Below are 56057 nucleotides of genomic sequence, written 5' to 3'. Positions count from 1 at the left end.
ATCAGGGTGAGAACGCAGCCGCCCCTTGAGGTAGTTCCAGCCCACCTCCCGCAGCAGCGGATTGTGCGGGTCGGTGGCAGGCCCTCTGACTTCACGGGCCAGTGCCTCGGGCAGCGGATAGACGGGCACCACGGCGTCGAGCTGGGCCCCCAGGAAGAAGGCGATGGAAAGACGCTCCTGCCCCGGCGCCGACGGCACCACCCGGTGCACGGTCGCCCGCAGGTAGCCGTTGCTGGCCAGCTCCAGCAGCTCACCGATGTTGACCACGAAGGTGCCGGGGAGCGGGAGCGCATCGATCCAGTGATCCGGCGCCACCTCCACCTGCAGGCCGGGCTGGTCATCCTGCAGCAGGAAGCTCAGGAAGCCCGAATCCTTGTGGGGACCGACCCCCTGAGTGGCGCCCCGCTCACCGGGATAGCGGATCAGCTTGATATGTTCGTTGGGACGCTCTCCGTGCAGGGCATCGAAGGCATCTGGCGACAGTGCGAGCGCCTCGGCAAAAGCCCCGAGCAGAGTACGGGACATGCGGGTCATCTGCCCACGCCAGCGCGTCAGCACGGGTTGCAGTGTCGGCAGCGCCTCCGGCCACTGATTCGGCCCCTGCAACCGCCACCAGGGCGGGTCGCCCGCCGCGCGCGGCAAGGCAGGGCGATCGGCACCGATATCAAACTGCTCTCGCCAGTCGGGTTGACCCCGGGTCAGCTCCGCCCCCGGTCGGTTGTAGCCACGAAAATGGGGAGAGTGGATCATGGCGACCTGCTGCTTGGCCGCCAGAGGCAGCGCAAAGAAGGCCCGCGACAGCTGCTGCACTTCCTGTTGCAGCTCGGGATCGATGCCGTGGCCGGTCAGGTAGAAAAATCCCGTCTCTCTCGCGGCATCGCGCAACGATGCCAGAAAATCGGCCCGAGCGTCGGGCGAGGCATCCAGCTGCCTCAGGTCGAGGATGGGCAAGTGAACCAAGGTGCTCATGGCGATAACGCTCCCTGTCGATGGAAAGTGAGGGTGAACCTCTCGTTCTGACGAGACAGGGGGGGAGAATTCTCCGCCTGCGGCCAGTGGCGACATGCCCCGGCCCCCTGTCTGTCTGCCCTTACTGAACCATGTATGGGTCACGGGATGGAACAATCAAAACCGGGAATGCTTTGCCATTTGGAACAATCCCGGGCCCGTGTCCGGCCCGCCGGTCAGACCCTCTTCGCCACCGCCGATGCCGATGTGCCCCCTTGCCCTAAAGAAACCCCCGGCGAGGCCGCTATGAGGGAGTGCTGGAGGATCCCCCATGACATTTCGCCCCTATCTGCTGCTGACCTTGCTTGCTTTTGCCGCCCACGGCACCGGGCAGGCACCGTCAGGCGCCGCCCCGGATCCAGCCCCCCTGGTTCCCCCCGACTACTGGCAGAGCAGCGACTGGCAGGGAATACCCGACAGCACCAGAGTGGACAAGCAACAGGTACTGTTTGCCAAGCACGACAGCGACAACTACGTGGGTCTGGTCATCCTGCTGCCCGACTGGCAGCGCAGCGGCCAGCTGTGGCAACTGACCCGGGAGCTGGGGCGCCTCGGTTTCGATACCCTGCTGCTGCTCCCCTCGCCGCAGCAGACCGAGCTCGACCCCGCCGCCGAGAAGAAACAGCAGGTCATCGACGATTTTCGCAAGCAGTTTGCCTCCCGCATCAGCAAGCTGGGGGATGCCAAGCTGCAGGAGGGGGGCTTCAAGCTGCTGCTGGCCCAAGGTACCAGCGCCGCCTGGGCCGCCAACCTCATCGCCAGCGAGCAGTTGCCCGCCCCCGATGCTCTGGTGCTGCTCGACGGCTTCTTCCCCAACCAGCTGAGCAACCAGACCCTCGCCAAGCAGATAGCCCAGGGCAGCATCCCTACCCTGGATCTCTATCAGGAGGAGGGAGGACGCTGGCCCCTGCTGGCGGCCGAAGCCCGCAGAAGCGAGAGTCGCCGCAGCCACAAGCTCAACTACCGCCCCTATGCCCTGATGGATCTGGAGGAGACGCCGGGGCGCATCCAGGGCTGGCTGACGCACCTGGGCTGGATCTGAGGCCCTCCGAGGCACAGCCACCCGCCTTTTGCCTTCCCCATCGGACTTGGCCCGATGCCACCGCGCTGGTCAGCCGCCCTCCATGTTTGGCATCATGTCCGAACCAATGGCAGGAGGCTTCATGCAGCAAATCGTGTTTCTCGACAGCGACACCCTGGACACCGGCATCAATCTGCGCCGCCCCGATTTTCCCCATCACTGGCAAAGCTACTCGACCACGGCGCCGGATCAGGTGGTGGAGCGGCTCAAGTGCGCCAGCATCGCCATCATCAACAAGGTGCGCATCGGGGCCGATGAACTGGCCCAGCTGCCCGAACTGCGCCTGATCGCCCTGGCCGCCACCGGCAGCGACAACCTGGATCTGGAGGCGTGCCGCGCCGCCAATGTCGCCGTGTGCAATATCCGCAACTACTCGGGCCCTTCCGTCCCCGAGCACGCCATGGCCCTGATGCTCGCCCTGTCGCGCAACCTGTTCGCCTGGCGCCAGTCCCTGCTGGAGGGGCGCTGGCAACAAAGCGGCCAGTTCTGCTTCTTCGACCACCCCATCACGGATCTGCATGGCAAGCGCCTCGGGATCATCGGCAAGGGAACCCTGGGACAGGCGCTGGGACAGCGGGCCAGCGCCATCGGGATGGAGGTTTACTATGCCCAGAGCCAGGTCGGCTCCCCGGGGGATGACGACAGGCTGCCCCTGGATGCCCTGCTGCAAAGTTCGGATGTGATCAGCCTGCACTGCCCGCTCACCCCCTACACCCGCCATCTCATCGGGGAGCGGGAGCTGGCCCTGATGAAACCGGGCGCCTTGCTCATCAACGTGGGCCGTGGCGGCCTGGTGGACGAGCCGGCGCTGCTCGAAGCCCTCGGCAACGGCCGTCTGGGGGGCGCCGGCTTCGATGTGGCGAGCGTCGAGCCGCCGCCCCCCGACCACCCCCTGATGCAGGCCCTGCGTTACCCCAATTTCATCCTGACTCCCCACGTGGCCTGGGCCAGCGAAGAGTCGATGCAGCGCCTCGCGGATCAGCTCATCGACAACATCAACGCCTTCTCCCTTGGCAGGCGCCAGCACCGGCTGGTGTAAGAGGCCGCTCGCCGCCCCTCACGGGCCGGCAGCGGGATCAGTCGTCATGCCATCTGTGCTTGCGGTGCTTTTTGTGTTTCTTGTGGTGCTTGTGGTGCTTGTGATAGCGCCTGTCATCGTAATAGCGATCGCCGCGGCTCTCGTGACCATCCCCGGTCCTGGCTCCGATGGCGGAGCCACCGGCACCACCGATACCGGCGCCGATCAGCTGGCCCGTACTGCCACCGACGCTCTTGCCGATGGCTGCCCCGCCCAGGGCACCGACGGCGCCGCCGAGCGCAGCTTCGTTCTTGTTGCCCCTATTGGCCGTGGCCGCACCACCGGCCGCGCCCCCAGGGCGGCCCCCACCAGGGCGCCGGTGTCGCCACCCAGCTCCTTGCCGATCATGGTGCCCGCCACCCCGCCGGCTCCGCCGCCGAGAATGGTATTGAGGGTCTCGGATGCCTGCACCTGTCCTGTGCCCAACAGCAACGCCCCCAGCAGCGCCAGTGCGCTCATGCCAAACGGTTTCATTTTCATGGGGTACTCCTGTCAAACCTGATGATTGATTATTTTTCCCTGCACTATACAAAGCCCCCTGACCTGCGCCACTGCCGCAAGGGGCACCTCACGGCCAGCCCTCCCTGTCTCCGGTTCGCGACACGATGCAAGAAAGCAGGCTAACCACCTGAAACCACATCAAAAAAAAAGGTCACACGAGAAATCATCCCCGTCATGACCCTTTTCTAGGCCCAAAGGCCCTTTTTTGCAGCAATCACCGTCAGACAGATACTGTCACAACCTCCCCGTCAACGGGCGACGACGCCGCCAGATGCCAACAATCCCGCCCCTGGTGCTTGCTCTCGTACAGGCAGGCATCCGCCCGCTCGAGCGGCGTCAGGGCATCATCCGGATAGCGCGCGCCGCCGGCGCTCAGGGTGATGGCGTCGGCGAACTCCCGCCATTTCAGGGCCTTCACCCGACCGAGCAGGTGGGTCAGGCGACATTCCACCTCCGCCTGCTCCCAGGGCAGCAAGGCCGCAAATTCATCGCCCCCGATGCGGTAGACCTGCTCATCCCCCAGGGTTCTCGCCATGATGGTGGCTACCCGAAATAGCACCGCATCCCCCACACCGTGTCCCCAGCTGTCGTTGACGCGCTTGAAGTTGTCCACATCGAACAGCACCAGCCAGTAGGGCCTCCTCGCCTGCTCCAGCTCCGCCCGCTGCTGATCGAAGGCTCGCCGGTTCAGGATGCCGGTGAGAGGGTCGTGGAGCAGGGCATCCTGCCCTTGCAGCAGGCTGTTTCGCACCTGTTCTATCTCTCCCAGGCTGCCGTGCACGAACCAGGTTCGCTGACGCCGCTGGATCTCCTTTCTCGCCTCATCCCGGATGAGGCCGCTGAGCGAGCCCTGCACCAGCGCCTGCTCCTGACGAAAGATCCGCATCAGAAACCACAGGCTGCACAGCCAGATGCAGAGCAATGCCAGGGCGGGCAGCACCACCATCAGCAGGGTGTCTTGCAGGTTTTCATGAAAATGGGAGGGGGGGAGATAGACGTTGAGATCCCACTCCATCCCCTCCAGAGCGTGTTGCAGGTGGCGACCGGCCCAGAACCCGTCCAGGCCGACCGCCTGCGTCTCCCGCTCGAGACGGGGCGGCAACAGCGACAAATTGTGCCCCACCACCAGCTTGCCGCCCTTGCGCTCGGTGATGTAAAGAGCCACCGGATCCTCACCCACTGCCCGGTGCAACGCCCCCTGCAAGGCACTGAACGACATGTCCACCATCAGCAGCCCAAGCAGTTGCCCCTCATCATCCTTGACCCGCTTGATGAGAGTCAGTACCTCTCCGGCCAAATCAAACGCCGGGTAGGGACCGAACCAGACGAGATCATCGCCCTCGCCGGACAGGGTCTGGAACCAGGGCCGCGCCTGTGCCCGGTAGCCCTCCGGTTGCTGCCAGTCGGGATAGCCGTCGAGCCGATGGGTGCGCGCGTTGTAGAAATAGAGGAAGTGGGCGTCGTACTTGAACTGATGGGCAATGGCCCAGATGGGATTGATGGCCGATGCCCCGGCAGCGATGGCCTGCTTGTCCAGGGACGCCTCCAGCACGCCAAGCTGGCGGCGGTTGTCCTGCGCCATGTCCTGGAACAGGGTGGCGTCGAGGGCGGCCAGCATGTGACCGTAACCCGCCACCGTCTTGTCGATGCTGCTCAGGTAGCTGGCTGCCGCCAGCAACAGGGTGGCGATCAGCACCAGCCCTCCCAGGAGAAACGACAGCGGAGTCAGTATGTAATAGCGTTCCTTGATCAGCGCCGCCGTCATGCCACCCTCTATAAAATGTCATATTGGATGAATTTTATAGATTAAAAATCTGCAAAAGATATTGATTGAAGTCATTAACATCCACTGCTAATGATAAAAAAGATATCAAGGTGTCTCACGGCCATATTCACATCCGTCATGTGAATATCCATAAAAAGTAGAAACAGTCATTACTCCTCGTTGACGGTTTATTGCCCGCAAGGTGATATAGTCGATGACTCGAGAAATCGGAGCCAGATGACCTTTGTCGGCAACGCTGGCGGTGATGATTCATCAACCAAGGAGATGTTATGAGCAGTCCGTTTATCGAACAGATCAAAGCACGTCGTACCATCTATGCCCTGGGCAACAGGGTGACCCACTCCGAGGCCCAGCTGACCGCCCTCATCAAGGATGCCGTCAAGCACAGCCCCTCTTCGTTCAACTCCCAGAGTTCCCGCGCCGTCATCCTGTTCGGCGAGCAGCACCACAAGCTGTGGGACATCGTCAAGGCGGAGCTCAAGAAGATAGTGCCGCCGGAGGCCTATCCCCAGAGTGAAGCCAAGATCAACGGCAGCTTCCGCGCCGGGGCTGGCACCGTGCTCTTCTTCGAAGACACCGCCGTCATCGAGGATCTTCAGCAGAAATTCGCTCTCTATGCCGACAACTTCCCCATCTGGTCCGAACATGCCACCGGGATCGCCCAGTTCGCGGTCTGGACCACCCTGGCCCAGGAGGGCATCGGCGCCTCCCTGCAACACTACAACCCGCTCATCGACGATGCGGTGCGCAAGGAGTGGGACCTGCCCGCCAGCTGGCTGCTTCGTGCCCAGATGCCTTTTGGCAGCATAGAGCAACCTGCCGGCGACAAGACCTTCATCGACGACGACGTGCGTTTCCGGGTCTTCAAGTAAGCCTTCACGCCCCCTCCACCAGGGGGCGTTTTCATCTCGCACTCGTTCACCCTTGTCACGTGCCAGCCATACTCTGAGCAAACCCTCTCTTGTCAGGAGGTCCCCATGGGGGACATCGCACGCCAACGTACCTCATGCACATTGACGCCCTTGTCCGCTCTGTTGTGTGTCGCCGCCCTGGTACTGCTGTTCTCGCTGATCGGCATCTTCACCCGCCCCCCCAACCTGCTGGCGGCCTTCTGGCCTGCCAATGCGGTCATGCTCGGCTGCATGGTGCGCTATCCGCGCCTGGCCACCCCGGCGGGCTGGGCCGGCGGCATACTGGGCTTTTTTCTCGCCGCCCTCTTCACCGGCGAGCCCCTGTTCAAAACCATCTTGCTGACCTGCGGCAACCTGGCCGGCATCGGCGTCGGGTATCTGCTGATGCATCGGCTCGCGCCTGCCGACAAGCTCCTCAGGCGCCCCACCTCCCTCGTGCTCCTGCTGCGAAACACCCTGGCCGCCTCCCTCGCCGCCGGCGTGGTCGGCGCCATCATCAATCCCATCCTGTCTCTGGGCTCCCCGCTCTACGGGCTGGGCTTCTGGTTTGCCAGCGAGCTGGTGAACTACATGACCATACTGCCGGTGCTCCTGACACTGCCTCCCCATGACAGCGTGCCCCCCTGGTGTACCCTCCTCTATCGCACCGAGTTCTCCTGGGCCGGATTGATGCCGTTGCTGAGCCTGGTGGCCTCCCTGCTGCTCACCCTGCTCATCGAGGGGCCGGGATCCATCGCCTTCCCGGTACCGGCACTGCTCTGGTGCGCAGTCACCTACTCCGTCTTCGCCACCAGCCTGCTGACCCTGAGTTACAGCACTCTGATCCTGATCGCCCTCTCAAACGGCCATCTCGTCATCAATCACGATGTCCAGACTCAGTACTGGATGTTCTCCGTCCGGATAGGGGTCATGCTGATCGCTCTCACCCCCCTGACCGCCGCCAGCATCATGGCGGCCCGCAACAGCCTGCTACGGGAGATGAAACACCTGGCCCACCACGATCACCTGACCGGTGCGCTGAACCGGGCCGGCTTCTGGTCGGCCGCCAACGAACTGCTCCAGCACCTCACGGTGCAGCGCTACCCTGTGGCGGTCTGCATGCTGGACATCGATCATTTCAAACGCATCAATGATCGGCACGGTCACGAAGAGGGGGACAACCAGTTGAGCGGCTTCGCGGCCCGGGTGCGCGACCAGCTTCGACCGGGGGACCTCTTCTGTCGCCTGGGGGGAGAGGAATTCGTGGCCATCTTGCCCGGCCTCAGCGAGGAGCAGGCCATGGCGGTGGCCGAGCGGCTGCGAAAAATCGTCGCGCAGCCAGGGGAAGAAAATGGAGCCGAGCCCGCCGTCTGCATCACGGTCAGCATCGGTATCGCCTCCCAGAGAGAGGGCCCCTTCAATCTGGACGAGCTGCTCTCTCGCGCCGATCAGGCGCTCTATCTGGCCAAGCACAATGGCCGCAACCGGGTGGAACGCTACTCGGCCGAGCAGGCTTCCCCCAGCGTCGGGCAATCTTGCGGCACCTGAATGGCGTGGCTCTTGTCGTCATCATCCGGCCTCTGCCGGCTGCGGGGCGGGCAGATGAAGATGGAGCCCGTCCGATGCCACCTCGATCTCGATCCCGCGCCAGTCCCGCAGCCAGCCCTTGAGCCTGTCGTCATACCGCCTTGTTCCCCCCATCTGCACCACCTGGCAACCCGCCTGCAGGGCGCTGGCGATGCCCGCTGGCGCATCCTCGAACACCAGGCAATCGGCCGGAGCCAGTCCCAACCGGCTGGCAGCCAGCAAATAAGGCTCGGGATCCGGCTTGCCCCGTACCACATCCCCGGCGCACACCAGGAGACGGGGCAGCGGCAATCCGGCGTGCAGCAGCCGGTGCTCTGCCACCCTCCGGCTTGCGGAGGTCACCAGCGCCCAGCGCGTCGATGGCAGCTGTTCGAGCAGTCGCCGGGCACCGTCCAGGGGCATCGGCGCCGCAGCATATGCCATCTCCAGATCGTCGAGCAGGGCCACCTCCACCGCCATGTCCAGCTGGGGAGCCAGGGCCCCTATCACCTCCCGTGAGCGCACGCCGTGGCACATGGCGAGCACGGGAGCGGGATCCAGCCCATGGTGCTGACACCAGCGCCGCCACACGACTTCCACGTCGCCGGTGGAGTGGACCAAGGTCCCATCCATGTCCAGCAGCAGGGCCTCGGCCCTCACGCGCACCGCGCTCACAGGGCTCTCCCCGCCAGCGCATCGGCGAAGACCTGCCGCTGGGCAGCGGCCTCGTAACAGGCGAGCGCCTGCTCCGCATTGCTGGCCCACACCGGCAAGGGGGCGACGACGAACCCCTGCTGCAACAGGCTGGTCAGCAGCTCCCCGGTCTCCGGTGCGGCCAGCGGCTGAGCCATCACCAGGCTCCCCTTGATCAAGAACAGATAGCGTTCGCTCGACATGACATGACTCCTTGTGGCTGAACAGCGGGCAAGCAGGCCCGTTTCGAGACCATTAGAACAAGGAGATTAGATAATTTATAATCAATAAATCGCCACATTTGATAACCAAACGGAATGAGATTCGACCTGAGACAATTGCAGGCCTTCGTCATGCTGGCCGAGAGTGCCAACTACCGGGAGGCGGCCAGCCGGCTTTTTGTGACGCAACCGGCCCTGACCAAGCAGATCCAGGGGCTGGAGCAGGCCCTCGGCAGCACCCTGTTCAACCGGGGCCGCCATGGGGCCGAGCTGACAGCCATCGGCCTCCAGTTGCTGCCCCAGGCCAAGGCTCTGGTGGATCACGGCAAGGGATTCGAGCGGCATGCCCTGGCGCTGGCAAGCGGTGCCGCCGGACGCCTCAATATCGGGTTCGGGCTCTCCAGCTTCGCACTGGCCCCCTCCCTGGTGGCCCGTTTCAAACAGCAGGCCCCCGACGTGCTGGTTCACCTGCGGGACACCACCTCCGCCATCCAGCAGGAGCACTTGCTGGCGGGTCGGCTGCAACTGGGCTTCATGCGACGGCCTGATGCGCCACAACTGAGGGAACACAGGTTGCTGACGGACAGACTGGTCCTGGCCGTCCCCACCCAGGTGGCAGGGCCGGACTTCGACCTGGAGCGGGCGCTGATCCGCGATCCCTTGCTGCAGATGGTGGGCCATCGCTGCCCGGGTCTCAGCCAGCAGATCGCTCGCTTCCTCGGTGCCAACCGGCTGACCGGTCTCATCCAGGAGGCGGAAGACATCCAGACCCTGGTCGCCCTGGTGGCCGCCGGTATCGGCAACGCCATCCTGCCGCGCAGCGTGGGGTTCATCGCGGGCAAGGAGGTGACCCTCTACCCTCTCTCCGGCCCCTGGTCGGAATGGGAAATCAGCCTGGTGTGGAACCCGGAATTTGCCGATCCCATTCGGGATCGCTTCCTCGCCATGGTGAGAGAGACGCACCCCGAGCCCGCATGAGGTGCATGAGATACCTGCAGGAGAGGATGGCCGGGCTCAGTCCCGTTCCGCCAGCTCCGCGACCTTGATGATCTCGGCAATGCGACCGAGCATGCGCAGGGAAGCCTGGTGTTCTGCGGCATCCGCCGCCGCGCAGGCATCCTCCAGGATGGTGATGGCGTAGTCCCGATCGTGGCCATCCCGTACCGCCCCCTGAATGGCCCAGCTGGTGCTCACGCCGCACACATAGAGATGCTCGATGCGATTGGCCCGTAGCGCAGGCTCCAGCGCCGTGCCGTAGAAGGGGCTGACCCTGGGTTTGGTCAGCACCAGATCCCCGGGTTGCACATCGAGCTCCGGGTGAAAGTCGGTGCCGCTGTCCGCCAGGGAGAGGGCCCCGAACTGCCGGGCACGGCCAAACATGGGGGAACCCCTGGGATGCAGCAGATAGCCCTCGTCAAACCCCACCTTGATGAGCACCACCAGCCAGCCGTGAGCGCGGGCATGGGCCAGCGCCTGATTGGCGTGCGCAATGGCGTCCTGCTCGAGCACCTGGGCCGCCGAGGCGGCAATGCGCCCGTCCGGGTGGGCGATGTCGTTGATGAAATCGATCACCAGCAATGCCTTGTTCATGGTGTTCTCCCCCTTGCCTGAGGCCGTTTTGCCCCTGCGCCGCCAGGATCACTCCTCGCGGCCATATAAAAAACCGGCTGGCACCATCACACGGATTGATATGCCACCCGATTGGCACCTGGCAGTGCCACGCACTGCCTCATACCAGCCCAAGCGCATAGCGTAGCGCCATCTCCTTGAGGGGGCCCGCCTTGTCCGCCAGATTCAGCGCCAGGTTGCGGGCAAGCCTGAGGGGGCCTATCTCGTTGCTGAAGACCCCGTAGAAGAGATCCATCCCCGACTGCATCAGCAGATTGTCAGGGCGGCGTCGCCCCTCGTAACGCCCGGCCAGCGCCAGCTCGTGCCACTGTGCCCCCGCCTTGCCGAGCAACCCGGCCCAGCAGGCCACGTCCTTGAAACCGAGGTTCACCCCCTGTCCCGCCAGCGGGTTGATGGTGTGGGCCGCATCCCCGAGCAGCACCACTCGCCCGGCGTGATAGTCGTTGGCGTGGCGGCGCACCAGGGGGAAGCTCCCCTTGGCCGTCACGGTGAAACCGCCAAGGCGGCTCGGGAAGTGGCGGCGCACCTCGACGGCCAGGGCCTCGTTGCTCATGGCGGCCAGCGCCCGGATGCGGGCCGGGCTGTCATACCAGACCAGAGAGCCATGGCGGCCCGGCAGCGGCAGGAAGGCGCGCGGGCCACTCGGGGTGAACTGCTGCCAGGTGATGTCTTCCTGGGCAAAATCGGTGTCGATGTTGATCAGCATGCAATGCTGGCGGTACTCGAAACGCGACACCCCGATACCGGCCAATCGCCGGGTGTGGGATTCGGCACCATCGCAGGCCAGCACCCAGCGCGCCTGCAGCTCGGTGCCGTCATCCAGGGTCAGCACGGCGTCATCCGCACTCTGGCGCAGACTCGTCACCGCCGCCGGGGTATGGGTCTGGATGGTCGGGAAATCCTCCATCCTTTTCAGCAGCGCGAGCTGGATCAGCCGGTTTTCGATGATGTAGCCGAGCTGGGGCAGCCCGAGATCCACCGCGTCGAAGCGGGTAGCGAAGCCGTCCAGCTCCCAGGTCTCCAGCCGGCGATAGGGGCACAGCCGCATCTGCTGCAGATATTGCCAGGCACCGGCCCGGGTCAGCAGCGCCACCGAGGCCTGACTGATGGCGGAAACCCGCAGATCCAGCGACTGCTCGGGGGCATAGGGCTCGGGCAACCGGGTCTCGATGACCCGTACCGAGAGCCCCTCTGCCGCCAGCAGGCAGGCGGTAGCGGCGCCCACCATGCCGGCGCCGACGATGGCGATATCACACTGTTCCATAACTTGATTCCTGCAAGGAGTCCCCGCGATAAGGGGCAAGGGCCGAACCGAATGGGGCATGATAACGCAAGGAGGCGGCAGAAACAGTGAGAGGGATGCGCAATTGCCGACGACAAGCTGGCCCTGATGGCGACGGGCGGCCCCAGACTGGTCAGCACCGGGATTGCGGAGTAAAATGGCCGGTCCTTTGACCCTGCCGATTTCAAAACCAGTCACGAGAAGCAATGAGCAAGAAACTTCATATCAAGACCTGGGGCTGCCAGATGAACGAGTACGACTCGTCCAAGATGGCGGACCTGCTGGATGCCAGCAATGGCTACACGCTTACCGAGGAGCCGGAAGAGGCAGATGTGCTGCTGCTCAACACCTGTTCCATCCGCGAGAAGGCCCAGGAGAAGGTGTTCCACCAGCTCGGTCGCTGGAAGAAGCTCAAGGCGAAAAAACCGGGGCTGGTGATCGGGGTGGGCGGCTGCGTCGCCTCCCAGGAAGGGGAGAACCTGCGCAGCCGGGCGCCCTATGTGGACATCGTCTTCGGACCCCAGACCCTGCACCGCCTGCCGACCATGATCAAGCAGGTGCAGGAGGGGCGCGGTGCCCAGGTGGACATCGCCTTCCCCGAGATCGAGAAGTTCGACAACCTGCCCGAACCCCGTGCCGAGGGGGCGACCGCCTTCGTTTCCATCATGGAAGGCTGCTCCAAGTACTGCTCCTTCTGCGTGGTGCCCTACACCCGTGGCGAGGAGGTGAGCCGGCCGCTGGATGACGTGCTCTATGAAATCGCCCAGCTCGCCCAGCAAGGGGTGCGCGAAGTGAACCTGCTCGGCCAGAACGTCAACGCCTACCGGGGGCCGACCTTCGACGGGGAGGTCTGCACCTTCGCCGAACTGCTACGCCTGGTGGCTGCCATCGACGGCATCGACCGCATTCGCTACACCACCAGCCACCCGGTCGAGTTCACCGACGACATCATCGAGGTCTATCGTGATACCCCCGAGGTGGTCAGCTTCCTGCACTTGCCCATCCAGAGCGGCTCGGATCGCATCCTGACCATGATGAAGCGCCCGCACACCGTGCTGGAGTACAAGTCCAAGATCCGCCGCCTGCGCGCCGTGCGTCCCGACATCACCATGAGCTCCGACTTCATCGTCGGCTTCCCGAACGAGACGGACGAAGACTTCGAGGCCACCATGAAACTCATCGAGGAGATCAACTTCGACATGAGCTTCAGCTTCATCTACAGCCCGCGCCCCGGTACCCCAGCCGCGGACCTGCCCGATGACGTCGACATGGAAGTGAAGAAGGCCCGCCTGACCCGACTGCAAAACCGCATCAATCACCAGTCCATGCTCATCGGCCGCGCCATGCTGGGCTCGGTGCAGCGCATCCTGGTGGAGGGGCCCTCCAAGATGGATCCCATGCAGCTCAGTGGCCGCACCGAGAACAACCGGGTGGTCAACTTCGAGGGGCCGCACCGCCTCATCGGCGGCTTCGCCGACGTGGAGATCACCGACGTACGCCCCTACTCCCTGCGCGGCCGCTTCATCCGCGGCGAGGACGAAATGAACCTGCGCATCGCCACGGCCCCGAGCGAGATCCTCGCCCGTCGTCCTGACAACGTGCCCGATGATCTGGGCGTTGCGGCCTTCAGACCCCATTGATGACTCTCTCCCCCGCCCCCTGGCGGGGGAACAACCGATAAGAGGACACCTTGAGCCGACACATCTCCACCCTGAATCTGCATCTGGAACCCGCCGACAACCAGCGCCTCGCCAGCCTGTGCGGACCCTTTGACGACAACCTCAAGCAGCTGGAGCGCCGTCTCGGCATCGAGATAAGCTACCGGGACAACCACTTCCAAGTGATCGGCAAGCAGGCCCAGGTGGAGGCGGCTGCCGTCATCCTCAAGCACCTCTATGTGGAAACCCAGCCCCTCAAGGGGAGCAAGGTGAGCGACATCACCCCCGAGATGGTGCACTTGGCGGTGCAGGAGTCCCGCGTGCTGGAGCAGGACGACGAACCCGCCCCTTCCCTGCCGTATGGCAAGGAGGTCACGGTCAAGACCAAGCGCGGTCTCATCAAGCCCCGCAGCCCGAACCAGGCCCAGTACATCGCCAATATCGTGCGCCACGACATCAGCTTCGGCATCGGGCCCGCCGGGACCGGCAAGACCTATCTCGCCGTGGCCGCCGCCGTGGATGCCCTGGAGCGCCAGGAGATCCGCCGCATCCTGCTGACCCGCCCGGCGGTGGAAGCCGGTGAGAAGCTCGGCTTTCTGCCCGGCGATCTTTCCCAGAAGGTGGACCCCTACCTGCGCCCCCTCTACGACGCCCTGTTCGAGATGCTGGGCTTCGAGCGGGTGGAGAAGCTGATGGAGCGCAACGTCATCGAGGTGGCGCCGCTTGCCTACATGCGCGGCCGCACCCTCAACGACGCCTTCATCATCCTGGACGAGGCCCAGAACACCACCACGGAACAGATGAAGATGTTCCTGACCCGCATCGGCTTCAACTCCAAGGCGGTGGTGACCGGCGACATCACCCAGGTGGACTTGCCTCGCAGCACCAAATCCGGTCTGCGCCACGCCCTGGAGGTGTTGCAGGGGGTCGATGGTCTCTCCTTCAACTTCTTCGAGTCCAAGGACGTGGTGCGCCATCCCGTGGTGGCCCGCATCGTGCAGGCCTACGAGGCATTCGATGCCCAGCAGGCGGCCGAGAAGAGCGCAGCCACTCCCCGCAACGAGAACACCAGCAAAGAGAGTGCCCAATGAGCGTGACCCTGGATCTGCAACTGGCCTGCGCCAGCACGGACGGCCTGCCGACCGAGGCCCAGCTGCAAGGCTGGCTCGACGGCACCATTCTGGGCTTCCAGCCCGAGGCCGAGGTGACGGTGCGCCTGGTGGACGAGGCGGAGAGCCGCGAGCTCAACCACACCTATCGCGGCAAGGACAAGCCCACCAACGTGCTCTCCTTCCCCTTCGAGGCGCCACCGGGTCTCGAGCTGCCACTGCTCGGGGATCTGGTGATCTGCCGCCAGGTGGTCGAGGCCGAAGCCGTCGAACAGGGCAAGCCCCTGATGGCCCACTGGGCTCACATGGTTGTGCATGGCAGTCTGCATCTGCTAGGTTATGACCATATCGAGGACGAGGAAGCCGAGGAGATGGAGCAGCTCGAGCGCGACATCATGCAGGAACTGGGCTTCGCCGATCCTTATCTGAACGACGAAGAGTAACGAACCGGATGGTCATCGTCTTGAAACAGCCGATGCCCATCCTCATATAGCCACAACGATTTCAAGTGTGTTCATACGAGTAACCAAGAGAGAAAATGACCGACGATCACCCTAGTACCGGCTCGCCGAAGAAAACCTGGCTCGACAAACTCAGCCAACTCTTCCAGGGCGAGCCAAAAGACCGCAACGATCTGGTAGAGGTCATCGCCGATGCCGAAGAGCGGGACCTCATCGATCAGGACACCAAGGACATGATCGAGGGCGTGCTCGAAATTGCCGAGCTGCGCGTGCGTGACATCATGATCCCCCGCTCCCAGATGGTGACCATCGAGAAGTCCCAGCCGGTGGACGAGTTCCTGCCAGTCATCATCGAATCCGGCCACTCCCGCTTCCCGGTGATCAACGAAGACAAGGATCACGTGGAGGGCATCTTGCTGGCCAAGGATCTGCTGCCGTTCGGTTTTGGCGGCCAGCATGCCAGCGAACCGCTCCAGCTGGAGAAGATCCTGCGTCCCACGGTGATCGTGCCGGAGAGCAAGCGGGTCGATCGCCTGCTCAAGGAGTTCCGGGAAGAGCGCTACCACATGGCCATCGTGGTGGACGAATTTGGCGGTGTCTCTGGTCTCGTGACCATCGAGGACATTCTGGAGCTCATCGTCGGCGAGATTGACGACGAGTTCGACGACATCGAGGACGAGCCGGAAGAGATCCGCCGCATCAGCAAGCGGGTCTTCTCGGTGAGCGCGCTGACCGAGATCGAGGACTTCAACGACTTCTTCGGCACCCAGTTCAGCGATGAAGAGGTGGACACCGTCGGCGGTCTGGTGATGCACGCCTTCAGCCACCTGCCCAAGAAGGGTGAAGAGATCGAACTCGACGGCTACCTGTTCAAGGTGATGCACGCCGATCGCCGTCGCCTGCAACAGTTGCAGGTGAAGATCCCCGAGCATCATGCGGCGGCGCAGCCGGAGTCCTGATCCCGCCCAACCCCACGCACATCCCGCGCCCCTCTCGTCAGGGGCGCTTTTTTTGCCTCTCTCCCGCCGCGCGACCGCCCCTGGGCCCACGCCGACCGCGAGGCTCGCCGTTGACCCGGTTTGCGGTTAAGATGTCGGCCATTGTGTTTCCATTCAGTCCAATTCGAGCCCCGATCCCCCGTGAAATCGAAACTCCTGACCAGCCTGTTTGCCATTGCCAGCGGCGCCATCGCCGTGCTGGCCTTCTCCCCTTTCGGCTACTGGCCCCTGGTGATCCCCTCCCTGCTCGGCCTTTACGCCCTGCTGGACAAGGCCACCCCCAAACAGGCAGCCTGGCGCGGCTTCGGCTACGCCATGGGTCTGTTCCTGCCCGGGCAGTGGTGGATCCACGTCAGCATGACGGAGTTTGGCGGCATTCCGCTGCCAGCCGCCTTCGTGCTGCTGGCCGGGCTCTGCGCCTATCTCTCCCTCTATCCGACCCTGGCCTGCTGGCTCTTCGCCCGCTTCTTTGCCGGCCGCCACTGGAGCCGCTGGCTGCTCGCCTTCCCGGCGCTCTGGCTGATGGCCGACTGGCTGCGGGGCTGGGTGATGACAGGCTACCCCTGGCTCTGGTTCGGCTACACCCAGATAGACGGCCCCCTCAAGGGCTTCGCTCCCCTTCTCGGGGTGCAGGGCATCACCCTCGCCCTGCTGCTCACCGCCTCCGCCCTCTGGCTGGTATGGCAACACCGCAAGCCGGCCTGGCTGCTGCTCCCCGTCGCCCTGGTGGGCGCCGCCCAGGGGCTGATGCAGCTCAACTGGGTGACCCGGGGTGAACCGGTCAAGGTCGCGCTGGTGCAGGGCAACATCGAGCAGTCCCTCAAGTGGGATCCGGAGGCCCTGGTGCCGACCGTGCGCAAGTATCAGGATCTCAGCCGCGAGAACCAGGATGCCGACATCATCGTCTGGCCGGAGTCCGCCATCCCAGCCATCGAGAAGGAGATGGGTACCTATCTGGAGAGCCTGGACAAGGCGATGAAGGTGAACGACACCGGCCTGCTGGCGGGGATCATCCATTACGATCTGAAACAGCAGCGCTTCTTCAATACCGTACTCGGCATGGGGGTACAGGATGCTGAGGGCAAGGAGTCCTACTACTACGAGCACAAGAACCGCTACTACAAGTACCATCTGCTGCCCATCGGCGAGTTCGTGCCCTTTGAAGATCTGCTGCGTCCCATCGCCCCCTTCTTCAACCTGCCCATGTCCTCCTTCAGCCGGGGGGACGAGGTGCAGCCAAACCTGATCGCCAAGGGGCTCAAGTTTGCCGCCGCCATCTGTTACGAGATCATCTTCCCGGACGAGGTGCGCCGCAACGTGCAGTCGGATACCGACTTTCTGCTGACCGTCTCCAACGACGCCTGGTTCGGTACCAGCATCGGCCCCTGGCAGCACATGGAGATCGCCCGCATGCGCGCCCTCGAGCTGGCCCGCCCGCTGCTGCGCGACACCAACACCGGCATCACCATCGTCACCGAGATAGACGGCAGCATCATCGCCCAGATCCCGCAGTTCGAGGCTGGAGTATTGCGTGCCGAGGTACGCCCCGCCCACGGCCAGACCCCCTATCTGCGTTTTGGCAGCTGGCCCATGTATGGCCTGGCCGCCGCCCTGCTGGGGCTGGCCCTGTGGCTGCGCCCACGTGCCCACCCCTGGGCGCGCAAGGGCTAAGACCACACAACGCCAATAAACAAAAGAGGCGCCCTTGGGCGCCTCTTTTTATGGTTTGGCTTATGGCTTGGCACAGTCTGGCGGCTCAAGGAGACAGCGGCTCGCGATGATATTCATCGGCCCCACACTCCGGGCAGGTGTCAAGCTGCTCCGGGTGCAGCACGGTATGGCGCCACTCGCAGTGATCGCACACCAGCACCCCGAGTCCCACCCAGTCCCCCGCCCGGTAGACCCCCTTGTGTTCCAGCTCGTCCGCCAACTCCTGCCACTCCACCTGGGTACGGTCGGTCACGTCCGCCAGCCAGGACCAGGCGGTGTCCTTGAGCGCCAGCATGAAGGCGGACTCCTCCACCTGCTCATCCTTGCGCCCTTCGTCATAGTTGCCCAGATCCCGCTTCACATACTCGGCGATCAGCGCCAGCTCGTCCTGGGTCAGATCCCCGGCCGCCTCCAGATAGGCCTGCACCTTGGCGATCATCCGGTTGAGGTGCTCTCCCTGAAACGCTTCCGTCTCTTCCCACTGCTTCTTGAGCTGGGCGATAAAGGCTTCATACCCTTGTCGACGTTTGTCCATGGCCATCACTCCTCTGCTGAATCCCGATCGAGCCAGACCCTGACCTCGGGCTCGGCGGATACGGGCGGCGGTTGCCATTCTCACTTCGTTGCGACTCTTGCGGCTCTGCAAATCCTCGCGGGTACCGGACCTGGCCCGAGACCGGGCGGATGCTGGCGGTTGTTGCCGCCGCAGGATATGGGTATTCTATCGGGATTTCCCAGCCGTTTTATCTATTCATTTCACAGATCCGGATGTCACCAATGCAAGAGCAATACGTTCCCCAATCCATAGAACCAGCAGTGCAGAAGCACTGGGATGCCAAGAAAACCTTCAAGGCGGTGGAGAAAGTAGACAAGGAAAAGTTCTACTGCCTCTCCATGTTCCCCTATCCGTCTGGTCGTCTACACATGGGGCACGTTCGCAACTACACCATAGGTGATGTGATCTCCCGTTATCAACGGCTCAATGGCAAGAACGTGCTGCAACCCATCGGTTGGGACGCCTTCGGCCTGCCGGCAGAAAACGCCGCCATCAAGAACAACACGGCGCCGGCCCCCTGGACCTACGAAAACATCGAATACATGAAGAACCAGCTGAAGATGCTGGGTCTGGGCTATGACTGGGATCGGGAGCTGGCCACCTGCAAGCCGGACTACTACCGCTGGGAGCAGTGGTTCTTCACCAAGCTCTACGAAAAGGGCCTGGTCTACAAGAAGACCTCTTCCGTCAACTGGTGCCCGAACGACATGACGGTGCTGGCCAACGAGCAGGTAGTGGACAACTGCTGCTGGCGCTGTGACACCCCGGTGGAACAAAAAGAGATCCCTCAGTGGTTCATCAAGATCACCGACTACGCCGAAGAGCTGTTGAACGACATCGACAATCTGGAAGGCTGGCCGGAGATGGTCAAGACCATGCAGCGCAACTGGATTGGCCGCTCCGAAGGGGTCAACATCAGCTTCAATATCGACGGTCAGGCCGAGCACCTCGAGGTCTACACCACCCGTCCGGACACCTTCATGGGTGTGACCTATGTGGGCATCGCCGCCGGTCACCCGCTGGCGCAGCAAGCAGCCCAGAACAATCCGGAGCTGGCCGCCTTCATCGAAGAGTGCAAGAACACCAAGGTAGCCGAAGCTGAACTGGCCACCATGGAGAAGAAGGGCATGGCAACCGGCCTCTACGCCATTCACCCGCTGGATGGCCGCAAGGTGCCCGTCTGGGTCGCCAACTTCGTGCTGATGAACTACGGCACCGGCGCCGTGATGGCGGTACCGGGTCACGACCTGCGTGACCACGAATTCGCCACCAAGTACGGCCTCGAGATCAAGCCTGTCATCAAGCCGGTTGATGGTGACGTCGACGTGAGCGAAGCGGCTTATACCGAGAAGGGCGTGCTGTTCAACTCCGGCGAGTTCGACGGCCTCGACTTCCAGGGTGCCTTCGATGCCATCGCCAACAAGCTGGAAGGGCTCGGCAAGGGCAAGCGCACCGTCAACTACCGTCTGCGCGACTGGGGTGTCTCCCGTCAGCGCTACTGGGGCGCTCCCATCCCCATGCTGACCCTGGCGGACGGTACCGTGGTGCCGACCCCGGAAGATCAGCTTCCGGTACTGCTGCCGGAAGACGTGGTGATGGATGGCATCCAGAGCCCGATCAAGGCCGACGCCGAGTGGGCCAAGACCACCTACAACGGCCAGGAAGCGTTCCGCGAGACCGATACCTTCGACACCTTCATGGAGTCCTCCTGGTACTACGCCCGCTACTGCTCCCCGGACTACGACAAGGGCATGCTGGATCCGGCGGCTGCCAACCACTGGCTGCCGGTGGATCAATACATCGGCGGCATCGAGCACGCCTGTATGCACCTGCTCTACGCCCGCTTCTTCCACAAGCTGCTGCGTGATGCGGGCCTCGTGAACAGCGACGAGCCGTTCAAGCGCCTGCTCTGCCAGGGCATGGTGCTGGCCGACGCCTTCTACTACAAGGATGAGAAGGGCGGCAACGTCTGGGTCAGCCCCCTCGACGTCAAGGTGGAACGTGACGACAAGGGCCGCATCACCAAGGCGGTCGACCTTGAGGGTCGTGAAGTGATCCACTCCGGCATGACCAAGATGTCCAAGTCCAAGAACAACGGCATCGACCCGCAGTTGATGGTGGAGCGTTACGGCGCCGATACCGTCCGTCTGTTCATGATGTTTGCCTCCCCGGCCGAGATGACCCTGGAGTGGTCCGACTCCGGCGTAGAGGGTGCCCAGCGCTTCCTGCGTCGCCTGTGGCGCATCACCTTCGAGCACGTATCCGGTGGCGCCGTTGCCGCACTGGACGTCGCCGCCCTCACCAGCGACCAGAAAGCCGTGCGCCGCGAGCTGCACAAGACCATCGCCAAGGTGAGCGACGACGTGGGTCGCCGTCAGACTTTCAACACCGCCATCGCTGCCATCATGGAGCTGATGAACAACCTGGCAAAACTGGGCAGCGACGCTCAGGATCGCGCCCTGATGCAGGAAGCGCTGGAAGCGGTCGTGGTCATGCTCTACCCCATCACCCCGCACATCGGCTTCGAGCTGTGGAAGATGCTGGGCAAGGAAGGGGACATCGATGTCGCGGCCTGGCCGGTGGCCGACGAAGCGGCCATGGTCGAGACCGAGAAGCTGGTGGTGGTGCAGATCAACGGCAAGATGCGCGGCAAGCTGACCGTGCCGGCCGAGATAAGCCAGGCCGACGTCGAGAAGCTGGCCATGGCCGATGCGTCCGTACAGAAGTTCACCGACGGTCTGACCGTGCGCAAAGTCGTGTACGTGCCGGGCAAACTGCTCAACATCGTGGCCAACTGATGACGCCTCCCCTGGCGGCGGCCGACGGTCTGGGCCAGGGGCTGACGACACACGGATGATGACGGCGGGCCCTGCGCCCGCCGCTCTTCCCTTCATGCAAAGAGGATTTTTTATGGGCACCATCTTCACGCGCTGGATGGCCATCGTGCTGGCAGGACTGTTGCTGCAGGCCTGCGGTTTTCAGATGCGGGGCACCGCCATTCCCCCCGAACTGATGACCATGAAAGTGGTCGGTGACAACAAGAGCGACTTCTACCGACTGGTCACCACCCGCCTCAAGGCCGCTGGCGTGCAGCTCGCCGACAAGGAGGGCATCCCGGTGCTGACCCTGGCCGGGGTACGTAGCCGCAGCCAGGTCGCCTCCGTCGACTCCATCGGCCAGGACCGCGAATACCTGCTCAGTTACAGCACCCAGTTCACCGTGGTCATGCCGGGCAAACCGACCCAGGTCTTCCCCATCACCTTCAACCGCAGCTTCCTGAACAAGCCGGATGCGGCACTCGCCTCCTCCCGCGAGCAGGAACAGCTCGGCAAGGAGATGCAGGAGCAGGCCGCCAACCTGGTTATTCGCCAGCTCAGTCAGGTCAAGTTCTGATGCGCGTATCTTGATGAGAGGGTGTTGATGAGAGTCTATCCCGAGCAGTTTGCGGATCATCTCAAGGCAGGGCTCAAGCCCTGCTATCTCATTTTTGGGGACGAGCCCCTGCTCAAGCTGGAAGCCGTCGACGCCGTGCGCCAGGTGGCACGCAAACAGGGCTTCGATGAACGCCACAGCTTCGTGGTGGAACAGGGGCTGGACTGGAACCAGGTCTACGATGCCTGCCAGGCCATGAGCCTGTTCTCGGCCCGCCAGATCATCGAGCTGGAGCTGCCCGCCAAGATCGACAAGGATCTCGCCGCCCGCATCAGCGACATTGGCAAGCAGCTCCACCCCGACCTGCTGCTGGTGCTCTCGGGCCCCCGCCTCAACCAGACCCAGATGAAGGCGGCCTGGTTCGACAAGCTGAGCCAGAGCGGCACCTATGTACCGGTCAACCACCCCGAGCCCCGCTTCTTCCCGCGCTGGATGAGCGCCCGCTTTCAGCGCTTCGGCCTCAAGGCACTGCCGGATGCGGTCAACTTCATGTGCCACGCCTACGAGGGCAACCTGCTGGCCGCGAGCCAGGAGATCGAGAAGCTGACCCTGCTCTCGCCGCCCCAGCCCATCAGCGTCGCCTATCTGCAGGAGACCATCATCCGCCACGCCCACTTCACTCCCTTCCAGCTCGTCGATACCCTGCTGGAAGGAAAGGTGAACCGGGCCCAGCGCATCCTGCTGGCCCTGCGCGCCGAGGGCACCGAACCCGGCATGCTGGCCTGGACCCTGTGCCGCGAGCTGGAGCAGCTCACCGAGCTGGCGCTGGCCGCCCGCGCCGGACAGCCCCTGGTGGAGCATTTCAGCCGCCTGCGCATCTGGCAGAGCCGCCAGCAGCTCATCCAGCAGGCGCTGACCCGGCTTCCCTTCCCCAAGATCCGGCAACTCTGGCAACTGATGGCCCAGCTGGACCATGCCCAGCGCCATTTCGACACCGAACAGGCCTGGCTGATGCTGCAAACCATCGCCCTCGGCTTTCGTGACGGTACCCCGCTCCCCCTGCTGGAGACGGAATCATGCTGACACCGCCCATCGGGATCCTCGGCGGCACCTTCGATCCCATTCACATCGGCCACCTGAGGCCCGCCATCGAGGCACGGGACGCCCTGGGTCTGGCCGAGGTGCGCCTGCTCCCGAACCATATCCCGCCCCACCGGGCCAATCCGCTCTGCTCCAGCGAGCAGCGGCTCGCCATGGTCCGGCTCGCTGCGGCGGACAACCCGGGATTCGTGGTGGATGAGCGGGAGCTCAGGCGCGACACCCCCTCCTGGACTATCGACACCCTTGTCGAGTTGAGGAGCGAGCTGCCGGACACCCCGCTCTGCTTTTTGATGGGGATGGATTCCCTGCTCGGCCTGCCGGGCTGGCACCGCTGGCAGGAGCTGCTCGATTACGCCCATCTGGTGGTGAGCTGCCGCCCAGGCTGGCAACCGGATTATTCCGTCCAGGTTGCCGAGCTGCTGGCCCGCCACCAGACCCGGGACATTCAGGATCTCCATCGCCAGCGCCACGGTCATGTCTGGCTTTGTGACAACCTGCCCGTCGAGCTGTCGGCCACACGCCTGCGTGCCCTGCTCGCGGCAGGCCAGGATCCCAAATACCTGCTGCCCAACCCGGTCGCCGACTATATCCGGCGCCACGGGCTCTACCGCTCATCGGCAACGCAGTAAACGGCGCCACGCAGGCGGATCAGCCGACACGTCCGGGCGCACCGGGCCCGGCCCTGACTATTGCCAGGCCGGGTTGCACACTATAGTGATCGTCAAGGGGCCCCTCCCCCACGGGACGCCTCCCCGGGCGATGCTCCCTTTGCCAGGCTGGGAAACGGGAGTGACCATGATATAATCCGCCGCCCTCTGGCGCCGGAAGATAGGAGAAGACATTGCAAGGCCAAGAATTGCTCGCCTTTATCGTCGACAAGATCGATGACATGAAAGGCCGCGACATCATCACCCTCGATGTGCGCGGCAAATCCAGCATCACGGACACCATGATCATCTGCTCCGGCAACTCCAATCGTCACGTCAGTGCCATCGCCCACAACCTCGCCAGCGAGGCCCGTCATGCGGGGCTCGACCTGCTGAGCGTGGAAGGGGAACTCACCGGTGAGTGGGTGCTGGTGGACATGGGGTCGGTCATCGTCCACGTGATGCAGGATGAGTACCGCGACTTCTACCAGCTGGAAAAACTCTGGAGCGGCGCCGCCCAGGTCAATTCGCAATAAAGGGCGACAGCGTAACCAAAGATGAAGATCCAGTTGATTGCCGTGGGCACCAAGATGCCTGCCTGGGTAGAGCATGGCTTCGAAGAGTACCGTCGCCGCTTCCCCAAAGACATGCCGTTCGAGCTGGTCGAGATCGGCGCAGGCAAGCGCGGCAAGAATGCCGACATTCCCCGCATCCTGCAAAAGGAAGGGGAAGCCATGCTGGCCGCCGCCGGCCGCTCCCGTATCGTGACCCTGGACATTCCGGGCAAGCCCTGGACCACGGAGCAGCTCGCCGTGCAACTGGAAGCCTGGAAGCTGGATGGCCGGGATGTGGCGCTGCTGGTGGGTGGCCCGGAGGGGCTCTCCCCCGAGTGCAAGGCTGCCGCGGAGCAGAGCTGGTCTCTCTCGCCCCTGACCCTGCCCCATCCCTTGGTGCGGGTACTGGTGGCCGAGAGCCTCTATCGCGCCTGGAGCATCACCACCAATCACCCTTATCACAGAGAGTGACCCATGCCGACCCTGAGCATGCATTTCTCCTCTCTCACCCGCACGTCAGCCACAAGGTAACGGCATGCTGAAGAATCGCATTGAAATGCGCGATCACAGTGCCGAGGGACGTCTGTTCTTCCGGCGCACCCTGGTCGCCTACATCGGCATGGTCACCCTCATGCTGGTGCTGCTGGCTAACCTCTACTACCTGCAAGTAGAGTCTTACGAAACTTATCAGACCCGATCCAACGACAACCGCATCCGTGTGGTACCGGTGGCGCCGCCCCGTGGCCTCATCTACGACGCCAACGGTGTCCTGCTGGCGGAAAACCGCCCTGTCTACAGCCTGGAGATCGTGCCCGAAGAGACCGAGAACCTGGAGAAGACCGCGGACGACCTCATCACCCTGCTGGCCCTGCCGGAGGGGACCAAGGAGAAGTTCCTGGCCGAGGTCAAACGTCAGCGCCGCTTCAAGCCCGTGCCCCTGTTCGAGAAGCTGACCGAATACCAGGTCGCCCTCTTCTCGGTCAACCAGCACAACTACCCGGGGGCCAGCATCGAGGCCTACCTCAAGCGCTACTACCCGTTCGGCGATACCCTGACCCATGCCCTGGGCTACGTGGCCAAGATCAACACCCGTGACGTGGAGCGCCTCGAGAAGGAGGAGAAGCTCGCCAACTATGCCGCCACCAAGGACATCGGCAAACAGGGGGTAGAGAAGTACTACGAGGATCAGCTGCACGGCGTGGCGGGTTATCAGGAGGTCGAGGTGAACAACCGCGGCCGGGTGGTGCGCACCCTGAAATTCCAGCCCCCCGAGCCCGGCAAGGACATCTACCTCAACATCGACATCCGCCTGCAGTTGAAAGCCCAGGAGCTGCTGGCCGGCCGCCGGGGCGCCATCGTGATGATGGAGCCCAACACCGGCGCCATCCTGGCCATGGAGTCGAGCCCGAGCTACGACCCCAACCTGTTCGTGACCGGCATCTCCAGCGCCAACTACTCGGCGCTGCTCAACGATCCCGCCCGGCCGCTGGTCAACCGCACCACCCAGGGCATCTATGCCCCCGCCTCCACCGTCAAGCCCATGATGGCGGTGATGGGGCTCAATGAGGGGGCGATCACCCCCAATTACCGCTACTTCGGCGGGCCCAGCTTCTCCATCCCGGGCACCACCAAGAAGTTCCGGGACTGGCGCCGCTGGGGCCACGGCTGGCTCGACGTCTATCGCGCCATCGAGGTCTCGGCGGATACCTATTTCTACGATCTCGCCTACCGGGTCGGCATCGACAAGATCAACAGCTACATGACCAAGTTCGGCTTCGGCCAGTACAGCGGCGTGGACCTCTATGAAGAGACCCGGGGCGTCATGCCCTCCCGGGACTGGAAGATGGCCCGCTGGCGTCAACCCTGGTACCAGGGGGACACCATCTCCATCGGCATCGGCCAGGGCTACTGGAGCGCCACCCCGATCCAGCTCGCCAAGGCCATCAGCATCCTGACCCAGAACGGTCACGACGTGACGCCGCACCTGCTCAAGAGCACAGCCTCCTCCGATGGCGTGGTCAACGCCCCCATCAACCCGAACGTGGCCATCGCCGCCAAGAGCGATACCTACTGGCAGGTGGCCAAGGACGGCATGTGGCGCGTCATCAACGGCCACGAAGGGACGGGGCGCCGCGCCTTCGCCAATACCCCCTACAAGGCGGCGGGCAAGTCTGGCACCGCCCAGGTGGTGGGCCTGAAAGAGAACCAGGTCTACAACGCGGCCACCACCAAGGTGGAGCACCGCGACAACGCCCTGTTCGTCGCCTTCGCTCCCTTCGAGGCACCCAAGGCGGTGGTCGCCCTGGTGCTGGAGAACGCCGGGGGCGGCAGCGCCATGGCGGCACCGGTCGCCCGCCACATGCTGGATGCCTATCTGCTGCCGCCGGAACCCCAGTTGCCACCGGCACCGGAAAAGCCGTCCCAACCGAGTGAGGTCGTTTCCCAATGAGTAATTCTGCCCGCCAGCAGAGCATCTGGTACAAGCTGCACATCGACCTGCCGCTGCTGCTCGGCCTGCTGACCCTGATGGCCCTCTCCATGGTGGTGCTCTACTCCGCCTCGGGCCAGGATCTCGACTCCATCGTGCGCCAGCTGGTGCGCGGCGCCCTGGCCTTCGGTCTGATGATCGGCATGGCCCAGCTGCCGCCCTCCCTCTATGCCCGCTGGTCGGTGCCCCTGTTTGCGGTGGTGGTGCTGCTGCTCATCGCGGTGGACGTGTTCGGCCATATCGGAAAGGGGGCCCAGCGCTGGCTCGATCTCGGCTTCATGAAGTTCCAGCCCTCCGAGGTGATGAAACTCTCCATGCCCATCATGGTGGCCGCCTGGCTCAGCCGGCACTCCCTGCCGCCAAAGTTCAGCCATGTGATGATCGCCCTGGTGATGGTGCTGCTGCCCACCCTGCTGATCGCGGCCCAACCCGATCTCGGCACCTCCATCCTGGTGGCCGCTTCCGGCTTCTTCGTCATCTTCCTGGCGGGGATCAGCTGGTGGCTCATCGGGCTCGCGGTCTTGCTCATCTGCGCCTTCATGCCGGTACTCTGGTTCTTCCTGATGCACGACTACCAGCGCCAGCGGGTGCTGATGCTGCTGGACCCGGAGAAGGACCCGCTCGGTCGCGGCTATCACATCATCCAGTCCAAGATTGCGATCGGCTCCGGCGGCGTGTTCGGCAAGGGGTGGCTGCAAGGTACCCAGTCCCAGCTCGAATTCCTGCCAGAGCGCCACACCGACTTCATCTTCGCCGTCTTCAGCGAGGAGTTCGGTCTGGTGGGAGTGGCCCTCTTGCTGGTCATCTACCTCTACATCATCAGCCGCTGCCTGTTTATCTCCATGCAGGCCCAGAACAGCTTCGAACGCCTGCTGGGGGGCGCCCTGACCCTGACCTTCTTCGTCTATGTGTTCGTCAACATGGGCATGGTAAGCGGCATCCTGCCAGTGGTAGGAGTTCCCCTGCCACTGGTGAGCTACGGCGGCACCTCCATGGTGACCCTGATGGCGGGCTTCGGCGTTCTGATGTCCATCCAGACCCACAGGCGGCTGCTCGCCTGATGCGGCTCGGCTGGCTGGCTCTATCTCTGTGCACCCTGACGGCGGGTGCTGCCGTCTCGCCGGCCCGGCTCAGCCTGCTGGCCGAGCAGCAGCAGGTGCCGCTGGCAGAGTTGCAGGCCGCCGCCGCCCAGGCCAGCCTGCGCCAGGAGGTACTGGACACCATCCGCCGCCCCTGGGAAGCCAAGCCCTGGCACCGCTACAGGCCGCTGTTCGTCACCCCGGAGCGCATCCGGGACGGAGTGGGATTCTGGCAGCGCCATGCCGCCACCCTGGCACGGGCCGAGCAGACCTACCAGGTCCCCGCCTCCCTCATCGTCGCCATCATCGGCATCGAGACCTTTTACGGTCGACAGATGGGCCGCCATCCGGTGCTCGACAGCCTTTACACCCTGGGATTCCACTACCCAGAACGGGCGGATTTCTTCGCCAAGGAGTTTGCCCAGCTGGTGCTGCTTGCCCGGGAAGAGAAGTGGCCGCTCACCAATCTCAAGGGCTCCTATGCCGGCGCCATGGGCATGGGCCAGTTCATGCCCTCCAGCTACCGCCACTACGCGGTCGACTTCGACGGAGACGGCAAGCGGGATCTCTTCGCCAACCCGGCAGATGCCATCGGCAGCGTGGCCAACTACTTCGCCCTGCACCACTGGCGCTGGGGCGAGCCGGTGGTGGAGCCCGCCTTGATCGGATTGGCGCCAGTAGGTACCCTGCTTGCACCCGAGCCCGAGCTAAGACACCGCTGGGCAGAGCTGGCCGCTGCGGGCATAGAAGTCGCCACACCGCCGTCACCCGAGACGCCGGTAAAACTGCTGGCGATGGAGCAGGCCGAAGGACCGGAATACTGGGTCGCGCGCCACAATTTTTACGTGATCACCCGCTACAATCGCAGCCCTCTCTATGCGATGGCGGTGCATCAACTCAGTCAAGCAATCCAGGACGCTTATGCATTACAGCCACAAACTTCTTCCCCTCAGCCTGACCTTGTTGCTGGCCGCCTGTAGCAGCCAACCCGAGCCCCAGCCGCTGCCGCCAGAGCCCATCCCCCAGGAGAAGCCCCAGGTCATCGAGATTCCCCAGGCGACCGGCGCCATTCCCCGCCCCGAACCCATGAGCGAGAGCGGCAACCGGGACTACTGGATCGGCAAGCAGAAGTTTGAGGTGTGGCGCGACGTCAAGCACTACAGCGAGGAAGGCACTGCCAGTTGGCTCTCCCGGGATCTGGACGGCAACAAGACTGCCAACGGTGACGTGCAGGACAGCACCCTGTTCAGCGCCGCCCACCGCAACCTGCCCCTGCCAAGCTACGTGCGGGTCACCAATCTGGACAACGGTCTGGAGACCATAGTTCGCGTCAATGATCGCGGCCCCTTCGGCAGCGATCGCCTCATCGATCTCTCCCACGCCGCCGCCGCGCAGCTGGAGATGGTGGAAGGGGGTGAGGCCCGGGTGCGCCTCGAACTCATCACCGATCAGCCGGATCAGATGGTAGAGATGGTGCCCATGACCCCGATGACGCCCATGGAGCCTGCGGCGCCAGCAGCCAATTCCTTCGCGAACGAGACGCCGGCCCCCACGGCACCGGCCAAGGCCGCGCCTGCTCCTGCCGCCACGGCAACCACCACCGTCTCCCCCCCCAAGGCCGGTGCGACCCAGGGCAAGATGATCCAGGTGCTCGCCAGCGGCTCGCAGGCGCGGGCCGAGGCCATGGGCAAGGTGATGACCCAGCGCTATGGCGTGCCGTACCAGGTGGTGGCACATGGCGCCGTCTTCCGCGTCCTGCTCGGACCCGTGGCCAGCGACAAGCAGGCCCCTCTGCTCGAGCAGATCCGCCAGGGTGGGTTGGAGCAGGCCTTCATCGTGCCCTGATACCCGCCCCGACCTCGCGCCGGGATACGACGCGAGGTCGGGGACCATCCCATAAAATCCCGTCCAGGTCGCATCTCGGACTATGACCGACACGCACATCTGGTATAGTGGGGCCCGCTTTTTTTCAACTTGGGTACATCCCATCCAGGCACCAGGAATTTCAAGATGTCCAAATTTGCCCGCTCCGTTATTCTGGCCTCCCTGTTAAGCGCCACCGCTCAGGCCAACCAGCCTGTTCCGACCCCGGATTCGGCCCTGCCGAGTGCCCAGCCGGTCCCCACTTTGAACAGCGCCCCCATGGTGGTGCCTGCCGCGCCCGAGATCTCCGCCAAGGCCCACATCCTGATCGACTACTTCTCGGGCCAGGTGCTGGCCGAGCAGAACGCCGACGAGCGTCTGCCCCCCGCCAGCCTGACCAAGATGATGACCTCCTACATCGTCGGCGACGAGCTGCACAAAGGGAACATCAAGGGCACCGACATGGTGACCATCAGCCAGAACGCCTGGTCCAAGAACTACTCCGACTCCTCCAAGATGTTCATCGAGGTGGGCAAGCAGGTCTCCGTCGATGATCTCAACAAGGGCATCATCATCCAGTCCGGCAACGACGCCTGCGTCGCCATGGCCGAGCACCTGGCAGGCAGCACCGACTCCTTCGCCAGCCTGATGAACGCCTGGGCCGCCAAGCTCGGCATGAAGGACTCCCAGTTCAAGAACCCCCACGGCCTGGATGAAGAGGGCCACTACAGTACCGCCCGCGACATGGCCCGCCTGGGTCAGGCCCTGATCCACGATCAGCCGGAGGAGTACAAGATCTACTCCCAGAAGTCCTTCGTGTTCAACGGCATCACCCAGCACAACCGCAACCGCCTGCTGTGGGACCAATCCCTGCAGGTTGACGGCATCAAGACAGGTCACGTCAGCCAGGTCGGCTACAACCTGGTCTCTTCCGCCACCAACAACGAAGGCATGCGCCTGATCGCCGTGGTCATGGGGGCCAACAGCGAGGCCTCCCGCGCTGCCGAGAGCAAGAAGCTGCTCACCTACGGCTTCCGCTTCTTCCAGAGCCTGACCCCCTACAAGGCGGGCACCGAACTGGTCACCCAGAAGATCTGGATGGGCGACAAGCCGGAAGTGAAGCTGGGGGTCGACAAGGACGTCTCCGTGCTGGTCACCCGTGGCCAGGGCAACAACCTCAAGGCGGACTTCCAGCTGGAGAGCGAGCTGAAGGCGCCCCTGGCCAAGGGCCAGCGCGTCGGCACCGTGTACCTCAAGCAAGGGGACAAGGAGATCAAGCAGGTTCCCCTGGTTGCCCTGGAAGAGGTGCAGGAAGGTGGCCTGATGAGCCGCCTGTGGGATTACCTGGTGATGCTGGTCTCCAGCTGGTTCAAGTAACAGACCCTTCCTCAAGCAGCGGCGCCAACAGGCGCCGCTCCTGTCTTTTGCGGTCTGTCCAGTCAATAACCCTGTAATCTGCAGGTTCCGCCGACTGACGATTTGTGGTAAAAAGCAGCATTTCCACGTCTTGCCGCACCGCCGGGTCTTGATCCCGAGGCGGCTCATGCCCATATAGACTGGGAACTGTCCCCTGGGGGCAGATGAGGGGACCGTTTCGGCGGCCCTCAAAGACGTAAAGATGACGTCGCGTCCCGGCGACCCAGAAAGGTGAAGTAGATGAATACCAAGTTTGATGAACTGCTGGAGTTCCCCTGCAAGTTCCCGTTCAAGGTGCTTGGCGTGGCCGATCCCGCCCTGCCCGACATGGTGGTGGAAGTGCTGCAGCAACATGCTCCCGGCACCTACAGCCCGACCGTTCAACCTAGCTCCAAGGGCAACTATCACTCGGTACGGGTGACGGTCACCGCCCAGAGCAAGGAACACATCGAGGCCATGTATACCGCCCTTGGCAAGATCGAGCTGGTTCGTTACGTCCTGTAAGTTGCCTCTCTCGCCCCGCCACCGGGGCGACTGATTATTTGCCGCCCGGTCGCAGCGGCGACCGTACCGACACCGCGCCGCCAGTGAGGAAAGATGTCACTCGAAACGCCCGCCGAGCCACAACCGTCAGCCGGCCAACTGCTCGTCAGACAGCTGGGCCGTCGCCCCTACCAGCCGGTGTGGGACGCCATGAAGGCGTTCACCGACAATCGCACCCCCGACACCCCGGACGAGTTCTGGGTGGTGGAGCATGACCCCGTCTACACACAGGGTCAGGCCGGCAAGGCCGAACACCTGCTCGCCCCCGGCAACATCCCGGTGGTGCAGAGTGATCGCGGTGGCCAGGTGACCTATCACGGCCCGGGCCAGCTGGTGCTCTACGTGCTGGTGGATGTGCGCCGCAGCAAGCTCTCGGTACGGGAGCTGGTGACCTGCCTCGAAACCGCCATCATCAACACGCTCGCCAAAAGCAATATTGAGGCCTACGCCAAGGCCGATGCCCCGGGCGTCTACGTGAAGAGCGATCTGGGTATGGAGGCCAAGCTGGCGTCCCTGGGCTTGCGCATTCGCAAGGGGTGCTCGTTCCACGGGTTGGCCCTCAACGTCAACATGGACATGACTCCCTTCCTGCGCATCAATCCGTGCGGCTATGCGGGCATGGCCATGACCCAGACCAGCGCCCTGGGCGGCCCACAGAGCGTCGCCGAGGCACAGTCCCTGCTGGTGACGGAGCTGGCCCGCCTGATTGGCTACCAAGAGATCACGAATACCGAAGAGGCGGCATGAGCAACCCCATGCCCCGTGGTCACGAGGGAGCCGCAAGGCCTCTGGTGACCGTCAACCAGACAATAACAAACACCGAGAGTGAATCATGAGCAAACCCGTTCGTATGGAGCCGGGCGTCAAGCTGCGCGATGGCGACAAGATGGCCCTGATCCCGGTGAAATTCATGCCGGATCCCAACGAGGAAGTGCTGCGCAAGCCGGAGTGGATGCGGATCAAGCTGCCGCCGTCGAGCCAGAAGATCGAGCACATCAAGAGCACCCTGCGCAAAAACAAGCTGCACTCTGTGTGTGAAGAGGCTTCCTGCCCCAACCTGGCGGAGTGCTTCAACCACGGCACCGCGACCTTCATGATCATGGGCGCCATCTGTACCCGCCGCTGCCCCTTCTGCGACGTGGCCCACGGCCGTCCGTTGCCGCTGGATCCGGAGGAGCCGAAGAAGCTGGCGCTGACCATCAAGGAGATGGGGCTCAAATACGTGGTGATCACCTCGGTGGACCGCGACGATCTGCGGGACGGCGGTGCCCAGCACTTCGCCGACTGCATCAAGCAGATCCGCGAGCACAGCCCGCAGACCCGCATCGAGATCCTGACCCCGGACTTCCGTGGCCGGATGGAGCAGGCGCTGGAGGTGTTCCGCGAGACCCCGCCTGACGTGTTCAACCACAACCTGGAAACCGCCCCGCGCATGTACCGGGTCGCCCGGCCGGGTGCCGACTACAAGTGGTCGCTGGAGCTGCTGCGCCGCATCAAGGAGATGCACCCCCACGTGCCGACCAAGTCCGGCGTCATGATGGGTCTGGGCGAAACCAACGAAGAGATCGTGCAGGTACTCAAGGACTTGCGCGAGCACGGCGTCAACATGCTGACCCTGGGCCAGTACCTGCAACCGAGCCGCCACCACCTGCCGGTGAAGCGTTATGTGCCGCCCGCAGAGTTCGACGAACTCAAGGATGTGGCCATGGATCTCGGCTTCAGCCACGCCGCCTGCGGTCCCTTCGTGCGTTCCTCCTACCACGCAGACCTGCAAGCCAAGGGGGAAGAGGTCAAATAAGCCTCTTTTCCTGCTGGCAGAAAAAAGAGCGCCTCTGGGCGCTCTTTTTTTTATCGCCGTCACCGCGCAGGCAGCGGTTGTCCCTTTGTGATTGGCGCCGTTCTGGCGTAACGTGGCCACTCCCCTTCTCTGGAGTGCTGTGCCGGATGCCGACTCTCACCGTTCGCCTGATCCCCCTGCGTGACGCAGACTTTCCCGCCTATCGCGACTACTTCATCGAGGATTACGCCCAGGATCTTGCCAGCAACCACGGGATGGCGCTGCCTGACGCCCACCGTCAGGCCGACGCCTCGTTGCAGCAGCTCCTGCCACTGGGTGTCGCCACCCCGGGTCATCACCTGCTCGCCATGGTACCTGAAGCCTCGAACGCGCCGGGCGAGCCTCTGGGCTATCTCTGGCACGCCATCGACGGCGCCGCCGGCACCACCTTCATCTACGACTTCTATGTGACACCGCCCCATCGTGGTCGCGGCCTCGGCAAGGCAGCCATGGCCGCCCTGGAAGCGCAGCTCGCCCCCCTAGGCATCCACCAGATCAAGCTGAGGGTGGCCCATGACAACCCGAGGGCACTGGCGCTCTATCAGGCGCTGGGCTTCACCATCACCGGCTACAACATGGCAAAGCGTCTGGATTGAGCACCTTCATTGGGCCACCACCCGGCCCATGGCTCAGAGCGAGATGCCGGAAAAAGACATGAAGCCGAGGGACATCAGCCCGGCCACGATGAAGGTAATGCCGATCCCCCGTAGCCCCTCTGGCACATCCGAATACTTCATCTTCTGGCGCAACCCCGCAATGGCGACGATGGCCAGCAGCCAGCCCAGCCCTGAGCCCGCCCCGTAGACCACGGATTCGATGAAGTCGTAATCCCGCTGGGCCATGAACATCACCCCGCCGAAGATGGCGCAGTGCACCGTCAGCAGCGGCAGATAGATACCGAGCGCGTGATGGAGCGCCGGGAAATGTTTGTCCAGCACCATCTCCATCACCTGCACCAGGGCCGCCAGCACCCCGATATAGACGATGAAATCGAGAAAGCCCAGATCAAACTCCCCGAGGAAGGTACTCTCGGGACGCAGGATATGGCGGTAGATCAGGTTGTTGAGGGGGATGGCGATTACCATGACCACCAGCACCGTCATGCCCAAACCGAAGGCGGTGTTGATGTTCTTGGAAACGGCCAGGAAGGTGCACATGCCAAGGAAGAAGGCCAGCGCCAGGTTTTCCACAAAGATCGACTGGATGAAGAGATTGACGTAATAGTCCATGAATGAGTTCACCACTTGGTTGCAATAAGAGCACGTCCGCGCCCGGCCAACGGCCAGTCGCGAAGATGACGTTTACAGAGAGAGCTGGCGCAGCACCCGGTAATGACCACGGCAGCCGCCAGACTGCCGAGCAGCCCGGTCAGCGGTACTCAATGACGGGGATCAAACGGGCAGGCGCCCGGCTGGTGAACCTAGTCGCCCTGGCAGAAGCGATATTGCAGGTGGTGGCAGCGAAGCCGCCGTGTGTGCAGAGCGCCGAAGTAGTCGGGCCGCTGCCTGAGGTAGATGAGGGGCAGGAAGAACAGCAGGCCACAGAGCAGGCCGAGGATCTCGTGCTGGAACCAGGCCAGCAGCATCTGGTAGAGCTCGGCATGAGCGGCCCCTTCCAGTCGCCGTCCCTGCTCGAAACCGAGCCGCCACTGGGAGGCGGGCGGCAGGCTGACGTTGTCGGCAAGCCCCGGGTTCGCTGGCTCATGGAACAGCATCGGCCGCTCCTGCCCTTGCGTCTCCATTCCCTTAGTTGCAACGACCCCTGCCGCCGCCGCAGCGGCAAGCCAGAGAAGGCAGGCGATGGCAAGCACCATCGGCCATGACGAGGGGCGGCGAGAGGATGACAAGGGGGCTGTCCGTCAAGAAAAATTACAGGTGGAATATATCACAATACCGTCACTTATTGCATTTTCCACCATGAGATATTAACAGGAGCGATATTAAACACCGCCCCATTCCCTAAAACCGGCAAGGTTGCACCACCTTGAGAAAGCGGCTTTCATCTTCCTCAAGGTGAGGGCTTACCCCTGCTGGAAGGCCGGGTGGTAACACACTTCGCCACTGGGCATGGCAGCACCGAACGAGCGGGCCATGAAGTACTCGGCTGGCACGCCGGGCAGCGTCAACCCCGGCTCGGGCACGAAACCGAAACGGCCGTAGAAGCCGGGATCCCCCAGCACCACGCAGCCGGCCGCCCCTATCCCCTTGAGCTCGGCCAGACCCGCGTCCATCAGCCGTGACCCCAGCCCCCTGCCCTGAAGCGCAGGGGAGACGGAAATGGGGCCAAGGCCATACCAGTGCGGGCTGCCATCGCTGATGGTGACCGGCGAGAAGCAGAGGTGGCCGACCACCCGCCCCGCCTGCTCCGCCACCAGCGACAGGCTGAGTGCCCCGGCCTGGCGCAGGTCACGCACGATCAGCTGTTCGTTGTGATCGGTATGGGGGGCATTGAGGAACGCGGCCACGGTCAGCGCTTCAATGGCGTCGTGATCGGCGCCCGTTTCAGGTCGAATGAGAATATTCATAAGGTTTTCTCCGTTTGTTATCTTGCAATGGATGACCTGATCAGACTGCCTGCAGGCAGCAGATCACATAGCCATAGCTGCCCAGGTATTGGCGGTGAATGGCCACTTCCCGGCTCAGATCCTGCCAAGCTGGGCTATCCCCCAGCTCGGCACTGTGGCGCGCCAGATTGCGCTCGATGGGATCCAGATAGTTGTCCCAGGCCCTTGGCGGCAACGGGGTGTGCCACAGACAGCGATAACCCGCCTCCTGCACCGTTTTGAGCAGGCCCGCCAGGGTCTGCATGGCGGGATAATCTCGCTGCCAGAACGCCAGCGCCTCCTCTGGGGGCGTGTCAGTCAGCCACACCAGGTCGCTCAGCACCAGGCAGGCATCAGGATCGGCAAGGTACGCCCGCCAGGCTTTGAGCGCATTGGCCACCCCTATGGTGTAGGCGCTCCCCTCGGCCCAGATGAGATCGGCGGGGACCAGGTCCGCCGGCAGCGCCGCCATGTTGGCGCACAGGGTGGTGACCTGCTCAAAGCCAGCCGCGCTGGCCGATCTCGCCACGGCGGCCAGCGCCTCCTCGTCCAGATCGATGGCCACTATGGTGGCGTCCGTCACCTGTGCCAGCGCCAGGGTGGCGGAGCCGCGCCCGCAGCCCATGTCGAAGATCCGGCGAGGCTGGCTGGGCAGCGCGGCAAATTGCTGCTGGGTGAAGAGGCTATCGCCCGGCCCCCAATAGCTCATGCCATCCAGCAGCAGCTTGAAATCCCGGATGTAGCGCTCATGTTCATTCATGTCTTTGCTGAGCCACTGCAGGTGGTAACGCGCTTTTTCACTGAATCCCTGCTTCATCACCCAGGCAAAGTAAGCCTGCGGGGCTTGATGCTGCAGTTGCCGCTGCCAGGCCTTGAACTCGTCGCCGGAGTGCGCACGCAAACCGGCGAGATCCGCCAGCAGATCCCGGGCGCGTTGCATCCGCGCCAGCTCTTCATCCAGCTCCCTGACCCGGGCCTGCAATGCCGCCTGATCTATCTCGCCAGCCAGACAGGCGAGGCACTGCTTGAGGCTGAGACCACCTGCCTGCAGGGCCTGTACCATCCGCAGCCGCTGCAGATCGTCATCGTCGTAGTGGCGATAGCCGTTGGCGCCCCTCGTGCCCGTAATCACCCCCAGCTTCTCGTAATAGAGCAGGGTAGAGCGGGCCAGGCCGCAGCGCCGGGCCAGTTCGGATATTTTCATGACAGCGACTCGCAGTGGGGTCCGTGACCCGATGAAGGGAAGCTTAAACTGTGAAGCAATAGACGGGTCAACGACAACATCCGGGTTAACACCATAAAAAAACGGCCACCCTGAGGTGGCCGTCATCGACAGCAAGAGAGACTCGCGGGATCAGAGGCCGGCGGCTTCCAGATGCTCCACCAACAACTGCACGCTGCGGTTGCCACGCCACTCGTTGACGTCGAGCCGGTAGACCAGCCGCACCCGCTTCACCGAAGCATCGGGCCAGCGCTGCAAGTCGACGCCAAAGGCGATGGCATCCACCGCGTGGCCGGAATCCGTGGTCAGCATCATCTTGAGGTGCTTCTCCCCCACCAGCCGCTGCTGCACCAGCACGAACTCGCCGTCAAACAGCGGCTCGGGGAAGGCCTGACCCCAGGGGCCGGAGGCGCGAATAAGCTCCGCCAGCTCGAGGGTGAGCTCGTCCGGCAGCAGTTCGCCATCGGTGAGCAGCACCCCGGTCAAGAGCTCAGGGGTCACCAGCTCGCCGATGACCGCCTCAAAAGCCCGCCCGAAGGCCTCGATATTGGCCTTGGGCAGGGTCAACCCGGCCGCCATGGCGTGGCCGCCAAACTTGCCCATCAAGCCGGGGTGGCGGGTATCGAGCAGTTCCAGCGCATCGCGCAGGTGCACCCCCGGGATGGAGCGCCCGGAGCCCTTGAGCTCGGTCTCGCTGCTCTCGGCAAAGGCGATGACCGGGCGGTAGTACTTCTCCTTCACCTTGGAGGCCACCAGCCCCACCACCCCCTGATGCCACTCGTTTCGGTGCAGCACGATGCCGGAGGGCACCTCGCCGTCGCGAAAACGGATCTGCTCCAAAGTGGCGAGCGCCTCCTGCTGCATCCCCTGCTCGATCTCCTTGCGCTCCTGGTTGAGGCTGTCCATTTCGGAGGCGAACTGGCGCGCCAGGTTGATGTCGTCACAGAGCAGACAGGCGACCCCGAGGGACATGTCATCGAGCCGGCCCACCGCGTTGAGGCGCGGCCCCAGCGCAAAGCCGAGATCGGCAGCGCACAGGCGACGACCGTCGCGGCCCGACACATCCACCAGCGCCTGGATGCCGGGGCGACAACGGCCGGCCCGGATCCGCTGCAACCCCTGATGGACCAGGATGCGGTTGTTGCCATCCAGCGCCACCACGTCGGCCACGGTGCCGAGGGCCACCAGATCCAGGTAATCTGCCACGTTGGGGGCGCGCAGCCCCTGGCGCTCATACCAGCCGCTCTGGCGCAAATGGGTGTTGAGAGCCGCCATCAGATAGAAGGCGACCCCGACCCCGGCCAGGGACTTGGAGGGGAAGTCGCAGCCATGCTGGTTGGGGTTCACTATCGCGTCGGCGTCAGGCAGCTCCTGGCCGGGCAAATGGTGATCGGTAACCAGTACCTGCATGCCGGCCGCCTTGGCCGCCGCCACCCCGGCGATGCTGGAGATGCCGTTGTCCACCGTGATCAGGAACTCGGCGCCGCGGGCCACCGCCAGCTCGACGATCTCCGGGGTGAGGCCATAGCCGAACTCGAAGCGGTTGGGCACCAGAAAATCGATGTGGTGCCCCCCCATGGCGCGCAAGGCCAGCACGCACAGGGCCGAGCTGGTGGCGCCGTCGCAGTCAAAGTCACCGACGATGAGAATGCGTTTTTGCGCCGTAAGCGCCTCGGCCAGCAGCGGCACCGCCTGCGCCATGCCGAACAGACGCTGGGGCGGCAGCAGCTGGTTGGCGCTGCGCTCCAGCAGAGCGGGATCTTCTACCCCGCGGCTGGCGAAGATCTGGCGAAGTAGCGGGTGCAGGGTGGCGGGCAGATGGGAATCATCAACTCGCGGACGACGACGGATTTGCAGGGGCATTGATGTGATCCAGTATCTTGAGCAGTTGTTCGGGGCTCTGGTAACCGCGCACCAAGTCGCCATTGGGCAGGACCCAGCTCGGTGACGCCTTGATCCCGAGCCATTGGCTCAGGCCGATATGATGGGCAAGGATCGCATTACAGCCGCTCTCAGGCAAACGATCGCTGAAGTTGAGTTCGCGCAGCAGCCTGGGATCGCACCAGAGCGCCTGCGTCTCGGCCAGCTCGACGAAGGGGGCAGCCAGGGGCAGCAACTGCACGCTCACCCCTCTTTCCTGCAATTGCGGCAACTCGTCCAGCACGGCGTGACAGCGGCGGCAGCCGAGATCGGTAAACAGGGTCACCCGGTAGCGCTCGTTCGGCGCCTTGAGCCAGAGCCGGGCCTCCCCTATCTGGGAGAGCGCCAGCCTGCGTTGCTGCTGCTGGCTGAGCCGGGTGAGGTTTCTCATGTCGTGGGCCAGATCCAGCATGGAGCCCTGCAGCACATAGTCTCCCCTGGCATCGCTGTAGAGCAGTCCCTGGGCCGTGCCCAGCAGATAGAGGCCCGGCATGGGGGTCTCGTCCACCAGGTAGACCTGCACACCGAGGCGCTGCTCTATGGTCTGTTTCAACACATGGGGGTCCATCCCCGCGCTGGCCGCAAAAGCGCACAGCAGCATCATTCCCAGCAGTAAATATCGCATCAGCTCATTCACTTGGCATGATTGAAGGGTCTCATAAGGTAACCCAGACAATTCCCTCTCCCAAAGACCTTAATTAGTGATTGATTAATAACGTCCGCAAGAAAAAATCACGGGATGACAGGTTGCCAATCGGGCTTGAGCCCCGCAAGCTAATCAGGACGACGGGAGACATCTTTAGTCATCCCTCTGTTTTGCTGATGTTTTATTATTCAAATCGACGTGCGCTCAGGTGGCACTTCGTCCATTTCTAGGGGGAAAAATGAGTCTGATTCAAGAGTTCAAGGCCTTTGCATCCAGGGGCAATGTGATCGACATGGCTGTCGGTATCATCATAGGTGCCGCCTTTGGCAAGATTGTCTCCTCCTTCGTGGGAGACGTGATCATGCCCCCCATCGGGCTGATCCTGGGGGGCGTGGATTTCAGCGATCTCGCCGTGACCCTGAAGGCCGCCGAAGGGGATGCCCCTGCCGTGGTCATCGCCTACGGCAAGTTCATCCAGACCTGTATCGACTTCCTGATCATCTCCTTCGCCATCTTCATGGGGCTCAAGGCCATCAACACCCTGAAGAAGAAGCAGGAAGAGGAAGCCGCTGCCCCGGCCGGCCCCACCAAGGATCAGGAGCTGCTGACCGAGATCCGCGACTTGCTGAAATCCCAGCAGGGGAAATAACCGTTTCCTCCCTGTCGTGTGCTGAAAAAAAACCGCCTTCGGGCGGTTTTTTGTTGCAAGGCAGGTGAGGCGATCAGGCTCTGGGGTGGTGCTGGCCGTGCAGTGCCTTGAGCCGCTCGTTGGCCACGTGGGTATAGATCTGGGTTGTGGAGAGATCCGCGTGGCCCAGCAGCATCTGCACCACTCGCAGATCGGCGCCGTGATTGAGCAGGTGGGTGGCGAAGGCGTGACGCAGGGTGTGGGGGGAGAGCTCGCCCTGGATGCCGGCGCGCTGGGCATAGAGCTTGATGCGGTGCCAGAAGGTCTGACGGGTCATCATGCGCGCCTGCTTGGAGGGGAACACCACGTCCGAGCTGGTGCCGCCGAGGAGCAGGGTACGCGCCTCCCGGTAGTAGCGCTCCAGCCAGTGCACCGCCTCCTCCCCCATGGGGACCAGGCGCTCCTTGTTGCCCTTGCCCACCACCCGCACCAGCCCCTGGCGCAGGCTGACGTGTTCGGCGGTCAGCCCCACCAGCTCGGACACCCGCAGCCCGGTGGCGTAGAGCAGCTCGAGCATTGCCTTGTCCCGCAGCTCCAGCGGATCGTCCACCAGGGGGGCTTGCAGCAGCGCCTCCACCTCGGCTTCGCTCAGATCCGATGGCAGCTTTTTGGGGAGCTTTGGCCCCTCCAGCAGCACGGTGGGATCGTCGCTGCGCAGCTTCTCGCGATTGAGATACTGGTAGAAGCGGCGCAGGGCCGAGAGGAAACGGGCCGTACTGCTGGCCGCGAACTGATGGTCCACCCGCCAGGCGAGGTAGTGCTGGATGTCGTCCAGCCCCGCCAGCAGCAGGGAACCGCCTTGCTCATCGAGCCAGAGGGCAAATTTTTCCAGGTCGCTGCGATAGGAGCTGACCGTGTTGTCGGAAAGCCCCCGCTCCAGCCAGAGGGCGTCGAGAAACGGCTCGATCAGGGGATGGGATTCTGCTTTGCTCATGGTGCGCCGCGCTCAGGGAAACAGGTCGCCATTGTAACGTGCCGACCCACCCGGGCCGCAAGGCAAGGCTGCACATCCTCTCAGGCGGTGAAGAGCCCGGCGCAATCTGCTAGACTGGCGCCCTCCCCCCGGGCGCCGCTGTGCCGGTCACGCCCCTTGCCGACTGCGATCAAGAGAAGAGCGATGAAGATAGGTTTGTTTTATGGCTCCACCACCTGCTACACCGAGATGGCCGCCGAGAAGATCCGCGCCCTCATCGGCCCCGAGCTGGTCGATCTCCACAACATCAAGGATGTGCCCCTCGCCCGCATGCAGGAGTACGACATCCTGATCCTGGGCATCTCCACCTGGGACTTCGGCGAGCTGCAGGAGGACTGGGAATCCCGCTGGGAAGACATCGCCGACCTGCATCTGGAGGGACGCATCATCGCCCTGTTTGGCATGGGCGATCAGCTGGGCTATGGGGAGTGGTATCAGGATGCCCTCGGCCTGCTGCACGATCAGCTGGTCCCCAAGGGAGTCAAGCTGGTGGGCTACTGGCCCAACGAGGGGTACGAGTTTGACGCCTCCAAGGCGCTCATCGACGATGGCCGTCACTTCGTCGGGCTGGCCCTCGATGACGCCAACCAGTACGACCAGACCGAGTCCCGCATCGAGCAGTGGGTCGACCAGATCCTGAGCGAGATCCACGAACTGCTCTGACCCTGGCCGTCTGGATGTTCGACGACGCCAGCCAATGGACGACCAGACCGACCCCGCATCGAGCAGTGGGTCGACCAGATCCTGAGCGAGATCCACGAACTGCTCTGATCCTGATCGCCTGGATGTTCGACGACGCCAGCCAATGGGCGACCAGATCGACCCCGTATCGAGCAGTGGGTCAACCAGATCCTGAGCGAGATCCACGAACTGCTCTGACCTTTATCGCCTGGATGTTCGACGACACCGGCCAATGGGCGACCAGACCGACCCCGTATCGAGCAGTGGGTCGACCAGATCCTGAGCGAGATCCACGAACTGCTCTGACCCTGATCGCCTGGATGTTCGACGACGCCAGCCATTGGACGACCAGACCGACCCCGTATCGAGCAGTGGGTCAACCTCATATAAAACGAGCGCCATGAGCGGCGCCAACCTCCCCTGCCGGTAGCCTGCGCTCGGGCTGCCGGGCGCATAAATCGCACCGATTTTCTCGTTTGGTATCATCGGCTGACGCTATAGCGACTTTTTGCTTCTGGTCTGCAACAATGAGGTCGACACCCCATAACAACACAACGCCGGGTGTCGGAAGCAAACGGACAGACCAGAAAAGGATATTCTATGACTTCATTCTCCCTGTTGGCCCCCGCCATCGCACGCGACGTGCTCGATCACGCGCTGGCGCTGGGTGCCGATTTCGCCGAGCTGTTTGTGGAGCACAAGCGCCGCAGCCAGCTCAGCCTGCTCTCCAGCCAGATAGAGAACATCAGCGGTGGTCTCGACTTCGGTATCGGCGTTCGCCTGTGCTACGGCCACAAGGTGCTCTACGGCTACACCAACCTGGCCGATCGCAACGAGCTCTTGCGCATCGTTACCCTGCTGGCGGCCAAGGACAGGCGTGACCCCGTGGTCACCGCCACTGCCTTTGACTTCACCCGCCTGACCGACCGCAACCCGATCGCTCTGCCGCTGTCGGCCGACAAGCTGCTGGAGCAGAAGATCGCCTACCTGCATGCCATGGACGCTGCGGCCCGCGCCGAGAGCGACAAGGTGAGCCAGTTCTCGGGCAACGTGCTCGGCTGGGAGCAGGAGGTGGAGATCTTCAACAGCGAAGGGGTGCAGGTGAGCGATCGCCGCCACTACAACCGCATCATGGCTCAGACCATCGCCCTTGACGGGGGCGAGCAGAGTGTAGGCTATGAAGCCCCCGGTGCCATGAAGGGATGGGAGCATGCCGAGAGCATCGATCCCCGCGAGCTGGCTCTCACCGCTACCCGCCAGGCACTGGTGAAGCTGGGCGCCGCCCCCTGCCCGAGCGGCAAGCTGCCGGTCATCATGGAGAGCGGCTTTGGCGGCGTCATCTTCCACGAGGCGTGCGGTCACCTGCTGGAGACCACCTCGGTAGCCAAAAAGGCATCCGTGTTCCACGACAAGATGGGCCAGCTCATCGCCAACCCCGCGGTCAGCGCGGTGGACGAGGGCTTGCAGGGCAACGCCTGGGGCTCCATCAACGTCGATGACGAGGGGATGGCGACCCAGCACACCCAGCTCATCAAGGACGGCGTGCTGACCGGCTTCCTAGTGGACAGAATGGGGGCCCTTCGCACCGGCTACGCCCGCACCGGTTCCGGGCGCCGGGAATCCTACAAGTTCGCCCCCGCCTCCCGCATGCGCAACACCTATATCGAACCGGGCAACTACAGCCTCGACGACATGCTGGCAACCGTGGAGCACGGCATCTATGCCAAGCGGATGGGGGGTGGCTCTGTGCAGCCCGGTACCGGCGAGTTCAACTTCAACGTGCAGGAGGCCTACCTCATCGAGGGGGGCAGGATCACCCGGCCCCTCAAGTCGGCCACCCTGATCGGCACCGGCCCGCAGGTATTGAAGGAGATCTCCATGGTGGGGCGCGATCTGGCCCTCTCCGCCGGCATGTGCGGCTCGGTCTCCGGATCCATTCCCGCCTCGGTCGGCCAGCCGCCGCTCAAGGTTGACAGCATTCTGGTCGGAGGGAACGCCTGATGAACATCCATGACACTCTATGCGGTTCCATCTCCCGCCTCATTCGCGTTTCAGTCGGCCAGCCGCCGCTCAAGGTTGACAATATCCTGGTCGGAGGGAACGCCTGATGAGCCAACTCGACATGAACCAACTGCTTGCCCGTCTGCTGGAGCAGGTCGCCGATCTGGGTGCCGAGGCAGACGTCATCGCCAATCAGGAGAAGGCCTTCTCCCTCAAGGCCGACAAGGGCGAACTCAGTGAATACAAGGTCACCAGCAGCCAGCAGATCGGCATTCGCCTCATCAAGGAAGGCCGGGTCGGCATCGCCTATTCCGAGTCCCTCGACGCGTCGGCCCTGGACGCCATGGTGCAGGATGCGCTGGATGCCGGCCGCTTCGCCAAGGTGGACCCGGATCAGCGCATCACAGTGCAGCAGAGCCGGCTCATCACCGACTGCGCCGAGATACATCAGGCCGACACCACGGCGGTGGAAGAGAAGATCGCCCTGACCCTGCGCCTCGAGTCCGACATGCTGGCCCTGCCGGACGTGACCGGCGCCCCCTACAACGGCTTCTTCGAGGGGGAGAGCCGCCTCTGGCTTGCCAACAGCCAGGGCAGCCTCTGCGAACATCAGGCGTTCAGCGTCGGCTGCCACAGCTCCGCTCTCATCGAGCGAGAGGGCCGCCAGTCCATGCACTACCAGGGACAGTACGCACGACGCTTCGACGAGTTGGAGAGCCAGCCTCTCATCCGCCAGATCCACGCCGTGGCCGATGGCCTGCTGATGGGTGAGGCGGTGCCGAGCGGTCGCTACAGCGTCATCTTCAGCACCCACTGCTTTGCCAGCCTGTTTGGCTGCTTCCAGTCCGCACTGTCTGGCAAGTGGGCCCAGCAGGGGATCAACCCCTGGCGCGACAAGCTGGGCCAAAGCGTGGCTTCTCGCTGGCTCACCCTGGAGAGTCGTGCCTATATGCCGGGGGGCATGAAGATCAAGGCGTTTGACGGCGAAGGGGCCGCCACTTCGGATCTCCTGCTCATCGGCGAGGGGGAGCTCAAGACCCTGCTGCACAACAGCGCCACCGCCCGCCACTTCGGCGTGACAAGCAACGGTGCAGCCGCCCGCAGTGCCCGCAGTGCCCTGGACGTGGCCCCTCGTCACCTGGTGTTCGGGCTCGGCCCCCACGGCGAGGCCGAGGTACAAAGCGGTGAGTACCTGGAGCTGGTCAAGCTGGACGGCCTGCACTCCGGGGCCGATGCGGTGAGCGGCGACTTCTCGTTCGGCGCCTCCGGCTTCCTCTGCCGAAATGGCGAGCGCGTGGCACCGGTACGCGGCATCACGGTGGCGGGCAACTTCTATCGTCTGCTCGGGGAGCTGGAAGCGGTCGGCAACCAGCTGCATCACGACGATGGCAAGGACTTCTATGCCCCGCTGATCCGCTTTGGCGGGCTCAGCATTGCCGGCAAATAAGAGGGGGAGCCTTACTCGGCTCCTCCCCCTTCAAGCGGCGCCATCAGGCGCCGCTTTTTTTATCCATGGCGCCCCCCGACAGCCACTTCTAACCTCAAAGAGCCACCGACCGCGTTGGCCGGGAACTCTGGAGAATACGACGATGGACAACACCCTGGTCTGGGCCGATATTCCGACACGGGATCTGGATCGCGCCATGGACTTTTACTCGGCCCTGCTCGATGTGCAGGTCACCCCCATCCAGGAAGAGACCATGCGCTTTGCCATGCTGCGCCACGACGGCAGCAACGCGGCGGCCTGTCTCGGCCCCATGGACAAATATCACCAGCCCGGCGGTGCCGGTCCCCTCATCTATCTCTCCCTCGGTGACAGGCTGCAGGAGGCGGAGCTGCTGGTCCCCCGGCTCGGCGGGCGGGTGCTGGAGCCTCTGCACAGCATCGGCAGCGGTCATGGCTCCCGGGTCATCATCGAGGATACCGAAGGCAACTGGCTGGCCCTCTATGCCCCACCAGCCAGCTGACGTCCGGATACACAGAAACAACAACGGCGACCTGATGGTCGCCGTTGTTGTTTAACTGCACTTGCCGGCCATTACGCCTCTGGATTGAGGCGGGTCGGGATGCCGGTACGCTGTTCCAGCACCTGCTTGACCACGTTGGAATCGCTGTCAGCATGGGCGATGAAGCGGGTGGTAGCCGGGGTCATGGGCAGCGGCACGGAGGCGGTGGAGTTGAACTCTTCCTCGGTGCGCGACAGCGGCTCGTGCACTTCCATGTAGCGACCGCCATCCGGCTCGACCGTGGTCTTGACCGGCTGGTTGACGAACTGGACGCGGGTGCCGACCGGCACGTGATCGAACAGGTACTTGATGTCGTCGGCGCGCAGGCGCACGCAGCCGCTGCTCACCCGCAAACCGATGCCGAAGGTGGCGTTGGTGCCGTGGATGGCGTACAGGTTGCCGATGTAGAGCGCGTGCAGGCCCATGGGGTTGTCCGGGCCGGCCGGCCAGACCGCGGGCAGGGTCTTGCCCTGGGCGGCGTAGCGGCGACGGATATTCTCGGTCGGGGTCCAGGTCGGGTTGGCACGCTTGCGCTCAACCTTGGTGATCCAGTTCTCCGGGGTGTTGACCCCGAGCTGGCCGATGCCGATGGGCAGCACATGCACCACGTTCTTGCCCTTCGGGTAGTAGTAGAGACGCATCTCCGCCACGTTGATGACGATCCCTTCGCGGGGAGCGTTGGGCAGGATCAGCTGATGGGGAATGATCAGCGTGCTGCCCGCCTTGGGCAAGTAGGGGTCGACGCCCGGGTTGGCTTCCATGATGTTGGTCAGACCCAGCTGGAAGTCGGAGGCGATCTGCTCCAGCGGACGGTTGTCTGCGGGCACCACGTATTCCTGGTTCTCACCGATCAGGCGGCTGTTGGCTGCAGGCAGCGGGTATTCAACGGCGGCGGCCTGCTGGCTGACCAGCGCCAGCGTACATAAAAGAGCCGAAGCGGCAATGCGAAGGGGATTCATAAAATTCCTGTATGGTTTCCTGTTCCTGTGGGCCTTTGCCCTGCTCATCATCGGTCTCTTGTGGGCCCGTCACCGGGGACCAACAACCGAGCGCGCATTCTTTCCCGAGCAGGGCAAAATTTCAACTTGGAGATGGTCTTTTTCGCCGAAAAGATCCATTTCACTGCCAACTCGGGGGCATCTTTCACCCCTTGCACTCTAGCAACCCCAGTCTGAGCGTAAAATGAACATGGCGCAGGCATGTCAAGGCCGTCCCAAATTGCATGACGAGGCGGTCACGAGTACAATCTCGCACCCCGTATATCCGGAGTATCGAGTCACCTCCTGCTCCGATGTACCCCCATCGGATGGCCGTGCGTCGAAGACGGTCGCGCCACCGATGAACCCACACGACGCCATCAGGTGGCGCCGTCCTGATTTGCAATCAGATAAAAGAGTCCAACATGTTCAGACCAGAATTGCTCTCCCCTGCCGGGACCCTCAAGAACATGCGCTACGCCTATGCCTATGGCGCAGACGCCGTCTATGCGGGCCAGCCGCGCTACAGCCTGCGGGTGCGCAACAACGAATTCGATCACGAGAATCTGCAGCTCGGCATCAACGAGGCCCATGCCCTCGGCAAGCAGTTCTATGTGGTGGCCAACATCCAACCCCACAACTCCAAGCTCAAGACCTTCATCCGCGACATGCGCCCCGTGGTGGATATGAAGCCGGATGCACTCATCATGTCCGACCCCGGCCTCATCATGATGATGCGCGAAGCCTTCCCCGACATGCCTATCCACCTCTCGGTGCAGGCCAACGCGGTCAACTGGGCCACGGTGAAGTTCTGGCATCAGATGGGCCTGACCCGTGCCATCCTCTCCCGCGAGCTGTCTCTCGACGAGATCGAGGAGATCCGCATGCAGGTGCCGGAGATGGAACTGGAGGTCTTCGTCCACGGGGCGCTGTGCATGGCCTACTCCGGCCGCTGCCTGCTCTCCGGCTACATCAACAAGCGTGACCCCAATCAGGGCACCTGCACCAACTCCTGCCGCTGGGAGTACAAGGTGCACGAGGGCAAGGAAGATGACGTGGGCCAGATCGTCCACCGCCAGGAGCCCATCGCCGTGCAAAAGGTGGATCCGACCCTGGGCGCAGGCAAGCCGACCGATGCCCTGGTGCTGCTGGAGGAGTCCAACCGCCCGGGCGAGTTCATGACTGCGTTTGAAGACGAGCACGGTACCTACATCATGAACTCCAAGGATCTGCGCGCTGTCGAGCACGTCGAGCGCCTGACCAAAATGGGCGTTCATTCCCTGAAAATCGAAGGCCGTACCAAGTCCTTCTACTATTGCGCCCGTACCGCCCAGGTCTATCGCAAGGCCATCGACGATGCGGTGGCTGGCCGTCCGTTCGATCCGACCCTGATGGGCACCCTCGAGAACCTGGCCCACCGCGGCTACACCGAGGGCTTCCTGCGCCGTCACAACCACAGCGAATACCAGAACTACGACTACGGTTACTCCGTCTCCGACACCCAGCAGTTCGTCGGCGAGATCACCGGTCGCAACGGTGACATGGTCGAGGTCGAGGTGAAGAACAAGTTCCTGTTGGGCAACAGCCTGGAGCTGATGACCCCCCAGGGCAACCTCAGCTTCAACCTGGAGCAGATGCAGAACCGCAAGGGCGAGCTCATCGACACCGCGCCGGGCAACGGCCACGTGGTCTACGTGCCGGTTCCCAAGGAGATCGACGTGAATTACGGCATCCTGCTGCGCAACCTCGGCGAGCGCGAGGATACCCGTCAACCTCACTCGGCGGCCTGAGATGGCACTGCTCATCACCGACAAGTGCATCAACTGTGACATGTGCGATCCGGAGTGTCCGAACCAGGCCATCACCCTGGGGAGCAAGATCTACGAGATAGACCCGGATCGCTGCACCGAATGCGTCGGCCACTATGAGAAGCCCACCTGCATCAGCGTCTGCCCTATCGACTGCATCATCTGGGATCCCGCCCATGTGGAGACCGAAGATCAGCTGATGGAGAAATTCGTGCGGATGCACAGGCAGTAAACCTGTATCAGCGTCTGCGCCCCATGGACTGCATCCTCCGGGATCCCGTCCATAAGGTGGAAACCGAAGATCAGCTGATGGAAAAGTTTGTGCGGATGCACAGGCAGTAGCAGTAACACCTACATCAGCGTCTGCTCTAGAGGGACTGCATCCTCCGGGATCCCGTCCATAGGGTGGAAACCGAAGATCAGTTGATGGAGAAATTCGTGCGGATGCACAGGTAGTCCGCGTCTGACACGCGCGGAGTGCATTATCCAAAAATAGAAAAAGCCGGGCATGCCCGGCTTTTTCTATTGCGCTGCCCTTCCCTCAGGGTTTGACCAGTTTTTGCAGCGCCTCGAGTTCGCGCTGGGCTTCCAGCAACTCGGCCTGGGACTCCTCCAGCTTGGACTGCTTCTTGGCAATCTTGTCCGGCTTGCCCGATACCCGTGCGCTCTGCAACTCGGCCAGCCGCTCTTCCACTTCTTCCCTCTGCTTGACCACCTTGCGTTGCTGCTCCTCAAGGAGCCCGGCATCGGTACAATGGGCCTCCAGGTTGCGCAGTGCCCGCTCAAGGCCGGCTACCTGCTCCTGGTTGTTGTGCTCTCTGGCGAACGCAAGCTGATCCGTCACGGCCTGCTCTCTGGCCTTGCAGCCGATGTTTTCACTACCATAGGCTTGTCCGGCCAACAACAATAAGCCTATTCCGGCGATCTTCCACATAACAACCTCTTTGTTCTGTCATACTGGATGGCCGTCCATGAGACCTGACTCCCTGTGTGAGGTCAAGACACACGGGGCCGGGCTACGACAGAGTGTGCTCTGCATCATGCCGGGCCGCTTTCGCCGAGGCTACAATGGCCCTTTCAATCAGGAGAGCCACATGACCCAACACATTCTCATCATTGCCAACGGCGCCCCCTATGGCAGCGAGTCCCTGTTCAATGCCCTGCGCCTCGGCATCGCCCTCAAAGAGGAGGGAAAGGTAGACCTCAACCTCTTCCTGATGTCGGATGCCGTCACTGCTGCCCTCGCCGGGCAGGCTCCGGCCGAGGGCTACAACCTGCGCCAGATGCTGGAGATACTGCTGGCTCAGGGCACCCGGATCCGGCTTTGCAAGAGCTGCACCGATGCGCGCGGCATCACCCCGCTACCCCTTGTCGAGGGCATAGAGATAGGCACCCTCCCCTTGCTGGCCCAATGGACTCTGGCCGCCGACAAGGTGCTGACCTTCTAGCCGTCAGGGCCCGGCCCGGACCAGTGCTGGGCGCGAGGTCCGGGTACTCAGACCATAGAGCATCAGGATCACCAGGCAGAGCAGCGCCATCAGGGCGTAAAGCCAGCTCCCGCCCCAGTGGGCCAGCACCCAGCCTCCCAGCAAGGCCCCCATGGCCACCCCGAGTCCGGAGATGGAGGCCGCCCCGAAATAGCTCCCCTTCAAATGACCAGGCGCCATCTGATCGATCAGCACATTGAGCAAGGGGAAGAGGATGCACTCCCCGACGCTCAAGAGGATCACCGCCACTATCCAGTGCCACCAGATGGCGGTATCCCCCAGCGCAAACTGCAACTGGGCGCCGAGAAAGAGCGCCACCCCGAGTTGCAGCTTGCGCCGCGTGGACCAGCGGGCAGTCAGGTGCAGCAGGGGGAACTGCAGCATCACTATGGTCAGCGCATTGGTCGTCACCAGCCAGCCGATGAGCCGCTCCACCTCCGGCGTCCCCGCGCGGGTCAGATACTGGATGAGGGGCGACTCGAACTGGGCGTAGACCAGCATCAGCAGCAGATTGGCCATGATCAGCAGCAGAAACCCCCTGTCCTGCCAGAGCACCCGCAGCACGGCACGCATGCCGGGCCCGGCCGCCTGGCTGGTGTGGCAACCCGCCAGCCTGAACCCGATGACAAAGACCATGCCAAGCAGCAGATAGCTGGCACTGAGCAACAGGAAGGTCTCCTGACGCGCGCTCAGGCCATAGGTGACGCCGAGCAGAGGACCGATGGCCGCCCCCAGGTTGAGCAGGAAATAACGCAGGTGCAGCGCCAGCTCACGGGCTTTGGGCTCGGCCAGATTGTCGGCCATCAGTGCCTTGCCCGGTGCGTCGATGAGACCGTAGGAGAGTCCGCTGCCGATCACCCCGAGTGCCAGCCAGCCCACCTTGGGGGAGAGGCCGAGCAGGGCCACGCTTGCGGCGGAAACCAGGCAGCCGAACAGCAGGATGTTGCGCCGCCCCCATTTGTCCGAGAGCCAGCCGCCATAGAAGCTGACGAGAGTGGAAAGCGCCGCCGTGGCCCCCAGGATGGCGCCTATCAGGGTCGCCGAAAGTCCGTAGTCACGGTAGAGCAGGATCGAGAGAAAGGGCCAGACCATGAAGAAGGTGGTACGCACCATGAAAGTGCCCAGGATGACGATCCAGACCAGGGAAGGAAACTGTCTGAGGTAGGCCCATGACATGCTGCAATTCCTTTTGCCAACGAAGCGGGGTCGTCCCTTATATCAAGGGGCGCCAAAAGGAACAAGGAGACAATCTGCGCCATGCCGGGCGACAGGCACAAAAAAGCCGACCCAAGGGTCGGCTCTTTCACATACGGCAGCCTTATTCGGCAGCCGGCTCTTCGACGGCAACGGCAGCAGGAGCAGCAGCCGCTTCGGTCGGTGCGTTCGCTTCCTTGATGGAGAGACGCACCCGGCCCTGACGGTCCACTTCCAGTACCTTCACCTTCACCACGTCACCGATTTTCAGGAAGTCGGCCACGTTCTGCACGCGGGCATCGGTGATCTGGGAGATGTGCACCAGACCGTCTTTACCCGGCAGGATGTTGACGAAGGCGCCGAAGTCAGCCAGGCGCACGACCTTGCCTTCGTAGATGCGGTTCACTTCGATCTCGGCGGTGATGGCCTCGATGCGGCGGATCGCTTCCATGGCGGCTTCGTTGGCCACGGCGGAGATGCGTACGGTACCGTCATCATCCAGCTCGATGTTGGTGCCGGTCTCTTCGGTCAGTGCACGGATCACGGAACCACCCTTGCCGATCACGTCCTTGATCTTTTCAGGATTGATCTTGATGGTGTGGATGCGCGGTGCGAAATCGGAGATCTGAGCACGGGGAGCCTGGATAGCTTCGTCCATCACTTTCAGGATGTGCAGACGAGCGCCACGAGCTTGCTTCAGCGCAATCTCCATGATCTCTTTGGTGATGCCTTCGATCTTGATGTCCATCTGCAGCGCGGTCACACCTTCGCTGGTACCGGCTACCTTGAAGTCCATGTCGCCCAGGTGATCTTCGTCACCCAGGATGTCGGACAGCACGACGAAACCTTCTTCTTCCTTCACCAGACCCATGGCGATACCGGCAACGGAGGCCTTGATCGGCACACCGGCATCCATCAGCGCCAGGGAGGAACCACAGACAGACGCCATGGAGGAGGAACCGTTGGATTCGGTGATTTCAGAGACCACGCGCACCACGTACGGGAACTCGGCGGCGCTCGGCATCACGGCAGCAACGCCGCGCTTGGCCAGACGGCCGTGACCGATTTCACGACGCTTCGGGCTGCCCATCATGCCGGTCTCGCCGACGCAGTAGGGCGGGAAGTTGTAGTGCAGCATGAAGCGATCGGCGCGGTTGCCGGTCAGCTCGTCGATGTTCTGGGCGTCACGCTCGGTACCCAGCGTGGCGACCACGATGGCCTGGGTTTCACCACGGGTGAACAGGGCAGAACCGTGGGCACGGGGCAGGATGCCGGTACCGACGGAGAGGGCGCGGATCATTTCCGGATCGCGACCGTCGATACGCGGCTCACCACGTACTACGCGACCACGGACGATGCGGCTCTCCAGGCTGTGGAACTCTTCGCCGATCTTCTTGGCATCTTCTTCCACGCCGGATGCGATGACTTGCTCGACCACGCGGCCCTTGATGGCAGCGATGGTTTCGTAGCGAACAGCCTTCTCGGTGATGCGGTAGGCTTCACCCAGCTCAGCGGTGGCCAGTTCGGCAACTTTGGCTTTCAACGCTTCGTTGACGGCAGGCGGGGTCCAGTCCCAGGGCTTGGTACCGACGTCGGCAGCGAATTCGTTGATGGCGTTGATCACGGTCTGCATCTGCTCGTGACCGTAGACCACGGCGCCCAGCATCACCTCCTCGGAGAGGATGGCCGCTTCGGATTCCACCATCAGCACCGCATTGGCAGTACCGGCAACCACCAGATCCAGATCGCTCTGGGGCAGTTCGGTGGTGGTCGGGTTCAGCACGTACTGGCCGTTCATGTAACCCACGCGGGCTGCACCGATCGGGCCGCCGAACGGGATGCCGGAGATGGCCAGGGCCGCGGAGGCACCGATCATGGCAACGATGTCGGGAGAAACGGCCGGGTTCACGGACATGACGGTGGCAACCACCTGAACCTCATTGAGGAAGCCTTCCGGGAACAGCGGACGGATGGGACGGTCGATCAGACGGGAGATGAGGGTCTCACCCTCGCTCGGACGGCCTTCACGACGGAAGAAACCACCCGGGATACGACCAGCAGCATAGGTACGCTCCTGATAGTTGACGGTCAGCGGGAAGAAATCACGGCCGTGATCGGCCTCTTTCTTGCCAACGACAGTCACGAAGACACAGGTATCGTCCATGCTGACCATGACGGCCGCAGTGGCTTGACGGGCCATCACACCGGTTTCCAGTGTGACGGTGTGTTGACCGTACTGGAATGACTTTACAATAGGATTCACGTGAATTTCCTTTTAACAATTTGGCGCTTTAAATTCGCGTGCAAGTATACTTGATTCGCATCAAAAGGTAAGCGCGGACGTCAATTCTGTGAGGCAGGCAACGGCCTGCATCCTGTTTGAAACGGGCAATAAAAAAGGGGAACCTCGCGGTTCCCCTTTTTTGCGAAATCTGATGGTCGATTAACGACGCAGACCCAGCTTGGCGATCAGAGCAGCGTAACGCTGAACGTCTTTACGCTTCAGGTAGTCCAGCAGCTTACGACGCTGGGAAACCATGCGCAGCAGACCGCGACGACCGTGGTGATCCTTGGCGTGCTCCTTGAAGTGACCTTGCAGATGGTTGATCTGGGCAGTCAGCAGGGCAACTTGCACTTCGGGGGAACCGGTGTCGTTGGCGCCACGAGCGTTGTCGGCAACGATTTGAGCTTTGATCTCAGCATTTAGAGACATGGTATTACTCCAGTAGAGTGTTTAAAGGTTCACAGCCAATCTCTAATTCAGCCGTGAAATGAGGGCGGTATCATAATCGTCCCCGCCCCTTTTCGCAACGGGAAAGACGCGTGACAGACCGATACCGCCTGAGGATCACTCCTCGTCGTGGTAGCGAACCAGACGCTTGGGCGCCACGCGCCCCTCGTCATCGATCTCGCCAACCCCGATGAATTCGCGCTCCGGGCCAACCGTCATGCGGACCTGGCCACTTTGGGGGCTACCTGCCACCTGCACGGCCTGACCCTGGTTCACATAGGCGGCCACGGCGACCAGCATGTTCACCTCGGGCAGAGAGGCCACGGCGGTGTCCATCGGCAGCAACAGGGGATCCAGCTGCTCCCGTGGCGGAATGCTTTCGGCCTTGGCCTGCTCGAAGATACACTCGAGCTGCTCCAGGGTCAGCATCCGCTCATAGGGGTAGCTCGCCACCTGGGTGCGACGCAGCTGGGTGACGTGAGCGCCACAGCCCAGCACTTCCCCCAGATCGTCCACCAGGGAACGGATATAGGTACCCTTGCTGCAATGCACTTCCAGCTTCACCTCGTCCCCCTCGAAGCCGAGCAGCTTGAGTTCGAAGATGGTGATGGGACGGGCTTCCCGCTCGATCTCGATCCCTTCACGGGCATATTCGTAGAGCGGGCGGCCGTTGTGTTTGAGGGCGGAGTACATGGACGGCACCTGCATGATGGGGCCGCGGAACTGGTCCAGCGCCTCGATCAGGGTGCCCACGGCCACGTTCACCGGGCGGGTGGAGACCACCTCGCCGTCGGAGTCGCTGGTGTTGGTGCGCTCGCCCAGCTTGGCGGTCACCTCATAGCGCTTGTCCGCTTCCAGCAGATACTGAGAGAACTTGGTGGCCTCCCCGAGGCAGATCGGCAACATGCCGGTGGCCAGGGGGTCCAGGGCGCCGGTATGGCCGGCCTTGGCGGCGTTGTATATCCGCTTGACCTTCTGCAACACATCGTTGGAAGTCAGGCCGGTAGGTTTGTCCAGCAGCAGGATGCCGTGTACGTCACGGCCTTTGAAACGACGTCTACGAGACATCTCAGGCGTTATCCTCAGTCGTGTCATCCGGTGCGGATTGCTCTTCGTCACGACCGGCTTCAGTCATGCGACGCTTGTCTTCACGCACAGTGTTGGTCACCAGGTTGGAGAGACGCATCCCCTCGACCAGGGTCTGGTCGTAGTAGAAACGCAGCTCGGGCACCACCCGCAGACGCATGGCGCTGCCCAGCAGGCTGCGGATGTAACCGGCAGCCTCGGTCAGGCCCTTGAGCCCTTCCTTGATGCGCTCGGCGTCATTCTCCAGTTGCAAGAAGGTGACATAAACCTTGGCATAGTTGAGGTCCTTGGAGACCTCCACGTCGGAGACGGTCACCATGCCGATGCGCGGGTCTTTCACCTCGCGCTGCAGGATCAGCGCGATTTCACGCTGGATCTGCTGCCCGACCCGACGGGTCCGGCTGAATTCTCTGGCCATATTCTATCCTGCGATAAAAGGGGGCCGCGGCCCCCTATTTTGTCTAACGCTCGGCTTACAGAGTCCGTTGGATTTCAACGGTCTCGTACACCTCGATCTGGTCGCCTTCACGTACGTCGTTGTAGTTCTTGACCGCGATACCACACTCGTAGCCGTTGCGAACTTCGTTGACGTCATCCTTGAAGCGGCGCAGGGATTCCAGCTCGCCTTCATAGATAACCACGTTGTCACGCAGAACGCGAATGCGGTTGGAACGCTTGACCACACCTTCGGTAACCATACAGCCGGCAACGGCGCCGAACTTCGGCGACTTGAAGACGCTACGCACTTCAGCCAGACCGATGATCTCCTGACGATACTCAGGAGCCAGCTTGCCGCTCATGGCCTGCTTCACTTCGTCGATCAGGTCATAGATGACGGAGTAGTAACGCAGATCCAGGCTCTCGGATTCGATGACCTTGCGCGCAGAAGCGTCGGCACGGACGTTGAAGCCCACCAGGATGGCGCTGGAAGCCGCGGCCAGGGTCGCGTCGGTTTCGGTGATGCCACC

At 63.0% G+C, this 56057-nt stretch carries 55 protein-coding genes and 1 pseudogene (2 of these 56 running past the window's edge); 33 read left to right on the top strand and 23 right to left on the bottom strand.

Annotated features, from left to right (window positions below; genetic code table 11):
• A protein-coding gene (locus C2U47_RS15645) for an isopenicillin N synthase family dioxygenase (RefSeq protein ID WP_010673784.1) crosses the window boundary here: on the bottom strand, positions 1-969 show its 5' portion. The gene continues 72 nt to the left of window position 1, outside the view; only the first 969 of its 1041 coding nucleotides appear in the window; its start codon is at positions 967-969; its stop codon lies off the left edge, out of view.
• A gap of 310 nt (positions 970-1279) precedes the next feature.
• Between C2U47_RS15645 and C2U47_RS15640 the strand changes: the two genes are divergently transcribed.
• Entirely contained in the window at positions 1280-2050 is a 771-nt protein-coding gene (locus C2U47_RS15640) for a DUF3530 family protein (protein WP_010673783.1), read from the top strand.
• 121 nt (positions 2051-2171) lie between these two features.
• Positions 2172-3128, top strand: a complete 957-nt coding sequence (locus tag C2U47_RS15635; protein ID WP_010673782.1) for a D-2-hydroxyacid dehydrogenase — start codon at positions 2172-2174, stop codon at positions 3126-3128.
• Between the two features lie 37 nt (positions 3129-3165).
• Here the strand turns inward: C2U47_RS15635 and C2U47_RS15630 are convergent.
• Together C2U47_RS15630 and C2U47_RS15625 are read right to left on the bottom strand one after the other, a co-directional pair.
• Positions 3166-3647: pseudogene (locus tag C2U47_RS15630) on the bottom strand (hypothetical protein).
• Between the two features lie 241 nt (positions 3648-3888).
• Positions 3889-5433: a sensor domain-containing diguanylate cyclase gene (locus C2U47_RS15625; protein WP_010673780.1), complete on the bottom strand. Its 1545-nt coding sequence runs from the start codon at positions 5431-5433 to the stop codon at positions 3889-3891.
• A gap of 290 nt (positions 5434-5723) precedes the next feature.
• Here C2U47_RS15625 and C2U47_RS15620 point away from each other — a divergent pair, with 290 nt between their 5' ends.
• Both C2U47_RS15620 and C2U47_RS15615 read left to right on the top strand, forming a co-directional pair.
• Positions 5724-6326: a nitroreductase family protein gene (locus C2U47_RS15620; RefSeq protein ID WP_010673779.1), complete on the top strand. Its 603-nt coding sequence runs from the start codon at positions 5724-5726 to the stop codon at positions 6324-6326.
• 105 nt (positions 6327-6431) lie between these two features.
• Positions 6432-7892, top strand: coding sequence for a sensor domain-containing diguanylate cyclase (locus C2U47_RS15615; RefSeq protein WP_069784696.1), 1461 nt, complete (start codon positions 6432-6434; stop codon positions 7890-7892).
• 21 nt (positions 7893-7913) lie between these two features.
• On the opposite strand, the gene C2U47_RS15610 is transcribed toward C2U47_RS15615, so the two are convergent.
• Both C2U47_RS15610 and C2U47_RS15605 read right to left on the bottom strand, forming a co-directional pair.
• Positions 7914-8585, bottom strand: a complete 672-nt coding sequence (locus C2U47_RS15610) for an HAD-IA family hydrolase (RefSeq protein ID WP_010673777.1) — start codon at positions 8583-8585, stop codon at positions 7914-7916.
• Entirely contained in the window at positions 8582-8806 is a 225-nt protein-coding gene (locus tag C2U47_RS15605) for a hypothetical protein (protein WP_010673776.1), read from the bottom strand. Before C2U47_RS15605 ends, C2U47_RS15610 begins: the two co-directional genes overlap by 4 nt.
• 114 nt (positions 8807-8920) lie before the next feature.
• Between C2U47_RS15605 and C2U47_RS15600 the strand changes: the two genes are divergently transcribed.
• Positions 8921-9802, top strand: a complete 882-nt coding sequence (locus tag C2U47_RS15600; RefSeq protein ID WP_029314101.1) for a LysR family transcriptional regulator — start codon at positions 8921-8923, stop codon at positions 9800-9802.
• A gap of 36 nt (positions 9803-9838) precedes the next feature.
• Here the strand turns inward: C2U47_RS15600 and C2U47_RS15595 are convergent, their stop codons facing one another.
• Together C2U47_RS15595 and C2U47_RS15590 are read right to left on the bottom strand one after the other, a co-directional pair.
• The gene (locus C2U47_RS15595) at positions 9839-10414 is read right to left on the bottom strand and encodes a cysteine hydrolase family protein (RefSeq protein ID WP_010673774.1); all 576 of its coding nucleotides are present in this window, start codon (positions 10412-10414) and stop codon (positions 9839-9841) included.
• A 139-nt stretch (positions 10415-10553) separates the two neighbouring features.
• Complete coding sequence (locus C2U47_RS15590; protein WP_010673773.1) at positions 10554-11717, bottom strand: FAD-dependent monooxygenase; 1164 nt, start codon at positions 11715-11717, stop codon at positions 10554-10556.
• Between the two features lie 224 nt (positions 11718-11941).
• Between C2U47_RS15590 and miaB the strand changes: the two genes are divergently transcribed.
• The 5 genes from miaB (at position 11942) to lnt (ending at position 17632) form a co-directional block, all read left to right on the top strand.
• Positions 11942-13375 carry a tRNA (N6-isopentenyl adenosine(37)-C2)-methylthiotransferase MiaB gene (gene miaB, locus C2U47_RS15585; RefSeq protein ID WP_010673772.1) on the top strand — a complete coding sequence of 478 codons (1434 nt, stop codon included), beginning with the start codon at positions 11942-11944 and terminating at the stop codon, positions 13373-13375.
• Between the two features lie 50 nt (positions 13376-13425).
• Positions 13426-14484: a PhoH family protein gene (locus tag C2U47_RS15580; RefSeq protein WP_010673771.1), complete on the top strand. Its 1059-nt coding sequence runs from the start codon at positions 13426-13428 to the stop codon at positions 14482-14484.
• Positions 14481-14945: an rRNA maturation RNase YbeY gene (gene ybeY, locus C2U47_RS15575; protein ID WP_010673770.1), complete on the top strand. Its 465-nt coding sequence runs from the start codon at positions 14481-14483 to the stop codon at positions 14943-14945. Before C2U47_RS15580 ends, ybeY begins: the two co-directional genes overlap by 4 nt.
• Positions 14946-15040: 95 nt before the next feature.
• Positions 15041-15922 carry a CNNM family magnesium/cobalt transport protein CorC gene (gene corC, locus C2U47_RS15570; protein ID WP_010673769.1) on the top strand — a complete coding sequence of 294 codons (882 nt, stop codon included), beginning with the start codon at positions 15041-15043 and terminating at the stop codon, positions 15920-15922.
• Positions 15923-16102: 180 nt separating this feature from the next.
• A complete protein-coding gene (lnt, locus tag C2U47_RS15565) occupies positions 16103-17632 on the top strand; it encodes an apolipoprotein N-acyltransferase (RefSeq protein WP_010673768.1) in 1530 nt (509 codons plus the stop codon).
• 85 nt (positions 17633-17717) lie between these two features.
• On the opposite strand, the gene C2U47_RS15560 is transcribed toward lnt, so the two are convergent.
• Positions 17718-18206, bottom strand: a complete 489-nt coding sequence (locus C2U47_RS15560; RefSeq protein ID WP_029314098.1) for a zinc ribbon-containing protein — start codon at positions 18204-18206, stop codon at positions 17718-17720.
• 242 nt (positions 18207-18448) lie between these two features.
• Here C2U47_RS15560 and leuS point away from each other — a divergent pair, with 242 nt between their 5' ends.
• From leuS to C2U47_RS15485, 15 genes are all read left to right on the top strand, one after another.
• A complete protein-coding gene (leuS, locus tag C2U47_RS15555) occupies positions 18449-21025 on the top strand; it encodes a leucine--tRNA ligase (protein ID WP_010673766.1) in 2577 nt (858 codons plus the stop codon).
• 112 nt (positions 21026-21137) lie between these two features.
• Complete coding sequence (locus C2U47_RS15550) at positions 21138-21620, top strand: LPS-assembly lipoprotein LptE (RefSeq protein ID WP_010673765.1); 483 nt, start codon at positions 21138-21140, stop codon at positions 21618-21620.
• Between the two features lie 27 nt (positions 21621-21647).
• The gene (gene holA, locus C2U47_RS15545) at positions 21648-22682 is read left to right on the top strand and encodes a DNA polymerase III subunit delta (RefSeq protein ID WP_010673764.1); all 1035 of its coding nucleotides are present in this window, start codon (positions 21648-21650) and stop codon (positions 22680-22682) included.
• Positions 22676-23329, top strand: a complete 654-nt coding sequence (gene nadD / locus C2U47_RS15540; protein ID WP_010673763.1) for a nicotinate-nucleotide adenylyltransferase — start codon at positions 22676-22678, stop codon at positions 23327-23329. Before holA ends, nadD begins: the two co-directional genes overlap by 7 nt.
• A 212-nt stretch (positions 23330-23541) precedes the next feature.
• Positions 23542-23883 (top strand): ribosome silencing factor, encoded by a 342-nt coding sequence (gene rsfS, locus C2U47_RS15535; protein WP_010673762.1) that lies wholly within the window; start codon positions 23542-23544, stop codon positions 23881-23883.
• Positions 23884-23904: 21 nt separating this feature from the next.
• A complete protein-coding gene (gene rlmH / locus C2U47_RS15530; protein ID WP_005298242.1) occupies positions 23905-24372 on the top strand; it encodes a 23S rRNA (pseudouridine(1915)-N(3))-methyltransferase RlmH in 468 nt (155 codons plus the stop codon).
• Positions 24373-24436: 64 nt separating this feature from the next.
• A complete protein-coding gene (gene mrdA, locus C2U47_RS15525; RefSeq protein ID WP_010673761.1) occupies positions 24437-26350 on the top strand; it encodes a penicillin-binding protein 2 in 1914 nt (637 codons plus the stop codon).
• Positions 26347-27450: a rod shape-determining protein RodA gene (rodA, locus tag C2U47_RS15520; RefSeq protein WP_010673760.1), complete on the top strand. Its 1104-nt coding sequence runs from the start codon at positions 26347-26349 to the stop codon at positions 27448-27450. The genes mrdA and rodA overlap by 4 nt, the downstream gene beginning before the upstream one ends.
• Positions 27450-28448, top strand: a complete 999-nt coding sequence (gene mltB / locus C2U47_RS15515) for a lytic murein transglycosylase B (RefSeq protein WP_010673759.1) — start codon at positions 27450-27452, stop codon at positions 28446-28448. The genes rodA and mltB overlap by 1 nt, the downstream gene beginning before the upstream one ends.
• A complete protein-coding gene (locus tag C2U47_RS15510) occupies positions 28390-29313 on the top strand; it encodes a septal ring lytic transglycosylase RlpA family protein (protein WP_029314093.1) in 924 nt (307 codons plus the stop codon). Before mltB ends, C2U47_RS15510 begins: the two co-directional genes overlap by 59 nt.
• Positions 29314-29478: 165 nt before the next feature.
• Complete coding sequence (locus C2U47_RS15505) at positions 29479-30708, top strand: D-alanyl-D-alanine carboxypeptidase family protein (protein ID WP_010673757.1); 1230 nt, start codon at positions 29479-29481, stop codon at positions 30706-30708.
• A gap of 279 nt (positions 30709-30987) precedes the next feature.
• Positions 30988-31251 (top strand): DUF493 family protein YbeD, encoded by a 264-nt coding sequence (ybeD, locus tag C2U47_RS15500; protein ID WP_010673756.1) that lies wholly within the window; start codon positions 30988-30990, stop codon positions 31249-31251.
• A gap of 93 nt (positions 31252-31344) precedes the next feature.
• Positions 31345-32037 carry a lipoyl(octanoyl) transferase LipB gene (gene lipB, locus C2U47_RS15495; RefSeq protein ID WP_010673755.1) on the top strand — a complete coding sequence of 231 codons (693 nt, stop codon included), beginning with the start codon at positions 31345-31347 and terminating at the stop codon, positions 32035-32037.
• Between the two features lie 85 nt (positions 32038-32122).
• Complete coding sequence (gene lipA / locus C2U47_RS15490) at positions 32123-33088, top strand: lipoyl synthase (protein WP_010673754.1); 966 nt, start codon at positions 32123-32125, stop codon at positions 33086-33088.
• 146 nt (positions 33089-33234) lie between these two features.
• Positions 33235-33723: a GNAT family N-acetyltransferase gene (locus C2U47_RS15485; RefSeq protein ID WP_010673753.1), complete on the top strand. Its 489-nt coding sequence runs from the start codon at positions 33235-33237 to the stop codon at positions 33721-33723.
• A gap of 33 nt (positions 33724-33756) precedes the next feature.
• On the opposite strand, the gene nqrE is transcribed toward C2U47_RS15485, so the two are convergent.
• The 6 genes from nqrE to C2U47_RS15455 all read right to left on the bottom strand — a co-directional run bounded on the left by nqrE (position 33757) and on the right by C2U47_RS15455 (position 39436).
• Positions 33757-34356 (bottom strand): NADH:ubiquinone reductase (Na(+)-transporting) subunit E, encoded by a 600-nt coding sequence (gene nqrE / locus C2U47_RS15480; protein WP_010673752.1) that lies wholly within the window; start codon positions 34354-34356, stop codon positions 33757-33759.
• 191 nt (positions 34357-34547) lie between these two features.
• A complete protein-coding gene (locus tag C2U47_RS15475; RefSeq protein WP_233735819.1) occupies positions 34548-34973 on the bottom strand; it encodes a hypothetical protein in 426 nt (141 codons plus the stop codon).
• 174 nt (positions 34974-35147) lie between these two features.
• On the bottom strand, positions 35148-35651 hold the full coding sequence (locus C2U47_RS15470) for a GNAT family N-acetyltransferase (protein WP_010673750.1): 504 nt from the start codon (positions 35649-35651) through the stop codon (positions 35148-35150).
• Between the two features lie 40 nt (positions 35652-35691).
• Positions 35692-36873 (bottom strand): MerR family transcriptional regulator, encoded by a 1182-nt coding sequence (locus C2U47_RS15465; protein WP_010673749.1) that lies wholly within the window; start codon positions 36871-36873, stop codon positions 35692-35694.
• Positions 36874-37023: 150 nt separating this feature from the next.
• The gene (gene recJ, locus C2U47_RS15460) at positions 37024-38754 is read right to left on the bottom strand and encodes a single-stranded-DNA-specific exonuclease RecJ (RefSeq protein ID WP_010673748.1); all 1731 of its coding nucleotides are present in this window, start codon (positions 38752-38754) and stop codon (positions 37024-37026) included.
• On the bottom strand, positions 38720-39436 hold the full coding sequence (locus C2U47_RS15455) for a DsbC family protein (protein ID WP_029314092.1): 717 nt from the start codon (positions 39434-39436) through the stop codon (positions 38720-38722). Before C2U47_RS15455 ends, recJ begins: the two co-directional genes overlap by 35 nt.
• 259 nt (positions 39437-39695) lie before the next feature.
• On the opposite strand from C2U47_RS15455, the gene mscL reads away from it, so the two are divergent.
• Positions 39696-40106 carry a large-conductance mechanosensitive channel protein MscL gene (gene mscL, locus C2U47_RS15450; protein WP_010673746.1) on the top strand — a complete coding sequence of 137 codons (411 nt, stop codon included), beginning with the start codon at positions 39696-39698 and terminating at the stop codon, positions 40104-40106.
• 73 nt (positions 40107-40179) lie between these two features.
• Here the strand turns inward: mscL and xerD are convergent, their stop codons facing one another.
• On the bottom strand, positions 40180-41079 hold the full coding sequence (xerD, locus tag C2U47_RS15445) for a site-specific tyrosine recombinase XerD (protein ID WP_010673745.1): 900 nt from the start codon (positions 41077-41079) through the stop codon (positions 40180-40182).
• Between the two features lie 183 nt (positions 41080-41262).
• Here xerD and fldB point away from each other — a divergent pair, with 183 nt between their 5' ends.
• The 4 genes from fldB (at position 41263) to C2U47_RS15420 (ending at position 45767) form a co-directional block, all read left to right on the top strand.
• Positions 41263-41781 carry a flavodoxin FldB gene (fldB, locus tag C2U47_RS15440; RefSeq protein WP_041212516.1) on the top strand — a complete coding sequence of 173 codons (519 nt, stop codon included), beginning with the start codon at positions 41263-41265 and terminating at the stop codon, positions 41779-41781.
• Positions 41782-42399: 618 nt separating this feature from the next.
• The gene (locus C2U47_RS15435; protein ID WP_010673742.1) at positions 42400-43800 is read left to right on the top strand and encodes a TldD/PmbA family protein; all 1401 of its coding nucleotides are present in this window, start codon (positions 42400-42402) and stop codon (positions 43798-43800) included.
• Positions 43801-43906: 106 nt separating this feature from the next.
• Complete coding sequence (locus C2U47_RS15425; protein WP_103261707.1) at positions 43907-45247, top strand: TldD/PmbA family protein; 1341 nt, start codon at positions 43907-43909, stop codon at positions 45245-45247.
• A gap of 142 nt (positions 45248-45389) precedes the next feature.
• Entirely contained in the window at positions 45390-45767 is a 378-nt protein-coding gene (locus C2U47_RS15420; protein WP_010673739.1) for a VOC family protein, read from the top strand.
• Positions 45768-45838: 71 nt separating this feature from the next.
• On the opposite strand, the gene C2U47_RS15415 is transcribed toward C2U47_RS15420, so the two are convergent.
• The gene (locus C2U47_RS15415; protein WP_010673738.1) at positions 45839-46765 is read right to left on the bottom strand and encodes a L,D-transpeptidase family protein; all 927 of its coding nucleotides are present in this window, start codon (positions 46763-46765) and stop codon (positions 45839-45841) included.
• Between the two features lie 443 nt (positions 46766-47208).
• On the opposite strand from C2U47_RS15415, the gene trhP reads away from it, so the two are divergent.
• Entirely contained in the window at positions 47209-48573 is a 1365-nt protein-coding gene (gene trhP / locus C2U47_RS15410) for a prephenate-dependent tRNA uridine(34) hydroxylase TrhP (RefSeq protein ID WP_010675357.1), read from the top strand.
• 1 nt (position 48574) lies between these two features.
• The gene (locus C2U47_RS15405; RefSeq protein WP_010675358.1) at positions 48575-48823 is read left to right on the top strand and encodes a YfhL family 4Fe-4S dicluster ferredoxin; all 249 of its coding nucleotides are present in this window, start codon (positions 48575-48577) and stop codon (positions 48821-48823) included.
• A 309-nt stretch (positions 48824-49132) separates the two neighbouring features.
• Here the strand turns inward: C2U47_RS15405 and C2U47_RS15390 are convergent, their stop codons facing one another.
• Positions 49133-49525, bottom strand: a complete 393-nt coding sequence (locus tag C2U47_RS15390) for a DUF1090 domain-containing protein (RefSeq protein WP_029314765.1) — start codon at positions 49523-49525, stop codon at positions 49133-49135.
• A gap of 160 nt (positions 49526-49685) precedes the next feature.
• On the opposite strand from C2U47_RS15390, the gene C2U47_RS15385 reads away from it, so the two are divergent.
• Entirely contained in the window at positions 49686-50039 is a 354-nt protein-coding gene (locus tag C2U47_RS15385; RefSeq protein WP_010675361.1) for a DsrE/DsrF/TusD sulfur relay family protein, read from the top strand.
• 3 nt (positions 50040-50042) lie between these two features.
• On the opposite strand, the gene C2U47_RS15380 is transcribed toward C2U47_RS15385, so the two are convergent.
• The 6 genes from C2U47_RS15380 to infB all read right to left on the bottom strand — a co-directional run.
• A complete protein-coding gene (locus C2U47_RS15380) occupies positions 50043-51254 on the bottom strand; it encodes an MDR family MFS transporter (RefSeq protein WP_010675362.1) in 1212 nt (403 codons plus the stop codon).
• Between the two features lie 142 nt (positions 51255-51396).
• On the bottom strand, positions 51397-53535 hold the full coding sequence (pnp, locus tag C2U47_RS15375; RefSeq protein ID WP_029314766.1) for a polyribonucleotide nucleotidyltransferase: 2139 nt from the start codon (positions 53533-53535) through the stop codon (positions 51397-51399).
• 180 nt (positions 53536-53715) lie between these two features.
• Entirely contained in the window at positions 53716-53985 is a 270-nt protein-coding gene (gene rpsO, locus C2U47_RS15370) for a 30S ribosomal protein S15 (protein WP_010675364.1), read from the bottom strand.
• 135 nt (positions 53986-54120) lie between these two features.
• Complete coding sequence (truB, locus tag C2U47_RS15365; RefSeq protein ID WP_010675365.1) at positions 54121-55071, bottom strand: tRNA pseudouridine(55) synthase TruB; 951 nt, start codon at positions 55069-55071, stop codon at positions 54121-54123.
• Between the two features lies 1 nt (position 55072).
• The gene (gene rbfA, locus C2U47_RS15360) at positions 55073-55507 is read right to left on the bottom strand and encodes a 30S ribosome-binding factor RbfA (protein WP_010675366.1); all 435 of its coding nucleotides are present in this window, start codon (positions 55505-55507) and stop codon (positions 55073-55075) included.
• A gap of 55 nt (positions 55508-55562) precedes the next feature.
• On the bottom strand, positions 55563-56057 hold the end of the coding sequence (gene infB / locus C2U47_RS15355; protein ID WP_029314767.1) for a translation initiation factor IF-2. The gene runs 2208 nt beyond the window's last position; only the last 495 of its 2703 coding nucleotides appear in the window; the start codon falls outside the window, past its right edge — the gene reads right to left on this strand; it ends in the stop codon at positions 55563-55565.

The sequence above is a fragment of the Aeromonas sp. ASNIH7 genome, assembly GCF_002903485.1.
In the GTDB taxonomy this organism is placed as follows: domain Bacteria; phylum Pseudomonadota; class Gammaproteobacteria; order Enterobacterales; family Aeromonadaceae; genus Aeromonas; species Aeromonas caviae.
The sequence above is the reverse complement of the archived record's forward strand: the minus strand, read 5'-3'. Positions and strand labels throughout refer to the sequence as shown.

Bases quoted from the DNA above. Each gene is read 5' to 3' on its own strand.
- C2U47_RS15640 (WP_010673783.1), top strand. From the start codon at position 1,280: ATGACATTTCGCCCCTATCTGCTGCTGACCTTGCTTGCTTTTGCCGCC.
- C2U47_RS15635 (WP_010673782.1), top strand. From the start codon at position 2,172: ATGCAGCAAATCGTGTTTCTCGACAGCGACACCCTGGACACCGGCATC.
- C2U47_RS15625 (WP_010673780.1), bottom strand. From the start codon at position 5,433: ATGACGGCGGCGCTGATCAAGGAACGCTATTACATACTGACTCCGCTG.
- C2U47_RS15620 (WP_010673779.1), top strand. From the start codon at position 5,724: ATGAGCAGTCCGTTTATCGAACAGATCAAAGCACGTCGTACCATCTAT.
- C2U47_RS15615 (WP_069784696.1), top strand. From the start codon at position 6,432: ATGGGGGACATCGCACGCCAACGTACCTCATGCACATTGACGCCCTTG.
- C2U47_RS15605 (WP_010673776.1), bottom strand. From the start codon at position 8,806: ATGTCGAGCGAACGCTATCTGTTCTTGATCAAGGGGAGCCTGGTGATG.
- C2U47_RS15600 (WP_029314101.1), top strand. From the start codon at position 8,921: ATGAGATTCGACCTGAGACAATTGCAGGCCTTCGTCATGCTGGCCGAG.
- C2U47_RS15595 (WP_010673774.1), bottom strand. From the start codon at position 10,414: ATGAACAAGGCATTGCTGGTGATCGATTTCATCAACGACATCGCCCAC.
- C2U47_RS15590 (WP_010673773.1), bottom strand. From the start codon at position 11,717: ATGGAACAGTGTGATATCGCCATCGTCGGCGCCGGCATGGTGGGCGCC.
- miaB (WP_010673772.1), top strand. From the start codon at position 11,942: ATGAGCAAGAAACTTCATATCAAGACCTGGGGCTGCCAGATGAACGAG.
- ybeY (WP_010673770.1), top strand. From the start codon at position 14,481: ATGAGCGTGACCCTGGATCTGCAACTGGCCTGCGCCAGCACGGACGGC.
- corC (WP_010673769.1), top strand. From the start codon at position 15,041: ATGACCGACGATCACCCTAGTACCGGCTCGCCGAAGAAAACCTGGCTC.
- C2U47_RS15560 (WP_029314098.1), bottom strand. From the start codon at position 18,206: ATGGACAAACGTCGACAAGGGTATGAAGCCTTTATCGCCCAGCTCAAG.
- leuS (WP_010673766.1), top strand. From the start codon at position 18,449: ATGCAAGAGCAATACGTTCCCCAATCCATAGAACCAGCAGTGCAGAAG.
- C2U47_RS15550 (WP_010673765.1), top strand. From the start codon at position 21,138: ATGGGCACCATCTTCACGCGCTGGATGGCCATCGTGCTGGCAGGACTG.
- holA (WP_010673764.1), top strand. From the start codon at position 21,648: ATGAGAGTCTATCCCGAGCAGTTTGCGGATCATCTCAAGGCAGGGCTC.
- nadD (WP_010673763.1), top strand. From the start codon at position 22,676: ATGCTGACACCGCCCATCGGGATCCTCGGCGGCACCTTCGATCCCATT.
- rlmH (WP_005298242.1), top strand. From the start codon at position 23,905: ATGAAGATCCAGTTGATTGCCGTGGGCACCAAGATGCCTGCCTGGGTA.
- mrdA (WP_010673761.1), top strand. From the start codon at position 24,437: ATGCTGAAGAATCGCATTGAAATGCGCGATCACAGTGCCGAGGGACGT.
- rodA (WP_010673760.1), top strand. From the start codon at position 26,347: ATGAGTAATTCTGCCCGCCAGCAGAGCATCTGGTACAAGCTGCACATC.
- mltB (WP_010673759.1), top strand. From the start codon at position 27,450: ATGCGGCTCGGCTGGCTGGCTCTATCTCTGTGCACCCTGACGGCGGGT.
- C2U47_RS15510 (WP_029314093.1), top strand. From the start codon at position 28,390: ATGCATTACAGCCACAAACTTCTTCCCCTCAGCCTGACCTTGTTGCTG.
- C2U47_RS15505 (WP_010673757.1), top strand. From the start codon at position 29,479: ATGTCCAAATTTGCCCGCTCCGTTATTCTGGCCTCCCTGTTAAGCGCC.
- ybeD (WP_010673756.1), top strand. From the start codon at position 30,988: ATGAATACCAAGTTTGATGAACTGCTGGAGTTCCCCTGCAAGTTCCCG.
- lipB (WP_010673755.1), top strand. From the start codon at position 31,345: ATGTCACTCGAAACGCCCGCCGAGCCACAACCGTCAGCCGGCCAACTG.
- lipA (WP_010673754.1), top strand. From the start codon at position 32,123: ATGAGCAAACCCGTTCGTATGGAGCCGGGCGTCAAGCTGCGCGATGGC.
- C2U47_RS15485 (WP_010673753.1), top strand. From the start codon at position 33,235: ATGCCGACTCTCACCGTTCGCCTGATCCCCCTGCGTGACGCAGACTTT.
- nqrE (WP_010673752.1), bottom strand. From the start codon at position 34,356: ATGGACTATTACGTCAATCTCTTCATCCAGTCGATCTTTGTGGAAAAC.
- C2U47_RS15470 (WP_010673750.1), bottom strand. From the start codon at position 35,651: ATGAATATTCTCATTCGACCTGAAACGGGCGCCGATCACGACGCCATT.
- C2U47_RS15465 (WP_010673749.1), bottom strand. From the start codon at position 36,873: ATGAAAATATCCGAACTGGCCCGGCGCTGCGGCCTGGCCCGCTCTACC.
- recJ (WP_010673748.1), bottom strand. From the start codon at position 38,754: ATGCCCCTGCAAATCCGTCGTCGTCCGCGAGTTGATGATTCCCATCTG.
- C2U47_RS15455 (WP_029314092.1), bottom strand. From the start codon at position 39,436: ATGCGATATTTACTGCTGGGAATGATGCTGCTGTGCGCTTTTGCGGCC.
- mscL (WP_010673746.1), top strand. From the start codon at position 39,696: ATGAGTCTGATTCAAGAGTTCAAGGCCTTTGCATCCAGGGGCAATGTG.
- xerD (WP_010673745.1), bottom strand. From the start codon at position 41,079: ATGAGCAAAGCAGAATCCCATCCCCTGATCGAGCCGTTTCTCGACGCC.
- fldB (WP_041212516.1), top strand. From the start codon at position 41,263: ATGAAGATAGGTTTGTTTTATGGCTCCACCACCTGCTACACCGAGATG.
- C2U47_RS15435 (WP_010673742.1), top strand. From the start codon at position 42,400: ATGACTTCATTCTCCCTGTTGGCCCCCGCCATCGCACGCGACGTGCTC.
- C2U47_RS15425 (WP_103261707.1), top strand. From the start codon at position 43,907: ATGAGCCAACTCGACATGAACCAACTGCTTGCCCGTCTGCTGGAGCAG.
- C2U47_RS15420 (WP_010673739.1), top strand. From the start codon at position 45,390: ATGGACAACACCCTGGTCTGGGCCGATATTCCGACACGGGATCTGGAT.
- C2U47_RS15415 (WP_010673738.1), bottom strand. From the start codon at position 46,765: ATGAATCCCCTTCGCATTGCCGCTTCGGCTCTTTTATGTACGCTGGCG.
- trhP (WP_010675357.1), top strand. From the start codon at position 47,209: ATGTTCAGACCAGAATTGCTCTCCCCTGCCGGGACCCTCAAGAACATG.
- C2U47_RS15405 (WP_010675358.1), top strand. From the start codon at position 48,575: ATGGCACTGCTCATCACCGACAAGTGCATCAACTGTGACATGTGCGAT.
- C2U47_RS15390 (WP_029314765.1), bottom strand. From the start codon at position 49,525: ATGTGGAAGATCGCCGGAATAGGCTTATTGTTGTTGGCCGGACAAGCC.
- C2U47_RS15385 (WP_010675361.1), top strand. From the start codon at position 49,686: ATGACCCAACACATTCTCATCATTGCCAACGGCGCCCCCTATGGCAGC.
- C2U47_RS15380 (WP_010675362.1), bottom strand. From the start codon at position 51,254: ATGTCATGGGCCTACCTCAGACAGTTTCCTTCCCTGGTCTGGATCGTC.
- rpsO (WP_010675364.1), bottom strand. From the start codon at position 53,985: ATGTCTCTAAATGCTGAGATCAAAGCTCAAATCGTTGCCGACAACGCT.
- truB (WP_010675365.1), bottom strand. From the start codon at position 55,071: ATGTCTCGTAGACGTCGTTTCAAAGGCCGTGACGTACACGGCATCCTG.
- rbfA (WP_010675366.1), bottom strand. From the start codon at position 55,507: ATGGCCAGAGAATTCAGCCGGACCCGTCGGGTCGGGCAGCAGATCCAG.